Here is a 41,819-nt window from a genome sequence, read left to right as displayed (position 1 = left end):
GCTCCGATTGAATATCGAATCTCGATGGCTGCATAGTCTTTTTTTACAGCTGTCCACTTGACGGGGGTAAGACCACACTAGGCGTTCTTTTTTATTGTAAAAATAAAAACCACGAATTAAATCGCGGCTTCTTGAAATACTTCTTGGGCATCTATCATAATATCGGAAACATTAACGCCTCTACTCTCGCACATCCCTACCATTGCAGAAATAATTATTTTAAATATTTAATATACGTCCGAATATGAAGAGGTTTTACCTTATCAACATCCGTAATCTTTAATTCTCTTTCTAAATATGAAGCAAATAACTTCAACGTTTGGTCATATGACCGAATTATTTTCCTACTTAGATACTTTGCATTACAATGAAGTAAAAAGTTTTCAACATTCATCTGAAAGTTGTTCATACAACAAAAAAACCTCCTAGCTATTAGAATAAAAATTTCAATCCAATAAATAGAAGGTTTTTAAATTAACCGCCAATTATCTACGTACTTTATTGCTTACATACGTAATTCATCGGCTATTAAATTTTGTTATGAAATACACTTAACATCTTGATACAACAACACTTACGAAGCCTTATGTTCAAGCCTCAACTTATCTGCAACCATTGCGATGAACTCAGAACTGATTGCTATGTAAAAGTAAGCAAACCGAACAACTTCTTGATATATCAACATCAACTTCATTACTTTTCACATCAATGAGCAAGAATTTATCGGATTATCAATATAATTCATCGCTCTTTCTTTAACTACAATTTTATCATCTTGGTACACAAAACGATAGCCCCCAATAGGAAATTCTCGAGTTGGTTTTGTTATTTCTCCTGTCTTCAAACTTCTTCCACACCAACCATGCGAACAAATACCATTTTCCACAGCATATGTTCCAGCTTCCCTTGAACTTCTAAAAGTTTTAATCAAAACGTCACCCTTGTACATTAATACGGTCTTAGCTAGAGGTCTTGCATGATTTCTCTTCATTCTTTCTTTTGTCTCCTTAGTTCTTTTCTTTCCACTTAGAACTTGAGACAGTTTAACTTTTGTTTCTTCACTCGTTTTTCTTCCTATACTAATATTAAATTTACATTGATTTTTTTGTTTGTATTCCTGTGTAATTTTTTCTTCATATATATAAGCCTTTTGTTCTTCTTTGAAATACTTTAAAATAGTGTATTCTAATTGCTGTTGCTTCATCAATTTTAAATGCTCATCACTTCGGCTGTTATAGTTACAATAACGTGAATTAGAACCTTTGCCACAATACATTACTTCTCCTGTCCGTTTATGTTTATGAATATATACGTAATACATAAAAATCACCTCGTTACCCTTATATCCGATTAAATTTATTTGTAAAGAGGTGTGAAAAATAAAGAAATCACTACAAGTTCCAGAATGCTCGCTGTTACATTTTATCAATTTAAAATATAAATATATTAACCACTCTCTTAAAAGGTAATACCAAACAATCTGAGAATCCGTTTTTTTGATAGGAGCCATAAAATCAATCCATAACTCTTCTAGCATCAATAAATAGACAAAAATAAGACGGTCATATCTGTTTGTGAAGATATGACCGCCGCATTTTTACTTGTTAAGATGTCAGTAATAAAATTGATATTTTATAATACGTTTTTTATATTTAAGCAATTTATTTAATTTTTAAAGATTCTCAACATCATCAATTAAACCATAAGGTAATTGACCAGTTCCTTTTCCATCAAATTTTACGATTAAATCATCTTCACTTAAAAAATCCGGATGTCCATTATTGATGACAATTAGTTGAATATCTTCTACAGGATCTTCTGTTTTATCTTTTTTATCCTTTAGTGAAACAAAATATTTTATTATTGAATTAAATATTTCTTCATCTTTAAACTCATCATCAATTTCTGAATCAGCACCTAGATTTTTCCTAGGAGAATCAATTATTAAAAGCCCTAGGTGATTTTTGTTTTTTGTTTTTAATAAAGCGATAGAAAGAAAATAGGCCATGGTAGTCATTGTAAGCGCTCCGCCACTTCCTAATTCATCATACTTTACTCCCCTAACATAAGGTAAATAATTAGATTCTTCTATAAATGCGTTACTAAGTTTAGGAAAAGAAAATTCTTCTAATATTCCAGAAAATAATTTAGAAAGATTTTGGATTACATCTTTTTTTGTCATTGTATTTTTTTCTAATGCACTGATTCTTTTTTGTAAATTATCCCGTAACTTCTCTTCTTCAAGAATTTTCTCAGTAATTTTAGAAAATTGACCTACCACACTTATGTTTCTTTCTAGCTGATCGAGACTGCTATTGATTTTTCCAATTTCATAATTAATTTGCTGGATTTGTTCAATGTATGGACTCATATAATGATTTATCAAGTGATCCAGCTCCCGTTGCTTTACATGCAGCTCTTTTTCAGATGCTTCCCTCTGTTTTTGGATCACCATTAAACCCTTTCTTTGCTGATCAATAAATTTTATCAAGTTATTAAGTTTTTTTGTTAATCGAAGGAGTTCACTTTTAAAAATTTTTGTTTCTTCTACTGAAAGATCTTTGAGTTCACTGCCACATAATGTACATCCAGTTTTGTGATTTATAGAGTTTAAACACGAAGGACATAAATCAAAAGTATAACTATTTAGAATTAATGAACCTTCTAAAATAAATTCAATCTTTTGAATTTCACCAGAATATTGATTTCTTAAGAAAAATAGTTTATCTATGTGTTTTTCTTTATCTAAAATAAAAGTATCAAATTTATTTATCTTTTCTTTAAGTTCACTGATTTCGCCCTCTATCCCCATCGTAAGACTCTTGTCATATGTTCCGGAGGCTTTTATTTCTCTAAGTTTATTTGTCTCTATTGAGAGTAATTTGTTAAGTCTCTCTTTTTCCTCTTGAAATGTTTTATCACTAAGCATATTCATTTCTTTTAAAAATTCGTATACCCCAAGTCTTTTATTATTCAAGAAATCTATAAGTTTCAATTTTTCTTTCAGCTGCTGTTTTAAGTCTCCTAACAATTCATTATATATGTTAAATATTATTTCAAATGTAGGCTTTCTTTTCAGATTGGACCCTGAAGTTTTTTCCATTAGTAAATTTTCAGAATCAATTATTGACTGTTTAACGTAAGAATATTTAAACAAGTCTCTAAAGCTAAAATTCTGATTAGCTACAATTATATCTAGTAGACCAATTTCGTTTAATAAAAAAGCCGAAAGTGATTGCTTATTAGCTGGAGAATCAATTTCCAGCAAATCAAAATGCTTTTCAAAATCGTCTTCTTCATTATTCCATCGAAATAATTTAACGGGCCTTTTAAAATCAAACAAGGGACGGACAACCTTAAATTTCTTTTCTCCAATCCAAAAGTCCAACTGAACTTCCTTGCAACTTTTCCCTATCTCTATGTATGCTTTATGCTTCTTACTTCCCAAAGAATAATTTATCATCTCTGCAATAGAAGATTTACCAGTTGACATTGGACCAGAAATGAAGTTTAACCCTTTTTTAAATTCTACTTCGTAGTTTTTCCGAAATCCAACTAAAGTTAATTTTTCTAAAAATAATTTTTCACTCATAATTAACCATTCCCACTTTTTCTATAATCATACTCTCCACTTTAGTATCACTTAATTTAGACAATTCTTTTTTAATATACTTAGCTATACTACCTAACTCAGTTGCGTAGGTACTCTTCATTTTTTCTAGAACTTCCTTACCCAATTCATTAATTCTAAAACTAAAATCATTATCGATTATTTTCCTTTGAATTAAATTTTTACTTAATAAATATCTTAAATATAAATTATATTCCGTTCTATCTGGCTGCCAATGAAAGAACGAATAAAATTCATTAAAATCCCTCTGTTCCTCCCGAATTTCTTTCTTAGGTAACATGGTACGAGGAAACTTCATATAAAAATCATATAACATGATCCTATTTAAATTCATTTTAAAAGACTTTTTCGAATCAAATTCAGCTATTAATATTAGTATTCTTGTTGAATTTAAAATTAAATCCCTGTTTACTAAATTCAACTCCTCAATCATTTTCAATGCTCCTCTTTAACAGATATTCTTTTAACTTACCCTTGTAATTTTTTACCCATCCAACCTTACATTCATCAGATAGTTGATGGAGAATACCTTTTTTAGTTATTAACGGAATATCAAGGCTAACCTTAAGAGTTGTGCCATTTAAATCTTCAACCCTTTCATAAACCTTTGTTAAAAGTTCATTTCCATCATTTTCATCTTTATAGGGCCGATGTTGAGTTTTCCAAATACTCTTCACGTTTTCTCTTAACATAACAAAGTCTTTAACCTCAGTAGGGATACTCCTACTTTCTATCGAGCTTTTTGCTATTTCAGCATTAAAAAATTCCTGCTGACAATCCTCGTGATCATAAATCTCTGCCGACTCAAGCTTTACAATAAACATAGATTCAGAGAAATCCATATTTTCATCTAGTTCGTATATCTCATCCATACTAAACTCTATTATAGGCTCATCAATTGGAATTTCCGCTTCTATTAAAACGTCTTTAATTCTTTCTACACTGATAGAACCTAATGATATTACTTTATCGTTAGCTACTGATTCAGTTAATACAACTCCCACTAATTTCCCATTAACAAAGAGTGGCGCTCCTGAAAGTCCACTGAAATCTTCTATATTTGCATCATAGTTTAGATCAATATCCCAATCATATGGTCCAATCATATCACTGGTTACTCTTCTTAATACATTATTCTTTACCCGATGCCCCATTTCCCACTTTACTACTGGGTATCCAAAAGTTTCATAAATGGAATCCTTCTGTACTTGAGAATTACAGAACTTTAAATACACATTACTTTGAACAGGCTCATCCAACTCCAAAACACTAATAGGTGCATTGGGAGTTTTGGAAAGCTTAATCGGGGTTGCTTTGCGTGTAATGGGTTCCTTATCGATATTTAAGAACTCTAGGCAGATTTCTTCCTCTCCTATATAATGCTCATCAAGGGCGTGCGTAGCTGTAACCGCTCTATTCGAGGAAATAAGAAAAACAGTTGCTTTGTCCGTGTCCTCTTCGCCACAAATTAATCTACCTATTGCTGTTTCGTATTCAGAATCAACTTTATTAATCATTTTATTAACCCCTCTATAAATCAATTACCTTAATTTGATTTCCATCAGATAATTCCACAGAGAACTTATATTCTGTTCTTAACTCTTCATCTGTTAGGAGATCATTCTTAACAGGATAGTTAAATATTAGATGCCTATGCCTTTCTCCCTCTTTCCTAGAAATTATCCTAGCAATAGTCTCAGAGTTGGGATGGTTATTCTTTTCGCCATTTGTAGAAAATAAGTAAATAGGAGAATCAATTAAACTAAGTAGTTCAACACTAGTGTTTCTGTGACTGCCGTGATGAGATACTTTAATAACGTCAAAAAGCGGATTATAATTAAATTTATCCACTAACGCTTGAATTTCTTTATGTATACTTTTCGAATGAGAATCCGCTAAGAATAAAAGTTTTTTTTCTTTATATTCAATGATGAAAGAAATTGAAGAACCATTGACCGGCGAGCCATCATGGCTCATTTTTTTACTCAAAAGATAATCTAAACTTAACTTTTTATCCTTATGAGATACATTTTTATTTTCATTATTTTGTTTGGAATCTTTTTGGGATAGTAAATAAAACTCGTACGCATCATCAAATAATTTATCGTCTGTTAACTTAAAGTCATACTTTTTCTTCCTCAACTCTTTAACCCAATATTTCTCTAACTTCTTCAGACTCTCTGAACTAGGCGATAACATACGAATGTTAATATCTGGTGTCAGTGAGATCAATTCTTTGTTATTACAATTTATTGCTTGGCCATCATACAAACCATTCCAATTATACTCTCCACCGTATAGCAATGCAGCTAACGTAGAACCATCTTTCGCGCTAACATCTTTATTTGGATTGTTTTTCTTTTTATTTTGAGTAACAGCGCCTTGGCTAATTATCCCAGAAAGAATCCTTTTTTCATGAGGATTAAGTTTCTCACCTTTTTGTTTTATTGAATCAAGATGTCTGTAACTATTGTGCCACACCTCATTAATTGGGATAATTAAAGGATTCTTAGCTGTTCCATTTTCCTTAAAAAGCTCTATAATTCCTTCAATATGATCTGAATCCACATGTGTGACAATAACTAGGCTTAGTTCCTCTCCACTTTCTGCCATACTTATTAATCTAGGCTTTAAGTAATCATGATATGTTTCCGCAAAACCGCCATCTATTAGAATATTTGTTTTTCTTTCGTTTCCTATGCTTATTAAAAAGCAGTCCCCTTCCAAAGCTGGATAGGCTTCAATTCGAATATCAGACAAAAAATGCCACCTCCATTTTTAATAAATTTTACCATAAATTTCATTAAATTTTAATAATGCTGTAAAAGGAATTCCTTATTTTAGAGTAATATCTTAAAAATGATTTAATGTTTTTTACATCTCTTGTTACCATTTAACTTTATTTATTGACAAAATTCACGGTCTCAGAAGTCTTGATACCACAATTTAGTTTCGAAGAGCCCATTATCAAAAACGGTGTTTTCATGAAATTTAGGCTGTTTCATGAACATTGAAGATATAGTGTTTACAAGACAATGACACAGGGATGAAATTCCATGAAATAGAAATACTATCAGTTATCAGTATGTAATAAATATTAAACAAGAAGGAGAAATGAATATGTCTGATAAGAAGCAAAATGATTCAAAAGAAGAATTAGCCCTTCCAAAAATCTCAAGTCTAGATGAGCTGAGCAATCGAGAGGAATTTGGCGAAGGTGTTACAGTTCACATAAGACCTTATCCAGGCATGATAGTCGGAGATAAAGTCACTCTTGAATGGCGTGACACTCAATCGTTGGGAGAAGACGAAAAGAAGGATAAAGAATAAAAAATAATTCTAGGGGATATTCGTATAGAATAAGCCCTTTTTTATTTCAACGGAGTTTGGGAGTTTTGGTACCGTTGATGAAAATAACCCTTTCCCCGTTATTTAATGGTAGTTTAGCTTTTTTTCAAAAAAGATAGGCGGTACTGTCTCGAGCTGCGCGCTTTGCTTTCAACTTTCGCATCACTCTTGTATTACAAACTCTTTATCATACTACAAAGACTTACTCACCTTCATCACTTCAATGCAACTAACAACAACATCACTGTTGCTACGACTGTTGCATCATCATCTACTGCATCTACATCTTCATCATCAAAGGAACTTACGTATAAACCCGTATGAGACGTCCGGCAACTTCATCGAGCGTAACTGTAGATTAGTACGATCTAATACAACTGTTCTCTTAACTTCAATCTCTCTCTCTTGTATCTTCCCAACTAAGTCTTGAGCAATAATTGATGCCGCCGCTTCTCTATACTGTGTTGAGTTTAAATACTCTCGCACTTGTATTAAGTGATATAGCTTGTTATGAACACTCATTAGTATTTCTCCTCTCTATCGTTTAACTGTGCTACTGCAATCAGCCTAAAATTAGCTGCATCTGTATTACTGTTTGTAAAAAATAACAGCTTATAAATATCAGATAAAGATTAAGGCTAAGAGCATATAACTCCTAGCCTTATCTAATATTAAACTCCAGCAGTAATCTCTAAAGCACCAGAACCCTGTAATGAGATACTGTACGTAACTAAGTCGTCATAAGGGAATTCTAGCGAGAAATCAGTGATTGTACAGTTTCCTTTGTACTTAGTTCCAGATGGTAATTCGATATAAACGTTAACGTTTTCTGAGTTAATGAACGCTGTTTCTAAAAGACCATAAGCCGCATCAGATTCTACGAATGCACCATCACAATCAATACTCCACTCTTTGAATCCAGCTAAGCTCTCTTTCCAGAAACCAGCTGTGTCTTTAGAAGTAGCATCTACTGTTTCAGCAGAACGAGAAAGTGTTGCATTTCGTTGTCCGGCTAATAACTTACCAGTTGTAGCATCTTCAATGTAAACTTTGCACTTCATCCCTGTCATTTTTGCCATTGTATATTACCTCGTTTCGATTTTTTGAAATAAAAAAGAAGCCGAAATAAAAATATTCCGACTTCTTAATTTGTGAATTTTTTCACATACGACTACGCAATGATTTCTAATTTAGTGAACGCATCACTGTTGTAAACTGCTCCATCGAGGAAAACATCAAACAAAAATCCAACCGAACCACGAAGTGCATGGTCAGTATCTTGAACCATAGTCATTTTAGGACCGTTCTTAACAAGTACAGCGTATCCATCTTCAAGACTCCCCAGAATACATGGAACTTGTCCAACATCACCAGCATCTAAAGAATTAGTGATAACTACTTCTAATCCGAACAAAGTATAAGTTGGTTTGGCATTGACGATTCCGTTTTGTACGTAGAAATGACCTGAAGCATCCTTTAACTTAGCAACTCGATTATAGAATGGTCTAGACATAATGAACTGAGATTTTTGAAGATACTCTGGATGTACGTTAAGAACCATATCTAACAATATATCTAGTAACTGAGCATCAGTAGCAGCAACAGATAAAGTTTTCTTTTCAACCGTAGCATCAGGAACGATTCCACGAAACTCTTCAGCAGCAGTACCACGAAGGATTGATTTTTCAATTGCCTTGAAAGTACGTTTTGCAAGTAAGTTTGGAACGTACTGATGCATATTTGTTGCAGCATCATTAATTAGCTGATTTGTAAGAGCAATGTAGGCTCCAGCTCGTTTTTGATTCAAAGAGATTTCCCCTAGAGACATTGATTCTTCTAATAAGTTCTGTACTTCTCCAACGAACATACCAACTCCAACAGCAGTTTCTCTTGGAATCTTTACTGAACCACTTGCAGATGGAATCTTACGAGCACGAGCAAATACTGGAGAAGTTTCTTCTAACTTTTCAACAATAATGTCCGCAACTGCGGTCGGAATCACCGCTTCATTTCCAGAAGTAAGTTGTAAGTTACGAAAGCTATCGTTAAACTCACGGATTTCTGTATCTTTACGAACTTCTACTTCATTTTTATAACTACCATATCTAAATTCTGTTTTTTCCATTTTGTGTTTCTCCTCTTCTTTTTTAATTTCTGCTAAACTTGGAATCTCAACTTCTTCAATCAAGTTGATACCACGAGCAGCAATTGTGCTGGACATATAAGCAGGATTTTTCACAACAGATACTTCGAACAATTCCAACTCTGTGATTGTGCGTTCAAAAAGACCGTTTCCAAGAGACTTCCAAGAATCCGAAATAGTTCTAAAACCAAATGACATATTTTGAAAGATTCCAGATTTGATTAGTTCATAAGTATCCGTTCCATAACTTGTAGGAACAATTTCCGCTTCAATGTATAAACCTTGACTGTCTTCTCGAAGTTTTAAGCTTCCATTTCGAGTAGAAGATAAGATTTTTTTGGAGTCATGTTCTGCAAGAAAGTCAATTTCTTTTGCATTCTTGATTGCCTGAGCGAAAACACCTTTAGCAATCTTTTCAACGAATCTTTTTGTTGATCCAAGAACTTCACTAAGTTGTCCTGTTTTGTTGACATAACCAGAGACCGTTAATGAATCATCTTTATTAGCACTTAATTTAGTGCCCTGAAAACGTAGTTCCATTTTCATAATCTCTTTCACTCCCGTATAAAATGTGCTTGCCGAAGCAAACCTGAAAAATGGCAAAAATAAAAAGACGTACCCCGAAGGATACGCCTCTTCAAAAAGAAAAAATCGATAGGAAACGATAGAACTCATTCTGTCGTTTTATATTATTAGTAGCTGCCATTTAAGCAGCTCTAGATGACAATTGTAAAAAGAAGAAGGAGGAGGTGGAAATAGGATTAACCAACTCCCCAATGAACCTTAAAAGCTTTGCAAAACTTTCAAACTCAACTACTGAAATTGAAATGAAATCGAATCCACCTATCATGGAGAAAGATGGAACGGATATATAAAGCAAATCGGCGTATACTTTATATATCTCTTTTGTTTTTATAAGCAATACTCTTATATTATATATGTCGTTCTACAGTTAGCCGCGCCCCTAAAAACTAGAAATCTTTTCACAAATTTTCCGGATTTTGTATTGGCAAGCTTTATAAGTAATATCTAGTGCTTGAGCAATTTCATTAATCTGACGCTCATCTCGAAGCATATCAACTACAAGCTTTTCATCATCATTTAGCTTTTGAATCAATTCTTCTAAATCTAAGAAGATAAAGCTTAAATCATTATTTGGGTCGAATTCCATGTTCATTGGAAGAAGAACTTTTACATGAGCAGGATTCTTCAAATCTATTACACTCAAATTTGGTACAGTAGATTCTTTTGCAACAGTTCTGTAACCAAAGATTCCATCTAAAGCATCTTTTGAATAAATCATATCTTGTTTCATTTGACCAATTGTCCTAGAACGAACGAACTTTTTACCATCATCTTTTCGGAAATCTTTTTTAAGATGATTGATTCCATCTTGATATTCACGAAGAACTTGTCCAAGTAAATCTTGGCGTTCTAAGTCTTTTTGTCTTATTACTTGTATTTTTCTCTTTTTATGATTCTTTTGATTTCTTATAAGAAAGTGAAGTACTTCCATTCCCATTTCTTTTCCGTCTTCGTCTTGAGCTTCAGTAAGAGATTCAAGTGAAACGTCCCGATTGATTCGTTTTGTTAATTCATCATTGTCATACCAGTATTTTCCCATCTTAGTTTCCTCCGTATAAATTATTAGTTGTAATATACTTATATCTGCCTTATCAAAAACGTAAATTAGAATTCAAAAAAAATAAGCCATCTTTCGATGCCTTAATCTTTCTGTTTCTTGTATACTTCCTCATAGAATTTCTTTTGTTCTTTTAAAAGTTCAATGTAATATTCAAGTGCTGGAATCCAACTTCCTAAATCTTTGAACATTGGGTTTCTTTTTCTTACTGGCTTATCGAGAGAATCTTGCAATTCTTCGCACAATCCTAAGTAAGTATTTCCTTCGTATACAAATCCAGCTGCCATAACCTTTTCCATTAGTCTTAATTTATTTTCATCTACTAGTCTTGCTTTTCCCAAGGCTTCTTGTCTCAATTCTTTAATTTCATCAAGTAATTCCATAGGTATTCCTCCGGTCAAAAATTATTTTTGTTATTATATCTGCATGATTGAAAACCGTAAATTGATTTCCTAATTAAAATCAGGACACTCAAATTTAGATTCTTCTTTCGATTTTTTCGTTTTCCACAAATCATAAGGAGTCACATAAATTGGAGTACTAACTCCTTTTTGTTTTGCTGCCTGTTCATCATAATTAATTAATCCGAGCTCTTTTAATTGTTTCTTAAAAGCATAAAATTTCACTCTTTTTATACGACAAAATTTTTGTGCAGATTTTTCTGTAACGATAATATATTTTTCTCCATTTTCATCTACAAAAGATGTTACTTCTGCTCTGTTTAACATATACGAATATAAGAAAATTCCATCGTTTTTTAAGTCTTTCAATCTTTCATCTTGAAACATATCCATTGTAAGTCTTACGAACCAAGTGCTTTCATTATTTTTAGTTGCCATAGTTGAGTTCCTCCAGTTAGTTATTGTTTTCCTCACAAAGTATTTATATCTGCCTTGTTCAAAACGTAAACAACTAGAGTACTTAATTTAAATATCGTTCCTATGAATTTAAATATTTTGCTGCGAGAAAAGAGCATCTTTTCTTGCATAATTACTTTTTTATATTATTTATTTATATAATACTTATTTATAGTGACCATTTTTTGAACATACTTTTAATAGGTTTTTGAACAACTCTATTTAAAAAATGAACTTAGTTTCAATGTCATAGTTGTTCAAAGTTTGAATATATGAACAAAAAAGAAGCACCAGTTTTTCAACCAGTGCTTTCATTTCAGTTTTATTATCTTGTCATTCGATAGATGTCGCTCTCTACTGTTGTTAATCTTTTTTTATGTCTTCTACTCTTACTTGCTCAGACTGATAACCAGCACCTTCGAGTCTTTTTTCGATTCTGTCTAATCGATTGTTCACATCAGAGAAACTACCTCTTACTTCTTCTCGGAATTCTCTTTGTTCCTCACGCATTTGTTTTAGTTCCTTTTGCATTTCAGCCAACAATTCAAGAATTTGTTTTTCCATTTTTCAACAACTCCTATTCGTTTATTATAAAGTGTCTTGTAATTATCAACAGTTTATATAAAGCAAAACTTGTTTTTCACCTAGTAAAGCTGGCACGAATCTTTTTTGATGTTGCTTCTCCATCTTTTGCATTTCCCACAATGGTCATTTATAGAAAGTTTAAAATGTGGATTTTATGCCTAAAGATTATGCTACAATAATAATCAAACAAAAGGAGGGAGCCAAGAATGCCAAAAGGAGGACCAATACCAGTAGTCTGTTATAAAAAATTTAATGATGGTTCCGAGATTGTCATTGAAAAATTCGAACGTGTTACTGATGCAATAAAGTGGGCTAAAGAGAATGAAATTATGTCTGCTGGAGCCGTACAATTTACTATCAATACAAATAACTACTTATCAAACAGAGCTTCCAAAGTAAGTAAGTATCCAAATCGACTCTTATACAGATTTGCTAGAATTTGACCATTTTAAGGTAAAAAGGAGAGATATTATTTTATAATCATCTCTCCAGTTTCCATATAATCTGGATAATTTTAAAGCTTCTGGAGGCTATCCTAATTCAAAAATAAAAATAAAAAAGATTAAGCTAGATAACCTGATTAATAATCTAAGTCTAAAGGAATTCCTTTTGTTGATTCATCTTTATTATAATACAAGTCGTACATCTCATTGAGTAATTTCCAACGTTCTTCATTCTCTAAGTTTTCAATCATACTTAATATTTCTTTAGATGTTACTTGTTTACCGTTTAACTCCTTCTCATTTCGATATTTAATTACCTGCATTTCTAAAAGATCGATTCTTCTTCCTAGAGAATAATATTGTTCTCTAAGCTCTTTTCCTAATGTGTCTAATATCTTCACAATCGAATCAGTATTTATTTCAATTACAGCTACTCTTCTTCCAATTTCAGAATCAATCTTGTCAAAGCGCTCATGAATACCTGAAGCCGTATTTCGATTAATTCTTATAATTTTCTCTAAAATCACTTTTTCATCTACCATTTTTATTCTCCTCCTAATTTTCATCTGTATGATTTGCAAATAAAATACAATTAAATATATATCCCTTAAATTAAAATGCAATCGTGGGCCTTCTGGATCTTCTAGGAGCTATCCCTAATAAAGACTAATATGGTAACTCGTCATTATCAATCTCAAAGCGATTATGTAATCCATAATTTGGTTTACTCTTATTTATTTCTTTATTCGAAAGCTCTCTCATCACTTCTTGATACTCCGCGAATTCATCTGAGCGCTTATAATCCGAATTATCACAAATAATCTCTAATGACTTATAAGCATATCCCCTAATTTTATCTACTGGAACATTTAGGTATCTACCACTTTCAATAGTATCGTTCACGAATTTCCTTATTAAAGTATTCCATTGTTTTTTAGAGTATCTACCAACAGAGAACTGAGTATAAAATTCATTACATGAGTTCGTAAGTAATTCCTCAAACTCATTAGTTGTTGGAGATTCCTTGTAATTACAATTGAAATTATATTTATTATCTTTATCTTGTTCTTTTTTATTTTTCTTTTTAATAGTTGATCCCTTTTGTACAGGCTTGCCGTTACCTTTGGGTAATGCTAGGGTTTCCTTTTTGGAAAGGCTTGGCTCACTTTCTTGCTGTACTGTCTCTGGATTTGTTGATACATTCAGGTCTTCCCTTTTGTCAGAGCTAGGATTTACCTCTGAAAGTAAGTCTTGAACAATCTTGTCTGTGATACTAAAGTACTTCTTAGAAGGTACTCCCATGACCTTAGTTTCAATATAGTCAGCTTGCTCCAATTCTTTAATAGCTTTTAACTGTTGCTTATAAGACAAAGCTGTTTCTTCTTCTAAAGTTTCGCTCGTTAAAAAGAAATACTCTCTTTCCTCTTTAACTGTTAGCATACCTTTACTGCCAAAGCTTTCATAGCTTGAACATAACTGTCCAAAAATAATAGCTCCGTTAACTGATACTGTATGAGCCAACTCTTTGTTATACATGACAAATCCGTTTCCACTTAAAAGTGATATTAGTTTCATGCTTCTTTCTGCTCCCTTTGACACAGAAGACCAGGCTACATATAATATTAATGTAGAAGGTTTTTCTTCTGCGTTTTCGTATTTAGAGATGGTGAGCCGCCAAACTCATTAACCATCTCTTTTATTTATTTTAATACACGAACATAAGTTCGTAAACACTTTAAATTCTCCACTTTGCTAAAGGAGAATGATGTTGATATTTCTTCGCTATTTCTTCCCTAGTTAGATCTAAATAAGCCTGTTCTGTAACTGTTACAGATGAATGGCCTAAAATTCTACTTAGTGTATACAAATCCCCACCATTCATCAAAAACTGTCTTGCAAAGTTATTTCTTAGTTGATGAGGGTGCACAGCTAAACCCATTCGTGCTCCTGCTTGTTTTAACTGTTTTTCAAATGATGGAATGGTCATTTCAGTATTTTTAGTTGTAGGAAAAAGAAGGTTTGCTGATGTGTGTCTATCTTTAAACTTTATATAATGCCTTAACTCACGTGCCATTTGCTGACTAAAATATACATACCGCTCCTTTCTTCCTTTTGTCTTCGTTAGCAGTATCATTCGATGTTTAAAATCGATGCTCTCTACATCCAACGCTAGACATTCTCCTATACGCATTCCAGTATCTTGAAGCAACATAACAATAACTTTGTTTCTATAACCATGAAATTTCGTGAAATCAAATTGATCCAATAATGATCTGAATTCTTCTTCTGAGATTCCAACTTTTTGTCTTCTTTCAGTTTTTATTTGCTCGATTGTCTCGACAGGATTCTTTCTAATTTCATTCTCACTAGTTAACCAATTAAAGAAAACTTTTATATTTCTAATGTAGTTATTGATTGTCACATTACTTACTTTCTTTTTGTAATCTGTTCTATTTTCTGGACAATTTTTCTTCCTACTCTTCTCATTCCCGACGACTGTATATTTTCCTCTCTCCTGTACATACTTCATATACTGCCTAATATGTCCAGCTTTCACTTGGCTTGGATCCGCAATCTCATATTCATTCTTTAAATAGAAAATAAATAACTTCAATGATTGTTCATAAGATGACAAAGTTTTTCGCGATAAATTTTTGGATTGACAGTAAACCAGAAAATCTTCCAAATGAAATTCTAACTCAGTTAACTTCAATTTCTTCACTCCTTTTTAACAAAATAAAAAGACCAACGAATCATAAAATTCATTGGTCATTGAGTAAAAAGTTTATTGGTTTAAAAATTGATATTGAGTATAGATTTCAAGAATTCGTCGGTTTCACTAAAGAGTAATCCCTTTGCTACGTCTATCTTTAGCTCGCCTTATGTTCAAGTCTCAACTTATCCGCAACCATTGCGATGAATTCTGAATTCGTAGGTTTTGCTTTTGACATCGATACAGTATAACCAAATAAGGACGAGATTGAATCAATATTCCCACGACTCCACGCTACTTCAATCGCATGACGGATTGCGCGTTCCACACGGCTTGCTGTCGTATTATATTTTTTCGCAATATCCGGGTATAAGACTTTCGTAATAGAACCAAGAAGCTCGATATCGTTATATACCATAGAAATTGCCTCTCGCAAATACATATATCCTTTAATATGAGCTGGTACACCAATTTCGTGAATAATGCTTGTAATACTCGCATCTAGATTCTTCGGTTTTCCATCTACTGTTGTTGCAGATCGGAAAGATGGTAGTGGACGTTTAATTATAGTATTCGTTTTACCGCTTACTTGACGAATATGACCCGTTAAATTTTCCATATCAAATGGCTTTAAAATGAAATAAGAAGCACCTAAATCAACTGCTTTTTTCGTCACATCTTCTTGTCCAAATGCCGTTAACATAATCACATTTGGCTGTCTTAGTCGTTCAATATGACGCATTTTTTCCAGCACCGCTAAACCATCTAAATGTGGCATAATAATATCTAAAACAAGTACATCAGGTTGTTTCTCCTTCAGTAAATTCAAACACTCTTGACCATTATAAGCAATTCCGATTACTTCCATATCATCTTGAGCAGCAACATAACTTTCTAGCATTGATACTAGTTCCTTATTATCATCCACAAGACACACTTTAATTTTCTCCACAGCTTTTCCTCCCTTACCGAATCGATTCTCCCGACATGTGTAAGCTTCTAGGCTACATGAATTGTTCGACAATTGTGTGAAATTTCCCTTTTAAAGTTTCTTAATTTCCGATAAAATCACAAAAAAATATGTTTATCGTTCATTTATTTTCTTTCTTTACACATTCCATCATAGGTTTACAACGAAACGTTCACTCTTTTCTTTTATTTTACAACAAAAAACAGCTCTTGCGGAACTTTTACAAAATTTCAACGAATTTCTCAAGAAAAAAGCAAGCTGATGTTAATCAGCTTGCTTTTTTCTCTTGCTCATAAATATTAATTCCAGCTTCATGTAACATCCATTCAATATGGACACCATACCCTGAAGTTGGGTCATTCACAAATACATGTGTAACAGCACCAATCATTTTTCCATTTTGAACAATCGGACTACCACTCATCCCTTGAACAATACCACCTGTTTTAGCCAACAAACGTTTGTCTGTAACTTTTACAACCATTCCTTTTGTAGCTGGGAACTTTTGTGGTACCGCGCTTACGATTTCAATATCAAATGCCTCTACTTTATCTTGATCGATAACTGTTAATATTTTCGCTGGCCCTTCTTTCACTTGATGAGATAATGCAATCGGCATTGCTTCATCCATTATGCCATTTTTTATACCTGTATTTAATTTACCAAAAATACCAAAAGGACTATTTGTTGTAATATTACCAATCACTTCACGATCCGGTGAAAATCTTGCTAATTTTTCTCCTGGATTTCCATGACTACCGCGTTCGATAGAAGTAACTGTCGAACGAACAATCTGTCCATCTTCTACTTGAATTGGTTTTTTCGTATCATTATCAGAAATAACATGACCAAGCGCTCCATATTTCATCGAATCCGGATGAACAAAAGTCATCGTTCCAATACCAGCAGCTGAATCACGAATATATAAGCCAATCCGATAAGACGATTCACCATTATCTTTTTCTGGTGTTAGTTTCGTATGAATATACTTACCATCTCGTAATAAGACGAGGTTAAGCGGTTCACCTGTTTTTCCGCTATCATGAATAAAAGGTGCCACATCGCTCATTCTTTCAATTGTTTTTCCATTAATTTCGGTAATCATATCCCCAACTTGTACACCAGCCACTTCTCCAGGCGATACTTTCCCTCTCTCTGTTTGAATTAAATGATGTCCAACAACAAGTACACCTTTTGTATTCAATTTCACTCCAATTGATTGCCCACCTGGAATCACTTTAAAATCTTTTAATACTTTCACATTTACCTTTTTTACTGGAAATCCAGCAAGTTGAAAAACCATATCCGCTTCACCATTTTGATGCGAATTTACTACAAGTCCAGATTTCTGTTCTTTATTTGAACTCACTGTAAAAACATGATGATTTGTCGATGAAGCCTGGAAAACTGGAAATGATGCTATTTCGGATTGTTGACCCTCAAAAATAACGAGTTGCTTCGGGGATGAAATAAACGTACGAAGCGGTTTAAAACATCCAATAAAAATTAATGAAACAAGGAGGCAAAGACCTATTATTTTTCGGAATTGCTCTAATTTCAATTCATTCACTCTCCTCGCTCCTACCCCACATTCAGCCTAACGACTTCATCTTTTAATTTCTCCTTGCAACGCTTTGTTTATAACCGGAAGAATCAAGAAATCGTCATTTGAGCAAAAAAGCTATCCATTATTGGATAGCCTCTGCTGTCTGTTTAAAACGATGTGCTTGCGTAAGTAACTCTTTCGCATGTTCCGTCGTTAAATCGGTAATTTCCACGCCAGAAATCATTCGAGCAATCTCCGTTACCTTATCCTCTGTACTTAATACAGTAACTGATGTAATCGTCCGATCATTCGCAACTTGTTTACGGATAAATAAATGTGAATCCGCCATTGATGCTACTTGAGGTAAGTGCGTAATACAAAGTACTTGTGAGTTTACAGATACACGATAAATTTTTTCCGCAATCGCTTGTGCCACTCGGCCACTCACTCCCGTATCTACTTCATCAAAAATGACCGATGCAACACCTTGATGCTTAGAAAAGATACTTTTCAGAGCTAAAATAATACGAGATAACTCTCCACCAGAAGCTACTTTTGAAAGTTGTTTTAATGGTTCACCTGGATTTGTTGAAATATAAAATTCCACATGATCGTATCCATCTGCCGTAAGTTTCACTGGTGTCCCTTCTAGAAATGGATCATCATGGCTTCCTTCTCTTTTCTTAATCCTCACTTCAAATTTCGTTTTTTCCATATACAATTCTTTTAATTCTTGGTGGATTGCGTTCGTAAGACGATCTGCAAGTTGATGACGCATATTGCTCAATATTGTTGCTTCCTTCAAAATTACACTTTCTAATTCTTTTAATTTCTTTTTCGTCGTTTCAATATGTACATCTTTATTTTCGATTGTAAAAATTTCTTGCTCTATTTTATCAGCATACGCTAAAATCTCTTCTACAGTATTTCCATACTTTCTCTTTAGCATACGAATTTCATTTAAACGCGTTTCAATTTCATCTAAACGATTCGGGTCATATTCCATTATATCTAATCTTTCACGGAGCTGATAGGCAACCTCTTCTAATAAGTAGTAGCTATTTGCAATCGAATCATGGTTCTCTTGATACGCCTCATCTAGGTGTGTAATACTCTCCATTTGTCCCATCGCATTTCGCACATGATCAAGTCCACTACCATCTTCGCTTAACGAACGGTATGCATCACCAAGCGCTTTATAAATCTTTTCGAAATTAGAGATTTTTAATCTCTCTTCCGTCAATTCATTTTCTTCATCGACTTTCAAATCCGCTTTACAAATTTCTTCGTGCTGGAATTGAATTAAATCTAAGCGATGTGCCATCTGCTGTTCATTCTCTGTTAAGGATTTCAGTTGTTTTTTTAAATGCTCATACTCACCGTATACGCCCTGATATATTTCTAATTGGTTCACGATACGATCTCCATCAAAATGATCGAGCATAAACAAATGGCGTTCCTCATTCATCAAATCTTGCGTTTCATGTTGTCCATGAATATCAACAAGTGTTTTCCCAATTTCTTTTAATATACTCAATGTAACAAGTTTACCATTTACACGACATACACTTTTTCCATTCGCAGCGATGTCACGTTTTAAAATGATCATCCCATCTTCAATTTCAATGTCCAGCTCTTCAGCTTTCGTAATACATGGATGTTTATCATCCTCTATATAAAATAAACCTTCAATTTCAGCTTTTTCTGTTCCATATCTAACAAATTCTGCTGAACCGCGGCCACCAACAAGTAAGCTGATTGCATCAATAATAATTGATTTTCCGGCACCTGTTTCACCACTTAAAACTGTTAAACCTTTTTGAAAAGAAATATTTAATGACTCAATAATAGCAAAGTTTCTAATCGATAATTCCGATAACAATGCCCCATTCACCTCGTTATAAACTAATCCCCTAAAAAGGGCTTTCGCTAAGCGCTTTTCACTCTGCGTTTATCATATATATTGTATGTATAAATTACTCTTCTAGCCCGCTCCATTGTACCAAACATTCGTTTTACGGGTCAATCCATCGATTTCCTAACTTCATTCTAGAAAAACACCATATTTCACTTCACATTCATCTATTTTTCCTAGAATAAAAAATATCTTGTTTACTTTCTGCTTTTAGCAAAAGAGTAAACAAGATTCTTTTGTTACAACATATTTAAGAAACGATCTGATACAACACCTGTATCCTCAGGCGTACGGCAAATAATTAAGCAAGTATCATCACCACAAATGGTTCCAATAATCTCATCCCATTCTAAATGATCAATAAGTGCTCCAAGCGCGTGCGCGTTACCAGGTAATGTTTTTAACACAAGCATATGTCCTGCTGTGTCTAACTTTACAAACGAATCGACTAGATTACGTTTTAATTTTTGCAACGGGTTAAATCGTTGATCTGCTGGTAAGCTATATTTATAGCGACCATCATGCAATGGCACTTTTACTAAGTGCAACTCTTTAATGTCACGCGATACAGTTGCTTGCGTTACATTAAACCCTTCATTACGTAAAATATCAACTAGTTCATCTTGCGTTTCAATTTCTTTATTCGCGATAATTTCTCTGATTTTAATATGGCGCTGACCCTTATTCATACATTTGCACCTCACACTATCTCTTACCATAGTTTAAACATTGGTATACTTCACTTATTTATGTTAACTTATAATCGTTTACTTGTACATAATTGTTTTTACAATCATTATACAATTCCAACAAAAAGAGGAACAACAACCGTTATTCCTCTTTCCCTTTTTGTTTTAAGACCTCATGAGCTTCTGTTACAACTTGCTCTACAGAAACCAGAGAATGCTTTTCGCCAATCCCACGTTCACCATGCCACTTTAAATGAATTAAAAACTCAATATTTCCGTCCCCACCTGTAATTGGAGAAAATGTTAAGTTTTCAACATCATACCCTTCTTTTATTGCGAAATCAACAATCATTTCTACGACAGCTTCATGAACTTTACGATCACGAACGATGCCCTTCTTCCCGACCTGCTCTCTTCCAGCTTCAAATTGTGGTTTAATTAAAGCCGCAACATTACCATTTGGAGTCAATATCGTTTTTAAGACTGGAAGAATTAATTTTAACGATATAAACGAAACATCAATGCTAGCAAACTGCGGCAAGCCACGCTCTAAATCAGCCGGTGTTACATAACGAAAATTCGTCCGTTCCATAACAACAACGCGCTCATCTTGACGAAGCTTCCAAGCAAGTTGATTGTACCCTACATCTAAAGCGTAAGATAACTTCGCACCATTTTGCAGCGCACAATCTGTAAAGCCACCAGTTGATGAACCAATATCTAACATAATTTTATCTTGTAAATCAAGATGAAAAGTCTCTAATGCCTTCTCTAACTTATAACCGCCACGGCTCACATATGGCATAACTTGTCCTTTTACCGTAATCGGTGTATCTTGTGGGATTTTTTCCCCTGGTTTATCGAGTCTCATTTCATTTGCATATACAAGACCCGCCATAACAGCGCGTTTTGCCTTTTCACGCGTTTCTATAAGTCCTCGTTCTACTAATAGTACATCTACTCTTTCTTTTTTTACACTCATTTGTTACGCCCTTTTTTGTTTTGATGGAATCATTGTATGAATACGGTCCACAACAGCATCTGTCGTTAAACCAATTTCTTCTAACAACTTTGTAACACTACCGTGTTCAATGAAATGATCTGGAATTCCCATTCGTTCGATTAAAGCACTATGATACCCATGCTCAGTAGCAAATTCTACTACACCTGTACCAAATCCACCGATTAAACAAGCTTCTTCAATTGTTAAAATCGGCATATTCTTACCTAGGAGTTCATGTAAATATGATTCATCCATCGGCTTAATAAAACGAGCATTCACGACTTTCACTGAAACTCCAGCTTTTTCGAGACGCTCCGCCGCTTCCAGCGCCATCGGAATCGTTGTACCAAATGTCAAGATTGCTGCTTGCGTACCTTCTTTTAAGGTTTCCCATGTACCAATTGGAATAGCTTTGAGTTCTTCATCCATTTTAACTCCAAGTCCATTTCCGCGCGCATAACGCAGAGCAATTGGACCATCTTCATATTGCATTGCCGTATATACTAAATGCTGCCCTTCATTTTCATCTTTCGGCATCATGAGCACCATATTTGGCAAGTGGCGTAAAAACGCGATATCAAATACACCTTGATGCGTTTCACCATCTGCTCCAACCAATCCAGCACGGTCAATTCCAATGAAGACATTTAAATTTTGACGGCATATATCATGAACAACTTGGTCATATGCACGTTGTAAGAATGTTGAATAAATCGCTAAGAACGGCTTCATTCCTTGCGTTGCCATCCCAGCGGCCATCGTTGTGGCATGTTGCTCAGCAATTCCCACATCAATCATACGATCTGGAAATTCTTGATGAAACTTTTCAAGCTTAGAACCAACTGGCATTGCTGGTGTAATCGCAACGATACGCTCATCAGTTCTTGCAAGCTTACGAACTGTCTCACTTACAACCGCACTCCACGCCGGTGCAACTTCTTTTGGCTTTACAAAATCACCAGATTCGATTTTATATGGTCCTGTTCCATGCCAAGTTCCAATCACATCGCTCTCTGCTGGTTTATAGCCTTTTCCTTTTTTCGTAATCACATGAACAAGTACCGGGCCTTTTGTTTTCTTTGCATATTGAAGTGTTTCAAATAAGTTTTCATAACTATGCCCATCAACAGGACCTAAATATGTAAACCCTAACTCTTCAAAGAAGACACCTGATACAAGTAAATATTTTAAACTATCTTTTACTTTTTCTGCGGTTGCTGCAACTTTCCCGCCAACTGCTGGAATTTTCTTGAGTAAATACTCTAGTTCATCCTTCACCCATTGATATTTTCCAGCTGTACGCAGGCGACCAAGAACGTTATGAAGAGCTCCAACATTTGGAGCAATTGACATTTCATTATCATTTAAGATAACAATCATATCTGTTTTTTCATGCCCGATATGGTTTAATGCTTCTAAAGCCATTCCACCAGTCAAAGCACCATCCCCAATAATTGGTATAATACACTCTTTCGTTTTCTTTAAATCACGTGCTAAAGCCATTCCCATTGCAGCAGATAATGAAGTCGAACTATGACCTGTTTCCCATACATCATGCTCACTCTCGCAACGTTTTGGGAAACCACATAGACCTTTATATTGTCTTAATGTGCCAAACTCTTTTGCACGCCCTGTTAAAATCTTATGCACATAGGATTGATGTCCTACATCCCATAAAAATTTATCTTTTGGACTGTCAAATAATTTATGCAGAGCAATTGTGAGTTCTACTACACCTAAGTTAGGAGCAATATGTCCACCTGTTTGAGAGAGCTCTTCAATTAAAAACTTCCGAATATCCTCACTCAATGCCTCTAGTTCGCTGATAGACATATCTTTCAAAAAACTAGGGTTTTGAATTTGCGTTAGATCCACATGGATCACTCACTTTCGTTTCATAATCTGTCAATATGGCAAATATTACAAAAAAATATTTGCACAACACAAGAAATTCTTCAATATCATTCCTATTTTCTATCCTGCTTGAACAGACAATTCGTCATCTTTCTCTTCATTCTTAGAAAACGAAGTATCCCTTTCAAGTAAGAAGCCTACATGAATCATAGCTCCTCTATCCGATGAAAAAAGAGCCGCTAACACAAAGTGATAACGGCAACGTAATCTAGATATATTTTTGCCAATAACAAGAAAAGAAAAACCTTTTTCTACATTTATACCACAAAATAATAAATGACTCAACAAATGAAAACGTTCTTACATTAGTTATTACGCTTTGCGATCAAATCACAAATAGATAATAAATACTCATCTTGTAATTGTAAAGATGCTATCGCATCTTTCGCTTTAACAATTGTTTCTTCTAAGATACATTTTGCCTCATCTATAGTAAATAACGTCGTATATGTACTTTTTTCATTGGAAGCATCACTACCAATTGGTTTTCCAATTTCTTCTTCCGTACCTTCTACATCTAAAATATCATCTCGAATCTGGAAAGCCAGACCAATATATTTTGCAAATGCAAGTAGTTTCTTCTCTTGTTCTGGTGTTGCTCCTGCAAGTACCGCTCCTGCAAGCACGGCATATTCTAATAACCGCCCTGTTTTATACTTATGAATATATTCTAATTCACTAAGCTCAAGCCGCTTTCCTTCCGCTTCCATATCCGCTACCTGTCCAGCAACCATTCCTTCTGGTCCAGCTGCTTTTGCAAGTTCAAGCGCAAGTCTTAGCTTTGTTTCTGTAGAAATGTCTTGATGATGATACGCTGTCACTACTTGGAAAGCATGTGTTAACAAGCCATCTCCCGCTAAAACGGCCATCGCTTCACCAAACACTTTATGGTTTGTTGGTTTTCCCCGTCTTAAATCATCGTCATCCATACATGGTAAATCATCATGAATTAACGAATAGGTATGAATCATTTCAAGAGCACAAGCTGCTCCTATACCCAGTTCTCTTTCCTTTTCAAACGCTTGCAACGTTGCAAATAAAAGTAACGGACGGAGACGCTTTCCGCCTGCTTCCAATGAATATGTCATCGCTTCGCGAAGTACATTTGGACATTGTAATTGATTTGCATAGCGTGCAAGCTGCTCCTCGACGAAAGTTTTACTCTCTTTCACAAAAGCATCAAAAGCTACATATGCCACTATGCTTCATCTCCTACAGCAGTAAATGGTTTAAGTTCTCCATCTTCTCCAAGGATAACTGCCATTTGTTCTTGTACATCTTTCAATTTCTCATCACATAGCTTAGACAACTCCATACCTTCTTTAAAATATGAAATCGCCTCTTCTAAAGGAACATCGCCTTGTTCGAGCTTAGAAACAAGATGTTCAAGCTGAGAAATTGCTTCTTCAAAGCTTAATTTATTTTCCATTGTTCAATTCACGCTCCTCTATGCCCGATACGTTACAATCTAACACTCCATCTTGTAATTGTACTGAAACAACATCACCAAGGCCGACATCTTTCACACTTTTTAACACTTGCTTTTTTTCACTATATACGAGCCCATATCCTCTCATCATTACTTTAAGTGGACTTAGTGCCTCTAATTTTTGAGCCGCCCTCATAAACGCAAACTCTTTCGTTTGCAGTAATGTTTGCATTTCACGTTGCAATTGCTTTTGCAACGTTTCTACCCTTGTTTTTGTTTGTACAATCTTTTGAGAGGGATGATGCTTCTCCAAATAAAATGAGAGCTGTTTTAACTGATTTACCTTTTTCTCTACATAGCGTTCTTTCACCAAAATAAGCTGTTCAAGAGTACGATCTAACTGTTCTTCTTTTTGCTCATACACTTGCTTTGGATAACGAAACGCATACGATTTTTGAAGTGTTTGCAGTTGTTCTTGCTTTTTATGTAACATCTCTCGCATTGCCCTTTGCAGGCGAAGGGTTCGTTGTAACACTTTCTCTTGTAATTCAATTATATTTGGTGCTGCAAGTTCTGCTGCTGCCGTTGGAGTTGGTGCACGTAAATCTGCTACAAAATCAGCAATTGTAAAGTCTGTTTCATGTCCAACTGCCGAGATGATTGGAATTTCACTCGCAAAAATCGCACGTGCAACCATTTCTTCATTAAAGGCCCATAGTTCTTCAATGGAACCGCCCCCACGACCGACAATTAAAGCATCTATATCCTTCATCTCATTCGCTGTTTGAATCGCTTGTACAATTGAGGGAGCCGCAGACTCCCCTTGTACAAGTACCGGAAATACAATCACATTCCCAATTGGATAACGACGTTTAATCGTCGTTATAATATCCCGAATCGCAGCTCCTGTTGGAGATGTAATGACACCAATTGTTTTCGCATAGGCAGGGATTGGCTGTTTATAAACTTGAGAAAACAGCCCTTCTTCCTCTAATCGAACCTTTAATTGCTCATAAGCTAAATGAAGATTACCAATTCCATCAGGCTGCATATCATGAACATAAATTTGGTATGAACCACTTGCTTCATAGACAGAGATTTTCCCTTTTACAAGTACTTTCATTCCATCTTCTGGTCTGAATTTTATATTGCGATTATGACCCGCAAACATAACCGCTGCTATTCTTGCATTTTCATCCTTTAATGTGAAATACATATGGCCACGGCTATGACATTTAAAGTTTGAAATTTCTCCTTTTAACCAAACAGACTGCAAATGCGGGTCATACTCTATTTTTGTTTTTATATAGCGTGTTAATGCTGTAACGGTTAAATATTGCTTTTCCATCTTTCTCTCCTCATAGCCGATTCAAATTATTTACAAACAACTCCTGCGCGTTTTGCAGATTCTACTGTATTATGAAGGAGCATTGTAATTGTCATTGGGCCGACACCTTTTGGTACTGGTGTAATGTAACCCGCAATATCAAGTACATTTTCAAAGTCAACATCACCGCACAGCTTACCTGTCTCTAAACGGTTGACACCAACATCAATTACAACTGTACCTTCTTTTATATAGTCAGCTGTTACCATTTTTGGTCTTCCAACAGCTACAATTAAAATATCAGCTAACTTTGATAATTCTTTTATATTTTTCGTTTTGGAATGGCAATATGTTACAGTCGCATTTTCATTTAAAAACAGCTGTCCCACTGGTTTTCCAACGATATTACTTCTTCCGATTACAACAACGTGTTTTCCTGAAATATCAAGATTTGTTTCTTTTACTAATTCTACAATGCCATGTGGTGTACATGGAAGAAATGTATCTTGACCTGTCATCATACGGCCAACGCTGATTGGATGGAACCCATCTACATCCTTTTCAGGTGAAATTCTTTCAATGATAGCTTTCTCTTCAATATGTTTCGGTAAAGGCAATTGTACTAATATACCATTAATACGGTCATCTTCATTTAAGCGATCAATTTCAGCTAACAAACGTTCTTCTGTAATTGTATCTGGAAACTCAATTAACTCTGAATAAATTCCAACTTGTTCACAGCCCTTTTCTTTTCCTTTTACATAAGAACGAGATGCTGGGTCTTCTCCAACTAAAATAACGGCTAATCCTGGTACAATCCCTTGCTCTTTCAACTTCACAACTTCTTCTTTCAATTGTGCTCGTTTTTTCTCCGCAACTTCATTTCCTTTGATGATTACTGCTACCATTTAAGATTCCCCCTTAAAGAAATTACAGTGTGTCTTTTATATTAGATAAAACGCCGTTTATAAAACGACGAGATTCCTCATCCCCAAATGTTTTTGCAATTTCAATTGCTTCGTTAATTGTTACATTGTGTGGAATTTCTTCCATGTACTTCATTTCATACACAGCTAGACGTAAAATACTGCGATCTACAATACTAATACGTTCTAATTTCCACTTCTTTAAATTTTGACGAATTGCTTCATCAATTGCTTCTTTATGTTCTACACAACCAACAACAAGTGATTCTAAAAACTCATTTGTTTCTTCGCCTTCTTCTAGCGTATTTTCCACCGCTACTTTCGGCTCGATTTCTCCAGTAATATCCATTTGGTATAATGCTTGCATGGCTCTTTCTCTAGCCGTCCTACGTTTCATTGTAACTCTCCTTTATACTTCAAGTCTTTCCTTATGTTTTGTTATATTATTATAATTTATAAGCCGTCAATTTACTTACTCTTACAGTTTTCATTGATTTTTCAACCTTATAATACAATGATAATAACACAATTTATCGTTTCATACACGAGTTACAAGGCTGAAAAATAATAAAAAGATTAACTTCAAGTTCCATACCTTATCACAATGTACGTTTTTTGAAAAAACGTATCATTCCCTTTTTATATTTTGTATTTTTTAAAATAGTATAATAATTTAAAGGTTTCGTGCATGAAGAGATGAAACGAGAAAAAAGGTGCCTATTTGACAAGGCACCTTCTCATTCTTATACTGGCTCGATTTCTGTTTTTTGCGTTTCAAATGTTACGCCAACGATGTGAATATTTACTTCTTTCGGCTCAAGACCCGTCATTGTAAAGAGTGCTTGGCGAATATTATCTTGAATTTTTTGTGCAACAACTGGTATTGCTACACCAAAATACATGACAACATAAACGTCAACGATAATATCGTCGTTTACTAATTCAACCTTCACGCCTTTACCGTGATTTTTCTTTCCTAACTTCTCAACAACATCTGTAGCAAAGTTGCCGCGCATTGCCGCTACGCCATCTACTTCAGCAGTTGCGATACCTGCAATTACCTCAATTACTTCTGGTGCAATTTCTACTTTTCCAAGGGTTGTATCTTGACCCATATCTAACATATGTTCAGCCATGAAAAAAACCTCCTTTAAATGTATCACTGCGTCACAAGTTCATGCTCTTCCAAAAATTTAGTATTAAATTCCCCTTTTATAAAATCAGGATGATCTAGCAATTGTAAATGGAACGGGATTGTCGTATGTACGCCTTCAATGACAAATTCACTAAGTGCTCGCTTCATTTTTGCAATTGCTTCTTCACGTGTTTTTCCGTGAACAATTAATTTCGCAATCATCGAATCATAAAAAGGTGGAATTGAATAACCAGGATAAACAGCTGAATCGACGCGAATACCAAATCCTCCTGGTGGTAAGTACATTTCCACTTTCCCTGGAGATGGCATAAAGTTTTTGGCAGGGTTTTCCGCATTAATTCGACATTCGATTGCCCAACCTTTAAATTGTACTTCTTCTTGCTGTAGCGATAGCTTTTCTCCTGAAGCAACACGAATTTGCTCTTTAATTAAGTCCATCCCTGTTACCATCTCTGTAACCGGGTGTTCTACTTGAATTCGCGTGTTCATTTCCATAAAGTAAAAGCTTTTCGTTTTATATTCATAAATAAACTCAACCGTACCAGCACCTGTATAATCAACCGCTACCGCTGCTTTTACTGCCGCTTCACCCATTTTCTCACGAATATTTGCATCAAGAGCAGGAGAAGGACTTTCTTCTAATAGTTTTTGCAAACGGCGCTGAATTGTACAATCACGCTCTCCTAAATGAATCGCATTGCCATGTGCATCTGCCATTATCTGAATCTCAACATGGCGGAAATCTTCAACGTACTTTTCTAAGTATACACCAGGGTTTCCAAAAGCGGTACTAGCTTCTTGCTGTGTAATTTGAATTCCCTTTATAAGCTCCTCTTCATGACGTGCAACACGAATACCTTTTCCGCCGCCACCTGCAGTTGCTTTAATAATAACGGGATATCCAATTTGATTTGCAAGTTCCATCGCTTCTTCTGTGTTTTTTATAATCCCTTGTGAACCTGGTACAATCGGAACCCCTGCTTCTTTCATTGTATCACGCGCAACGTCTTTTGTACCCATTTTTGAAATTGCTTCTGGACTAGGTCCGATAAAAATCAAGTTACATTCACGACATAGTTCTGCAAAATCAGCATTTTCGGCTAAAAATCCATAACCAGGGTGAATTGCATCACAACCTGTTAATTTTGCAACGCTTATAATATTCGTCAAATTTAAATAGCTTTCTTTCGACATTGTTGGCCCAACGCAATACGCTTCATCTGCGATTTTCACATGAAGTGATTCTTTATCCGCTTCTGAATAAATAGCTACTGTTTCAATATTCATCTCTTTGCAAGCACGAATAATTCGCACAGCAATTTCCCCACGATTGGCTATCAATACTTTTTTTATCATCACAAAGACTCCCTTATTACGCTTTTACAAGAAATAGCGGTTGTCCATACTCAACAAGTTGTCCGTTGTTCACAAGAATTTCAACAATCTCTCCATTTACTTCTGCTTCAATTTCATTAAAGAGCTTCATCGCTTCAACGATGCAAACGACTGTACCTTCTGAAACGCGATCCCCGACACTTACATATGCAGGCGTATCTGGTGAAGAAGATGCATAGAATGTTCCAACCATCGGTGATGTGATTGTATGTAAATTCTCATCTTGAACAGCTTTCTTCTCTTCCTGCTTCGGTACTTCTACCTGCGCGGCTGCTACGGCTGTTTCCATTTCTACCGCTTGCGTTTGTAATGCTTGTTTCACTACTGGCGTTGTCTGTACAGACACAACTTCATTCCCACGCTTTTTCATTTTAATTGTCGTGCCATCTTTTTTGTATTCAAATTCATCAATGTTAGAGCTATCAATTAACTTAATTAATTCACGAACTTCTTGAATTTTAAACATATAAAATCCACTCCCATACACTTGTTTGTCCCGTTCTTACAGATACTGAACATATAAAAGCAAACTATGTTGTCTGTAAAGATACGATTCATTCTCCTAGAGAAATCATTCCTATAACATTTACTAATAGAAACTTTTGCTACTCTCATCTTACGATAAATATTTTCAACATTCCAATTTATATTTCTTTACGATAAATCGAAACTCCTGTAAAAAATATTATTTCACTAAATAATTTATTACCTAGTAATAATACCAAGTTTCACTCAAAATTGGCAAGACCACTTCATAAAAAACATGTTTTTTCTCTTTTTCCATTTAAAATATAGAGCTCTTGATTTATTATTCTCATCTTATTTTAACTATGTACAACAACATATTTTACAAAATGTTATTTTTTTATTTACAAGCCGTTCATCCTTCCTTCACATACGAATAGTATGTTCAAAGTAAAGTAAATTATCTTAATAGTGAGGTGCAGAAACATGATATGGCTCATCTTGTTCTTACCAGCTGTATTAATCTGGCTCATCGTTGTCTTCACTCATATAAAATACGGAAAAAGCAACCACCATTACCACGAACCTTTAATTTTCTACTCTCAGCGCATTTCTCCTTTCCGAGGAGAAAACATTGAAATAGCACAAAAAGATGAAATAGAAAAAAGCTATCGAAAACGATAGCTTTTTTCTATCCGGCTGTTCGCGAGTAGTAATCCTCCAGCTTATCATAGCTCGTAATACATATTTAAAATTTATTTTACTGGATCAAACTTGACGCCTACATCCTTGGATCCTGCCTCAGCACGAACAAGTTGGATAATTTTATTTGCTTCTTTTTGAGAATGCTTCGTAGCTTTTATTGTTACTTTAATATCAGTTCCATCAGCTCTTACAAGCGCATCTTTATAGCCACCTTGTGATTTAATAACTGTTTCAAGCAACCCTTCCTTTGTTTCCATCTGATCGATTGCATTTAATTCATCTTTCGCTTTACTTATTTCTTCAGCGGAAGATTTCGTTGATTTCATAACATCTTGTAATTTTTCTTTCTCTGCACTGCGTTGATCTTCCATTTTCAAACGAAGTGCTGTAAAGTTTTCATCACTTGATTGAACTGTTACATTGCCTTCTTTTTTGCTTGTCTCTTTTTTACTATCATCTTTTTTCTCTGTTTCTTTGCCCGATGTTTCTTTCGTTGTTTCTTTTGGAGTAGCTTCTTTATTAGATGTTTCTTTTGTCGTTTCTTTTGTCACTTCTTTTTCAACACCTTGCTTTTCTTGTCCAACCTTTTCACTCGCTGTTGGTGTTGCAGTATTCATTTTGTCAGGCGTTGTTACATAATAAACAGATAACACAACAACTAAACTTAGCATTGTTAGTAACCAAACTGTTTGTTTTTTCAACACTTTATTTCCTCCCTAACCCTTTTTTGGTAGTACTGCTACGCGGTGTGATGGTACATCAAGCATACGTGTCACCGCTTCCTTTACCATTGCTTTTACTTGTATATTATCCACCCCTTTTGCTACGACAAGGACACCTCTCACTTTTGGTTTCTCTGTTCGCAATACAATCGGAGTTTCTTTATCACCTTCGCGTATAATCACCGTTTTTTCATCAGTTGATTCATCTTCAACTTGTCTTTTTCCTCCAGTTTTATCTGTTTCACCTGTTGTTTGCGATCGTTTCACAATATTTTTTTCAAGTATTTTTTCTTCTGATGAGTCCAAATTCACTTCAATAGACACATCTTTAACCCCTGTTATATCTTCTAATGCTGCTTTCAATTCTTGTTCGTATGCTTTTTCGTATTTTTCTACAGCTGACATGTTCTCACTCTTTTTTTGTCCAAAAGTCGGCACTTCTTTTTCTGAATCTTGACTTGTCTTTTCTTTAAACACAGGCACTTCTTCTTTTTTCGATTGAAAGAAATTACTAAAAAACATAAGCAACATTCCAAGTATGAGTAGGACAAGCAAAAACTTAGGTGTTACTTTTTTTCCTTTCTCCCTATCATCTTTTTCGTCCCCTTTCAATAAGTTGCGAAAAAATGAGAATTTCGAGTTTTTATCTTTATTGTCCATTTACTCTACCTGTCCCCCCTTCCATTTGAACTTGGATTTGTTTATCCTCTAGCTGCCACCTGCTTGAAAAGAACTGTTTCATTTCTACATTTGTTTCTTCCGAAGTTTTCTGAGGCGCTCTCGTATTAATTTCAACTGGCTTTACTATTTCAATTGCATCGTTTTTCTTCACTTCAGCTTCTTTTAGCGTCACAATAACAGATTGAATATCTTTTGCCGCTTTTACTTCTCCCTTAGTTTCTGCTGCAATTATTTTTATTTCAGACACTGTCACGCCATACTTTTTCTCAAATTCTTTCCCAACTTCTTTTTTCATTTTGACAGCCATCTCTTCTAAACTATATGCACGTGTTAGGGCTTGTATTTCTTTTTTCTTTGTATCAACTGAATTTTTTATCGATCCGTCCGCTACGTATTTTTCTTGATTAAAATTCGCAATCACTTCATTTACATCCGTTTGTAATAACTTAAATAGCGGCGTTAAGATTAAAACGACTAACAATAAGCTCACAACAAATTTGACATACTTTTGTAAATTTGAATTAGGAAGGATAAGATGCAGCATCGTCGCTAAGAGCAAAAAGACGATAATATTTCTAATCCACTCTGTAACAAATTGCATACTCGTCACCTCCTATCGCATCATGAGGGTAATGTTCCCCGCGGCAATAATAATGGTAATGCTTAAAAAGAACATAAAGGATACGATAGCTAAGCAGGCAAATACATAAATGATACTTCTTCCTATAATATCTAAACATTTAATAATGGCTCCTCCGCCAACTGGCTGTAGTACTGCCGCTGCGAATTTATAAATAAACGCGATACAAAAGATTTGAATCGCTGGAAAAGCAACGATTAAACATAAGATAACAAGCCCGATAATCCCGACCGTATTCTTTAATAACCCAGAGGCGCTAATAACAGTATCCGCCGCTTCTGTAAACATCCGCCCTACCACAGGAATAAAATTTCCCGTTACAAACTTCGCTGTTTTAACAGCTATACCATCAGCAACTGCTGTTGCTGTCCCTTGCACAGATAATACGCCTAGAAAAACTGTTAGAAAGATACCAATAATCCCAACACTTACATTTTGCAGGAGCTTGGACAATTTCGTAACTTTATATTGATCACTCATTGTACTTACAATGCTTAAGATGGTCGCAAGTAATAAGAGCGGAAGAACAATATAGTTCATAAGCAGCCCACTTGTATTCATTAAAAAAATGATAATCGGATGGAAGAAGGATACTGATACAACCCCGCCTCCGGTCGCTATGAGTGCTAGGAGAATAGGAAGCAAAGCTAATATAAAATCTACCATCGTTTGAATCGTTTCTCGTGCATACGTCATGACCACATAAAAACTATTTAAAGCAAAAATAATTAACACCATATATACAACGGCATCTGCAATTTTACTTATGCTACTCTTCGAAAAGGCAGATTGTAGTGATTGTAATAATGCACTGAAAATTGTGAGCATAATGAGCGTTCCAAGTAGCTTTCCATTTGCAACAAGCTCATGAAATAAATATTTTAATAGCCCTATCATCCATTCTTTTATAGAAAATTCCTTTTCGCCCTTTACAAATTCCATAAAACTTCCCTTTTGACTCTCTGGTAAATAACCTCCATATTTTGTGACAAGCCCGTCCCAAAACTGCTTCACATCTTCGATTCCGAGTTTATCCAATTGTTGATCTACGACGTTTTTTTCTACAGGAGAAGCTTGTACGACAATTGGTAAAGAAAAGAAAAGGAAGCAAGCAAACAGCAGCTTAGCTCCAAACCTTTGCAACATTCACTCCCCCTTATCCCGTAGGTAAAAAACCAAGAATTGTTTCAATTACAACCGTTAAAATAGGAATAGCCATAACAAGAATTAAAATTTTCCCTGCTAATTCAATTTTTGAAGCAATTGCACCTTGACCAGCATCTTTTGTAATTTGTGTCCCAAACTCAGCAATGTAAGCAATTCCAATAATTTTCAGCAGTGTCTCTACATAGACATTGCTTACTTTCGCCTCACTGGCAACTCGCTCAATCATTCTTAAAATAGAATGAATTTGATCGATTAGCAGCAGAAACATGACACTCGCGATGAACACAATAAACAAAGAAGTGATACTAGATTTATGTTGATTTAGCACAGCTGCTAAAAATGTCGCGACGAGGCCCAATCCGACAATTTGTAAAATCTCGATTCGAACCGCCTCCTTTACTGGAAGAGAAAGACACTTTTAATCTTGTCAAACAAAGTATTAATCAAAAATGCAACATGAAATAAAATAACGACAAAACCGACAAGAATAACCCAGTTTGCAATATCCTCCCGCTTTAACTCTTTTAGTACTGTATGAATGAAAGCTAAAACAATGCCGATTCCGGCGATTTGAAATATTAATCCAACATCGATGGACATCGCCTTTCTCCCCCCCCTATAGCAGTAAAATTACGATAAGTAGTCCTGCTAGTACACCCAAACTCTTTATCATCTTTTCATATTGAAGTTGAAGTGCTTTCGCTTCACCCTCTTCTCTTTCTAGGTGCGTAATACATAAGCGAATATGCTTTTGCTGCGATTCACGGTCATGCTGCCCTAACGTTTCACCAAATTGCTGCAAAATCTCATATTCAGTTTGTTTAAATGCAGTGAGTTTCCAATTTTCTTGCAAACTTTCAAGCCAAGCCTCTCTAACTGTTTGTTCGCCGCTTTCTAGTCGCTTTGAAAAACTTTGAAATATCCAGTTTAAAGGCTTTGGCATTTGTTTTACTAAGCGCTCTGCTGCTTCTGATAAAGGCGTATGCCCGTACATGATTTCAGCTTCTAGCGATTGCAGCGCTGCTTTTAAAAGCCTAAGTTGACGCGGGCGTTCACTATATCTTTTGGCATACGAAAAACCAAAGAAAGTGCTCACCGCTACAATTAACACCGCACCAAATATTTTCACCATACGCTTTGAACCTTCCCTCTCCTTTGAACAGGCTTTCCATCTCCATCCTTGACTTGAACAATAGTTCCAGGTCCCTTTGCTTTTGATAGTTCAATAAAGCGATCAAACACACCAAGCTCCATCACAGCCTTTAAAGATGGTCGTTTCATTACATCATCAAAAGAAAATCCGTGAGCACTTATAAAAAGCTGAACACCTGCATGGACCGCCTCCATAATTGCTTCGCTATCTTCCATACGTCCAATTTCATCCACTATTAATATATCCGGACTCATAGAACGAATCATCATCATCATTCCTTCTGCTTTTGGACATGCATCCAACACATCAACACGCGGGCCAAATTCATATTGCGGAATCCCTTTTACACATCCAGCGATTTCTGAGCGTTCATCAACAATCCCCACTTTACAAGAAGGAATTTCATGAAAACGAACCCCTTGACTCATACAACGTGCCACATCCCTGAGAAGTGTTGTTTTCCCTGTTTGCGGAGGGCCAATTACCATTGTGTTTAACCAACGTGAGTCGTACAAATAAGATAAGAGTGGCTCAGCTATCCCAATTTTTTGACGGGCAATTCGAATATTAAATGATGACACATCTCGAATCATCTTCACTGCACTTTTCTCTGTAATTACTTTTCCAGCTAAGCCAATCCTGTGACCACCGCGCAAAGTAACATACCCACGCTTTAACTCTTCTTCCATCGTATAAATAGAATATTGACTAAGCTTATTTAATAAGTAGATTGCATCCTCTGCTGTAACGACATAGTCATAAAAGAACACTTCTCCACGAGCAATACATTCAAGTGGCCTTCCTATCCGAACCCTAATTTCTTCTAACGCGCTATATTGTTCACAGCCTTCAATAAACTGTTTCATCGCTTTTGGTAAAACCTCTAATACTTCTTTCATCTGCTTCTCCCCACCATACTTGACTTACTATTTCAGCACTGCAATAAAAATACAGCCAATTCCGAGAGTTAGAAAAAAGAGCTTCAAAAAAGAAATTTCATTTGCAACGCTCGCAATGCCGATCGACATCGTTAAAATTAATACAGTCGGTCCAACAAATGCCAACATACCATTTATAAACAATGCTTTTTTTGCATCATTCACATAAAGCATAAGCAAAGCGGCGAATATCTCCGCACTACCTGAAAACAACCGAAGCAATCCCATGACAAGCACGGATGTTTCCATTGCCGCCAGCCATTGTTTCATTCTCCCACCTTCTCTCCTACCAATTACTTTTCAGTTCACTAACAAAACTCTTATTCCAAAAAGAATATATTTGTACAACCATATGCAGAGGTTGTCTATTTCAGAAGTAAAAACATAATTTTCCACATTTATTATCATTTAAATCTGAATATTCGTAATCGTTTGTGTTATATTTTATACAAGGAAGGGGTTTTTTTTATGAGGCATGTAACATTGTTACCACTCGATTTACAATATGCAGATATCATTTTTACATTATCAAGCGATCCACATGTGAAAGACGCACTAGGGATAAAAGTAGAAACTGTAGAAGATACAAAAACATTCATTCGTTTTGCAATGGAAGAAGAACGAAAAAAACAATCTCTATCAAGGATGATAGTAAATGAAAGGCAAGAGATAATTGGCATTACCTCCCTCAAACATATTGATTGCCAAAAAAATAAATCTCATATCGGTAGTTGGCTCGGCTATCCATATTGGGGGCAAGGGTACAATGCAGCTGCTAAAAAGGAAATTTTTAAAATTGCATTTGAAGAATTAAATCTTACATACGTATTTGCCGGTGCCAAAACTACTAATATCCGTTCTCAAAAAGCGCAGGAGAAATTGCCTTATATTTCACTACATGTAGAAAAACAATTTCCAGATGAACATATAGCACTAGAAAAAGAGACCAAGTCCCCTTGTGTACTACATGTTATATCTCGTGAGAATTTTTTAGATTGGATGGGATTAAACAACAAGGAGGTATTAAATTGAAAGTAATTAAATTTTTTGTCACAATCGCATTAGAGTTTGTTGGGATCTATCTTTTTTCAAAAATGGTTGATTGGTCATTTATGGAGGCCTTTTTTCTAGGGAGTTTAGCGATATTCGGTGTTATTTGGTTGCTTGCGTTAAATATTAATCTTAATGCCAATATGGACCACACTATATACAAAACAGGGATAGTAAAACCATTCCAATTCATTTGGAGTCCTTACATAATAGGAACAATCAGTCTTATAGCTATCAATCTTATTACAAGCATCATTTATTATATACCTTATTTCATATAAAAAAGCACTCGTGATCATCACGAGTGCTTTTTATAACTATGCACGAGAAACGTATTTACCTTCACCTGTGTTGATGATAAGCATTTCGCCTTCGTTAATGAAGATTGGTACTTGTACAACAAGGCCAGTTTCTAATGTAGCTGGTTTTGTTACGTTAGAAGCTGTATCACCTTTAATGCCTGGTTCTGTTTCAACAACTTTTAACTCAACAGTATTTGGAAGTTCAACGCCAAGTACTTCACCTTGGTATGTCATAATAGATACTTCCATATTTTCTTTTAAGAATTTTAGCTCGCGCTCGATTTGAGCTTCACCAAGTTCGATTTGCTCATAAGTTCCATTATCCATAAATACGTGAGACTCACCGCTCGCGTATAAGTATTGCATACGACGGTTTTCGATATGCGCTTTTTCTACTTTTTCACCAGCACGGAATGTTTTTTCTTGAACAGAACCTGTGCGAAGGTTACGTAATTTAGAGCGAACGAACGCAGCACCTTTACCTGGCTTTACATGTTGGAAATCAAGCACTTGCCAAAGGGCATTGTCCACTGAAATTGTTAAACCTGTACGAAAATCATTTACTGAAATCATGCAAAAAATCCTCCTGTGTATTACAAAATAATAAGTTCTTTTGGAGATTTCGTGATTACTTCATTACCTTCACTTGTTACAATAATATCGTCCTCGATACGCACACCGCCAACACCAGGAATATAAATGCCCGGTTCTACTGTCACAGCCATTCCTGGCTCAAGTACCGTTTCAGAACGGAATGCTAAGCCTGGTGCTTCATGGATTTCAAGGCCCACTCCATGACCAGTAGAATGTCCGAAATATTCACCGTATCCTTTTTCCGTTATGTAGTCACGTGTTAATGCATCAGCTTCACGACCAGTTAAACCAGCTTTAATGCCGTTCACACCACGAAGCTGTGCTTCTAAAACGACATTATAAATTTCTTTTAATTTATCAGATGGTTCGCCGACTGCAATCGTACGCGTAATATCAGAGCAATATCCTTTATAATAAGCACCGAAGTCTAATGTTACGAAATCTCCTTTTTCTATCACTTTTTCAGATGCCACACCATGCGGCAATGCTGAACGAAGTCCTGAAGCAACGATAATATCAAACGAAGAAGATGTTGCTCCTTGTTTTCTCATGAAAAATTCAAGTTCATTTGACACTTCAATTTCAGATACGCCTGGGCGAATGAATGATAGAATATGTTCAAAGGCAGCATCTGCAATCTGTGCAGCTTCCTTTAATATCTTAATCTCTGAATCCGTCTTAATCAAGCGTAACTTTTCTACAAGCCCAGAAGTTGGAACAAATTCCGCTTCTACCGCTTCTTTATGTGCTGTATAAGAACTATATGTAAGAGTATCTTGCTCAAAGCCAAGCTTTTGAATTCCTAATTCTTTCACTTGTTTCGCAACTTCATCCAGAATTGGTCCTGTATGTTGCACAATTTCATAACCAACAGCTTGTTTACCAGCTTGCTCTACATAGCGGAAATCTGTAATAAACAGAGCACGATCATTAGAAATAAGTACAACACCAGCTGTCCCTGTAAAGTTCGTCATATATCTACGGCTATATTCATTCGTTAATAAAATACCATCAATACCAGCTTCACCAAATGCATTTCTTAACTTCGTGATCTTTTCCATCAATTTATGCCTCCCTAAGTTTCTCCAATAATGCAAATAACGCTAACTTATAGCCATAAAAACCAAACCCAACAATTTGGCCCGCCGCGACTGTTGCCGTCACAGATTCATGACGAAACGATTCCCGCTGGTGGATGTTAGAAATATGTACCTCAATAACTGGAATCGAAATGCTCGCTATCGCATCTTGAATCGCATAGCTATAATGCGTAAATGCTCCTGGATTTAGAATGATTCCTTCATATATGTCATCAGCCTCATGAATGATGTCAATAAGAGCACCTTCATGATTCGATTGAAAACATTCTAACTCCACTCCCAATTTCTCTGCTTCTTGCTTCATCTCTTCTTCTAATGATGCCAACGTTCCTTTCCCGTATACATTCACTTCTCGAACACCGAGACGATTTAAGTTAGGACCGTTAACGAGGAGTACTTTTTTCATATACTTTAAACTCCTTAATATAAAAAATGTCTATACAACATTCTAACACAGGAGCCACTTATTTGAATAGTTTGTCTACTCCAACCCTTCCCCTTGATTCACATTGTTCGCTTCAAATGAAACAGAATATGTGATAAACACACCGTATAAAATAAAAATACATATTGTTGTGACAATTGTTTCTTTCGGTAAATGAAGTGCATTTTTTATAACAGGTGCAATAGAACCCAGTCCGAAAAATAAAATGCCCCACCAAAACAGTCCATAGAGTATTCCCGGTAGTATCCCTTCAAATCTTTTGAAAAGAGCCCTATAGAGAAATGCCACTAAAATAGAAAGAAGCCCTATACAAACAATACCCAATACATTTCCCCAAACTCCTTCTTTCCACGATCCAAACGCAAATGGTAAAAGCAAATAGTTTGGTCCGGCTTCTGTAAATGAAAAAATATGAAGAAAATACCATATACATCCCCAAAAAACACCACCAAATAAACCAATCTGTACAATGTTTTTTGTTATTGATTGTTCTTGCTTCACATCGACACCTCCGCTTACTAGTATGTCCGAAACTATTTTGAAGCATGTTTAAATCATGCGAAATTTGTCTATAAAAAGAATAAGAAATGTCTGGCTTCCGTAACAATTTTCCTTGTCAGCAGCTTGTGTTTGTCGATAAAATAAAGGAAACTCGGTGATTGTCAAATCTCACAATGACAGAACCAAGTGTGACAATTGCCTCTTTTCTACATAAGAGAGAAACAAATACAGGTTGGTGTTAACATGGCAGAGGAGACAAAACAAATATACGGTGGGCAAGCGGTCATAGAAGGAGTTATGTTTGGTGGTAGAGAATATACTGTTACAGCGGTTCGTCGCAAAGATAAATCAATCGAATTTTATCGATTACCACGCGTGCGGAATAAAGTATTATCTATGCTAAAGAAAGTTCCATTTCTACGTGGTATCGCCGCTATCGTTGACGCAAGTGCCAATGGAGCAAAACATTTAAACTTTGCTTCGGAACGATTTGACGTTCATCCTGAAGACGATGAACAACTTACACACAAGAAAGAAGAGCAGTCAAAATTAACGATGGTATTAGGAGTAGCCGCAGTCGGAGTCTTATCGTTCATATTCGGCAAAGTCATTTTCACAGCAGTCCCCGCACTTTTAGCGGAATTGACACGACCGATTTTCCCATCTCACACTGGGCAAATTATTGTCGAAAGCATCATTAAGCTCATCCTTTTACTGAGCTATATATATATTGTGTCACTAACTCCGCTCATTAAGCGTGTGTTTCAATATCACGGTGCGGAACATAAGGTCATTAATGCTTACGAAAACAATCTTCCGCTGACAGTAGCAAATGTACAAAAACAAACTCGTCTCCATTATCGTTGCGGTAGTAGTTTTATTATATTTACAGTCATTATCGGAATGTTTGTCTATTTTCTTGTTCCAACTGATCCCCTTTGGGTCAGAGTGGTAAATCGAATTTTATTAATTCCAGTTGTTCTAGGGATTTCTTTTGAAGTCTTGCAATTTACGAATCGATTACGAGATATTCCGGTCTTGCGCGCATTAGGATACCCAGGGTTATGGCTTCAACTATTAACAACAAAAGAACCAGAAGATGATCAAGTTGAAGTTGCAATTGCATCCTTTGAAGAATTATTATGTTTAGAAGAAAAACACTAATAATTTTTTAAAAATGGTACTCAACTCCTTTCCTTGTCGCTAATATACTAATTTTAATATATGTTATTTAGGAGGTGTTCCCTATGAACGGTCGTTCGTTTACGTTCGCTTTATTCGTGCTTATTATTGGGTTAGCAATATTCGGTCTCGTATCATCTGCAATTACAGATCCATACGGAATGGTTAAAAACATTGTCATCATGTTACTTGTTGTTGGTGTCTTTTATTTATTATATAAAATGTTTACAAGTTCCAGCGGTTCCGCCAATTCGCAAAACTCTTATAAGCGTGCTGCGAAACAATCGAACCGAAAATACGGAAAACAAAACGTAGCACCCCTAAGCAATTCTTTATTAAAACGAAATGCTTCTGATGACAAAGTTAAGAAAGGCAATTCATCATTGTTAAAAAGGAAACGAAAACAATCTCATTTAACCGTGATTGAAGGTAAAAAAAATAAAAAGAAAGACCGCGCTTCCTTTTAGTGAACTGTACCCCGAATCGTGGACACTTAAAAAAAGTCCATGCTTCGGGGTTTTTGTGTATCTTTACACTCATTC

The 41,819-nt window shown here is 35.3% G+C and carries 51 protein-coding genes; 7 read left to right on the top strand and 44 right to left on the bottom strand.

Translation table 11 applies throughout. The features are described 5' to 3' along the window. Positions 1 to 214: 214 nt before the first annotated feature. From JDS96_RS20675 to avs1a, 6 genes are all read right to left on the bottom strand, one after another. On the bottom strand, positions 215 to 409 hold the full coding sequence (locus JDS96_RS20675; protein WP_097794391.1) for an integrase: 195 nt from the start codon (positions 407 to 409) through the stop codon (positions 215 to 217). 291 nt (positions 410 to 700) lie between these two features. Further along, complete coding sequence (locus JDS96_RS20670; RefSeq protein ID WP_199667886.1) at positions 701 to 1,510, bottom strand: GIY-YIG nuclease family protein; 810 nt, start codon at positions 1,508 to 1,510, stop codon at positions 701 to 703. 162 nt (positions 1,511 to 1,672) lie between these two features. Beyond that, the gene (locus JDS96_RS20665; protein WP_199667885.1) at positions 1,673 to 3,592 is read right to left on the bottom strand and encodes an AAA family ATPase; all 1,920 of its coding nucleotides are present in this window, start codon (positions 3,590 to 3,592) and stop codon (positions 1,673 to 1,675) included. Further along, on the bottom strand, positions 3,585 to 4,064 hold the full coding sequence (locus JDS96_RS20660; RefSeq protein ID WP_098135297.1) for an ABC-three component system middle component 2: 480 nt from the start codon (positions 4,062 to 4,064) through the stop codon (positions 3,585 to 3,587). The genes JDS96_RS20665 and JDS96_RS20660 overlap by 8 nt, the downstream gene beginning before the upstream one ends. Then, entirely contained in the window at positions 4,057 to 5,148 is a 1,092-nt protein-coding gene (locus JDS96_RS20655) for a trypsin-like serine peptidase (protein WP_199667884.1), read from the bottom strand. The genes JDS96_RS20660 and JDS96_RS20655 overlap by 8 nt, the downstream gene beginning before the upstream one ends. A gap of 13 nt (positions 5,149 to 5,161) precedes the next feature. Beyond that, positions 5,162 to 6,391 (bottom strand): AVAST type 1 anti-phage system MBL fold metallo-hydrolase Avs1a, encoded by a 1,230-nt coding sequence (gene avs1a, locus JDS96_RS20650; RefSeq protein WP_199667883.1) that lies wholly within the window; start codon positions 6,389 to 6,391, stop codon positions 5,162 to 5,164. Positions 6,392 to 6,751: 360 nt separating this feature from the next. On the opposite strand from avs1a, the gene JDS96_RS20645 reads away from it, so the two are divergent. Continuing rightward, complete coding sequence (locus tag JDS96_RS20645) at positions 6,752 to 6,961, top strand: hypothetical protein (protein ID WP_242479954.1); 210 nt, start codon at positions 6,752 to 6,754, stop codon at positions 6,959 to 6,961. A gap of 312 nt (positions 6,962 to 7,273) precedes the next feature. Here JDS96_RS20645 and JDS96_RS20640 read toward each other — a convergent pair whose 3' ends face one another. The 7 genes from JDS96_RS20640 to JDS96_RS20610 all read right to left on the bottom strand — a co-directional run bounded on the left by JDS96_RS20640 (position 7,274) and on the right by JDS96_RS20610 (position 12,185). Continuing rightward, the gene (locus tag JDS96_RS20640; RefSeq protein ID WP_199667881.1) at positions 7,274 to 7,501 is read right to left on the bottom strand and encodes a hypothetical protein; all 228 of its coding nucleotides are present in this window, start codon (positions 7,499 to 7,501) and stop codon (positions 7,274 to 7,276) included. A gap of 149 nt (positions 7,502 to 7,650) precedes the next feature. Further along, the gene (locus JDS96_RS20635; protein WP_098143759.1) at positions 7,651 to 8,058 is read right to left on the bottom strand and encodes a phage major tail protein, TP901-1 family; all 408 of its coding nucleotides are present in this window, start codon (positions 8,056 to 8,058) and stop codon (positions 7,651 to 7,653) included. Positions 8,059 to 8,150: 92 nt separating this feature from the next. Further along, positions 8,151 to 9,668, bottom strand: coding sequence for a phage major capsid protein (locus tag JDS96_RS20630; RefSeq protein WP_242479953.1), 1,518 nt, complete (start codon positions 9,666 to 9,668; stop codon positions 8,151 to 8,153). 418 nt (positions 9,669 to 10,086) lie between these two features. Then, positions 10,087 to 10,746 carry a hypothetical protein gene (locus JDS96_RS20625; RefSeq protein ID WP_199667879.1) on the bottom strand — a complete coding sequence of 220 codons (660 nt, stop codon included), beginning with the start codon at positions 10,744 to 10,746 and terminating at the stop codon, positions 10,087 to 10,089. 101 nt (positions 10,747 to 10,847) lie between these two features. Next, positions 10,848 to 11,147, bottom strand: a complete 300-nt coding sequence (locus JDS96_RS20620) for a hypothetical protein (protein ID WP_199667878.1) — start codon at positions 11,145 to 11,147, stop codon at positions 10,848 to 10,850. 69 nt (positions 11,148 to 11,216) lie between these two features. Next, positions 11,217 to 11,603 (bottom strand): replication initiator protein A, encoded by a 387-nt coding sequence (locus JDS96_RS20615; RefSeq protein WP_199667877.1) that lies wholly within the window; start codon positions 11,601 to 11,603, stop codon positions 11,217 to 11,219. Between the two features lie 381 nt (positions 11,604 to 11,984). Continuing rightward, entirely contained in the window at positions 11,985 to 12,185 is a 201-nt protein-coding gene (locus JDS96_RS20610) for a hypothetical protein (RefSeq protein WP_199667876.1), read from the bottom strand. Between the two features lie 227 nt (positions 12,186 to 12,412). On the opposite strand from JDS96_RS20610, the gene JDS96_RS20605 reads away from it, so the two are divergent. Further along, complete coding sequence (locus JDS96_RS20605; RefSeq protein ID WP_199667875.1) at positions 12,413 to 12,649, top strand: hypothetical protein; 237 nt, start codon at positions 12,413 to 12,415, stop codon at positions 12,647 to 12,649. Positions 12,650 to 12,786: 137 nt separating this feature from the next. On the opposite strand, the gene JDS96_RS32275 is transcribed toward JDS96_RS20605, so the two are convergent. The 18 genes from JDS96_RS32275 to accB all read right to left on the bottom strand — a co-directional run bounded on the left by JDS96_RS32275 (position 12,787) and on the right by accB (position 30,098). Further along, positions 12,787 to 13,191 (bottom strand): hypothetical protein, encoded by a 405-nt coding sequence (locus JDS96_RS32275; protein ID WP_242479952.1) that lies wholly within the window; start codon positions 13,189 to 13,191, stop codon positions 12,787 to 12,789. A 124-nt stretch (positions 13,192 to 13,315) separates the two neighbouring features. Then, positions 13,316 to 14,224, bottom strand: coding sequence for a hypothetical protein (locus tag JDS96_RS20590; protein WP_199667874.1), 909 nt, complete (start codon positions 14,222 to 14,224; stop codon positions 13,316 to 13,318). A 160-nt stretch (positions 14,225 to 14,384) separates the two neighbouring features. Further along, positions 14,385 to 15,362 (bottom strand): tyrosine-type recombinase/integrase, encoded by a 978-nt coding sequence (locus tag JDS96_RS20585; protein WP_199667873.1) that lies wholly within the window; start codon positions 15,360 to 15,362, stop codon positions 14,385 to 14,387. Positions 15,363 to 15,519: 157 nt separating this feature from the next. After that, the gene (gene spo0A / locus JDS96_RS20580; protein WP_199667872.1) at positions 15,520 to 16,314 is read right to left on the bottom strand and encodes a sporulation transcription factor Spo0A; all 795 of its coding nucleotides are present in this window, start codon (positions 16,312 to 16,314) and stop codon (positions 15,520 to 15,522) included. A gap of 286 nt (positions 16,315 to 16,600) precedes the next feature. Next, positions 16,601 to 17,902, bottom strand: a complete 1,302-nt coding sequence (spoIVB, locus tag JDS96_RS20575; protein ID WP_199667871.1) for a SpoIVB peptidase — start codon at positions 17,900 to 17,902, stop codon at positions 16,601 to 16,603. A gap of 118 nt (positions 17,903 to 18,020) precedes the next feature. Next, positions 18,021 to 19,760, bottom strand: a complete 1,740-nt coding sequence (gene recN, locus JDS96_RS20570) for a DNA repair protein RecN (protein ID WP_199667870.1) — start codon at positions 19,758 to 19,760, stop codon at positions 18,021 to 18,023. Positions 19,761 to 20,032: 272 nt separating this feature from the next. Beyond that, on the bottom strand, positions 20,033 to 20,482 hold the full coding sequence (gene argR / locus JDS96_RS20565; RefSeq protein WP_001032579.1) for an arginine repressor ArgR: 450 nt from the start codon (positions 20,480 to 20,482) through the stop codon (positions 20,033 to 20,035). A gap of 142 nt (positions 20,483 to 20,624) precedes the next feature. After that, the gene (locus tag JDS96_RS20560; RefSeq protein ID WP_199667869.1) at positions 20,625 to 21,464 is read right to left on the bottom strand and encodes a TlyA family RNA methyltransferase; all 840 of its coding nucleotides are present in this window, start codon (positions 21,462 to 21,464) and stop codon (positions 20,625 to 20,627) included. A gap of 3 nt (positions 21,465 to 21,467) precedes the next feature. Next, complete coding sequence (gene dxs, locus JDS96_RS20555; RefSeq protein WP_006095948.1) at positions 21,468 to 23,360, bottom strand: 1-deoxy-D-xylulose-5-phosphate synthase; 1,893 nt, start codon at positions 23,358 to 23,360, stop codon at positions 21,468 to 21,470. A gap of 99 nt (positions 23,361 to 23,459) precedes the next feature. After that, entirely contained in the window at positions 23,460 to 23,687 is a 228-nt protein-coding gene (locus tag JDS96_RS20550; RefSeq protein WP_033796411.1) for a hypothetical protein, read from the bottom strand. 17 nt (positions 23,688 to 23,704) lie between these two features. Continuing rightward, positions 23,705 to 24,598 carry a polyprenyl synthetase family protein gene (locus JDS96_RS20545; RefSeq protein WP_199667868.1) on the bottom strand — a complete coding sequence of 298 codons (894 nt, stop codon included), beginning with the start codon at positions 24,596 to 24,598 and terminating at the stop codon, positions 23,705 to 23,707. After that, entirely contained in the window at positions 24,598 to 24,828 is a 231-nt protein-coding gene (xseB, locus tag JDS96_RS20540; RefSeq protein WP_016116257.1) for an exodeoxyribonuclease VII small subunit, read from the bottom strand. Before xseB ends, JDS96_RS20545 begins: the two co-directional genes overlap by 1 nt. Then, positions 24,818 to 26,176: an exodeoxyribonuclease VII large subunit gene (gene xseA, locus JDS96_RS20535; protein ID WP_098125046.1), complete on the bottom strand. Its 1,359-nt coding sequence runs from the start codon at positions 26,174 to 26,176 to the stop codon at positions 24,818 to 24,820. The genes xseB and xseA overlap by 11 nt, the downstream gene beginning before the upstream one ends. A gap of 26 nt (positions 26,177 to 26,202) precedes the next feature. Continuing rightward, positions 26,203 to 27,063, bottom strand: a complete 861-nt coding sequence (gene folD / locus JDS96_RS20530) for a bifunctional methylenetetrahydrofolate dehydrogenase/methenyltetrahydrofolate cyclohydrolase FolD (RefSeq protein WP_199667867.1) — start codon at positions 27,061 to 27,063, stop codon at positions 26,203 to 26,205. A gap of 22 nt (positions 27,064 to 27,085) precedes the next feature. Continuing rightward, positions 27,086 to 27,478, bottom strand: a complete 393-nt coding sequence (gene nusB, locus JDS96_RS20525) for a N utilization substance protein NusB (RefSeq protein WP_199667866.1) — start codon at positions 27,476 to 27,478, stop codon at positions 27,086 to 27,088. A 346-nt stretch (positions 27,479 to 27,824) separates the two neighbouring features. Next, complete coding sequence (locus JDS96_RS20520; RefSeq protein ID WP_003208459.1) at positions 27,825 to 28,217, bottom strand: Asp23/Gls24 family envelope stress response protein; 393 nt, start codon at positions 28,215 to 28,217, stop codon at positions 27,825 to 27,827. 23 nt (positions 28,218 to 28,240) lie between these two features. Further along, positions 28,241 to 29,593 carry an acetyl-CoA carboxylase biotin carboxylase subunit gene (gene accC, locus JDS96_RS20515; RefSeq protein WP_003200233.1) on the bottom strand — a complete coding sequence of 451 codons (1,353 nt, stop codon included), beginning with the start codon at positions 29,591 to 29,593 and terminating at the stop codon, positions 28,241 to 28,243. Between the two features lie 16 nt (positions 29,594 to 29,609). Then, the gene (gene accB / locus JDS96_RS20510; RefSeq protein ID WP_018766177.1) at positions 29,610 to 30,098 is read right to left on the bottom strand and encodes an acetyl-CoA carboxylase biotin carboxyl carrier protein; all 489 of its coding nucleotides are present in this window, start codon (positions 30,096 to 30,098) and stop codon (positions 29,610 to 29,612) included. A 485-nt stretch (positions 30,099 to 30,583) separates the two neighbouring features. Here accB and JDS96_RS20505 point away from each other — a divergent pair, with 485 nt between their 5' ends. Next, complete coding sequence (locus JDS96_RS20505; RefSeq protein WP_016116263.1) at positions 30,584 to 30,781, top strand: hypothetical protein; 198 nt, start codon at positions 30,584 to 30,586, stop codon at positions 30,779 to 30,781. Positions 30,782 to 30,852: 71 nt separating this feature from the next. On the opposite strand, the gene JDS96_RS20500 is transcribed toward JDS96_RS20505, so the two are convergent. Genes JDS96_RS20500 through JDS96_RS20460 form a run of 9 tightly spaced genes read right to left on the bottom strand, consistent with a single transcriptional unit; the run spans position 30,853 to position 36,373 of the window. After that, on the bottom strand, positions 30,853 to 31,506 hold the full coding sequence (locus JDS96_RS20500) for a SpoIIIAH-like family protein (RefSeq protein ID WP_199667865.1): 654 nt from the start codon (positions 31,504 to 31,506) through the stop codon (positions 30,853 to 30,855). Positions 31,507 to 31,518: 12 nt separating this feature from the next. Continuing rightward, a complete protein-coding gene (gene spoIIIAG / locus JDS96_RS20495) occupies positions 31,519 to 32,184 on the bottom strand; it encodes a stage III sporulation protein AG (protein WP_199667864.1) in 666 nt (221 codons plus the stop codon). Beyond that, the gene (spoIIIAF, locus tag JDS96_RS20490) at positions 32,174 to 32,806 is read right to left on the bottom strand and encodes a stage III sporulation protein AF (protein ID WP_199667863.1); all 633 of its coding nucleotides are present in this window, start codon (positions 32,804 to 32,806) and stop codon (positions 32,174 to 32,176) included. The genes spoIIIAG and spoIIIAF overlap by 11 nt, the downstream gene beginning before the upstream one ends. Before the next feature lie 12 nt (positions 32,807 to 32,818). Further along, positions 32,819 to 33,991: a stage III sporulation protein AE gene (gene spoIIIAE, locus JDS96_RS20485; RefSeq protein ID WP_003208467.1), complete on the bottom strand. Its 1,173-nt coding sequence runs from the start codon at positions 33,989 to 33,991 to the stop codon at positions 32,819 to 32,821. Positions 33,992 to 34,001: 10 nt separating this feature from the next. Further along, positions 34,002 to 34,388, bottom strand: a complete 387-nt coding sequence (gene spoIIIAD, locus JDS96_RS20480; RefSeq protein WP_199667887.1) for a stage III sporulation protein AD — start codon at positions 34,386 to 34,388, stop codon at positions 34,002 to 34,004. Between the two features lie 20 nt (positions 34,389 to 34,408). Continuing rightward, positions 34,409 to 34,612 (bottom strand): stage III sporulation protein AC, encoded by a 204-nt coding sequence (gene spoIIIAC, locus JDS96_RS20475; RefSeq protein ID WP_000020914.1) that lies wholly within the window; start codon positions 34,610 to 34,612, stop codon positions 34,409 to 34,411. A gap of 16 nt (positions 34,613 to 34,628) precedes the next feature. Next, complete coding sequence (gene spoIIIAB / locus JDS96_RS20470) at positions 34,629 to 35,144, bottom strand: stage III sporulation protein SpoIIIAB (RefSeq protein WP_016131997.1); 516 nt, start codon at positions 35,142 to 35,144, stop codon at positions 34,629 to 34,631. Further along, positions 35,138 to 36,064, bottom strand: a complete 927-nt coding sequence (spoIIIAA, locus tag JDS96_RS20465) for a stage III sporulation protein AA (RefSeq protein WP_199667862.1) — start codon at positions 36,062 to 36,064, stop codon at positions 35,138 to 35,140. The genes spoIIIAB and spoIIIAA overlap by 7 nt, the downstream gene beginning before the upstream one ends. A 27-nt stretch (positions 36,065 to 36,091) precedes the next feature. Next, positions 36,092 to 36,373, bottom strand: a complete 282-nt coding sequence (locus JDS96_RS20460; RefSeq protein WP_003200251.1) for a YqhV family protein — start codon at positions 36,371 to 36,373, stop codon at positions 36,092 to 36,094. Between the two features lie 198 nt (positions 36,374 to 36,571). Between JDS96_RS20460 and JDS96_RS20455 the strand changes: the two genes are divergently transcribed. Both JDS96_RS20455 and JDS96_RS20450 read left to right on the top strand, forming a co-directional pair. Further along, a complete protein-coding gene (locus tag JDS96_RS20455; protein ID WP_199667861.1) occupies positions 36,572 to 37,135 on the top strand; it encodes a GNAT family N-acetyltransferase in 564 nt (187 codons plus the stop codon). Beyond that, positions 37,132 to 37,434, top strand: coding sequence for a hypothetical protein (locus tag JDS96_RS20450; RefSeq protein ID WP_199667860.1), 303 nt, complete (start codon positions 37,132 to 37,134; stop codon positions 37,432 to 37,434). Before JDS96_RS20455 ends, JDS96_RS20450 begins: the two co-directional genes overlap by 4 nt. Before the next feature lie 36 nt (positions 37,435 to 37,470). Here the strand turns inward: JDS96_RS20450 and efp are convergent, their stop codons facing one another. From efp to JDS96_RS20430, 4 genes are all read right to left on the bottom strand, one after another. Next, complete coding sequence (gene efp, locus JDS96_RS20445; RefSeq protein WP_003200327.1) at positions 37,471 to 38,028, bottom strand: elongation factor P; 558 nt, start codon at positions 38,026 to 38,028, stop codon at positions 37,471 to 37,473. 20 nt (positions 38,029 to 38,048) lie between these two features. Continuing rightward, positions 38,049 to 39,110, bottom strand: coding sequence for a Xaa-Pro dipeptidase (gene pepQ / locus JDS96_RS20440; RefSeq protein ID WP_003200325.1), 1,062 nt, complete (start codon positions 39,108 to 39,110; stop codon positions 38,049 to 38,051). A gap of 4 nt (positions 39,111 to 39,114) precedes the next feature. Next, positions 39,115 to 39,555 (bottom strand): type II 3-dehydroquinate dehydratase, encoded by a 441-nt coding sequence (gene aroQ, locus JDS96_RS20435; RefSeq protein WP_199667859.1) that lies wholly within the window; start codon positions 39,553 to 39,555, stop codon positions 39,115 to 39,117. Positions 39,556 to 39,630: 75 nt separating this feature from the next. Beyond that, the gene (locus tag JDS96_RS20430) at positions 39,631 to 40,095 is read right to left on the bottom strand and encodes a YqhR family membrane protein (protein WP_199667858.1); all 465 of its coding nucleotides are present in this window, start codon (positions 40,093 to 40,095) and stop codon (positions 39,631 to 39,633) included. Positions 40,096 to 40,338: 243 nt separating this feature from the next. Between JDS96_RS20430 and JDS96_RS20425 the strand changes: the two genes are divergently transcribed. Both JDS96_RS20425 and JDS96_RS20420 read left to right on the top strand, forming a co-directional pair. Further along, entirely contained in the window at positions 40,339 to 41,259 is a 921-nt protein-coding gene (locus JDS96_RS20425) for a DUF1385 domain-containing protein (RefSeq protein WP_199667857.1), read from the top strand. Positions 41,260 to 41,342: 83 nt separating this feature from the next. Continuing rightward, the gene (locus JDS96_RS20420) at positions 41,343 to 41,744 is read left to right on the top strand and encodes an SA1362 family protein (protein WP_006095934.1); all 402 of its coding nucleotides are present in this window, start codon (positions 41,343 to 41,345) and stop codon (positions 41,742 to 41,744) included. Positions 41,745 to 41,819: the final 75 nt, after the last annotated feature.

This window comes from Bacillus cereus group sp. N21 (genome assembly GCF_016483395.1).
GTDB lineage: Bacteria > Bacillota > Bacilli > Bacillales > Bacillaceae_G > Bacillus_A > Bacillus_A pseudomycoides.
This window is presented reverse-complemented; position numbering and strand designations above follow the sequence as displayed.

Coding starts and splice junctions, on each gene's coding strand:
- aroQ (WP_199667859.1), bottom strand. CDS start 39,555: ATGAAAAAAGTACTCCTCGTTAACGGTCCTAACTTAAATCGTCTCGGT.
- JDS96_RS32275 (WP_242479952.1), bottom strand. CDS start 13,191: ATGGTAGATGAAAAAGTGATTTTAGAGAAAATTATAAGAATTAATCGA.
- folD (WP_199667867.1), bottom strand. CDS start 27,063: ATGGTAGCAGTAATCATCAAAGGAAATGAAGTTGCGGAGAAAAAACGA.
- JDS96_RS20625 (WP_199667879.1), bottom strand. CDS start 10,746: ATGGGAAAATACTGGTATGACAATGATGAATTAACAAAACGAATCAAT.
- JDS96_RS20460 (WP_003200251.1), bottom strand. CDS start 36,373: ATGAAACAATGGCTGGCGGCAATGGAAACATCCGTGCTTGTCATGGGA.
- accC (WP_003200233.1), bottom strand. CDS start 29,593: ATGATAAAAAAAGTATTGATAGCCAATCGTGGGGAAATTGCTGTGCGA.
- spoIIIAF (WP_199667863.1), bottom strand. CDS start 32,806: ATGCAATTTGTTACAGAGTGGATTAGAAATATTATCGTCTTTTTGCTC.
- JDS96_RS20655 (WP_199667884.1), bottom strand. CDS start 5,148: ATGATTAATAAAGTTGATTCTGAATACGAAACAGCAATAGGTAGATTA.
- JDS96_RS20670 (WP_199667886.1), bottom strand. CDS start 1,510: ATGGCTCCTATCAAAAAAACGGATTCTCAGATTGTTTGGTATTACCTT.
- JDS96_RS20630 (WP_242479953.1), bottom strand. CDS start 9,668: ATGAAAATGGAACTACGTTTTCAGGGCACTAAATTAAGTGCTAATAAA.
- spoIIIAC (WP_000020914.1), bottom strand. CDS start 34,612: ATGTCCATCGATGTTGGATTAATATTTCAAATCGCCGGAATCGGCATT.
- JDS96_RS20520 (WP_003208459.1), bottom strand. CDS start 28,217: ATGGCTGAACATATGTTAGATATGGGTCAAGATACAACCCTTGGAAAA.
- JDS96_RS20560 (WP_199667869.1), bottom strand. CDS start 21,464: ATGAGTGTAAAAAAAGAAAGAGTAGATGTACTATTAGTAGAACGAGGA.
- nusB (WP_199667866.1), bottom strand. CDS start 27,478: ATGAAACGTAGGACGGCTAGAGAAAGAGCCATGCAAGCATTATACCAA.
- xseB (WP_016116257.1), bottom strand. CDS start 24,828: ATGGAAAATAAATTAAGCTTTGAAGAAGCAATTTCTCAGCTTGAACAT.
- JDS96_RS20640 (WP_199667881.1), bottom strand. CDS start 7,501: ATGAGTGTTCATAACAAGCTATATCACTTAATACAAGTGCGAGAGTAT.
- JDS96_RS20605 (WP_199667875.1), top strand. CDS start 12,413: ATGCCAAAAGGAGGACCAATACCAGTAGTCTGTTATAAAAAATTTAAT.
- JDS96_RS20505 (WP_016116263.1), top strand. CDS start 30,584: ATGATATGGCTCATCTTGTTCTTACCAGCTGTATTAATCTGGCTCATC.
- JDS96_RS20420 (WP_006095934.1), top strand. CDS start 41,343: ATGAACGGTCGTTCGTTTACGTTCGCTTTATTCGTGCTTATTATTGGG.
- JDS96_RS20660 (WP_098135297.1), bottom strand. CDS start 4,064: ATGATTGAGGAGTTGAATTTAGTAAACAGGGATTTAATTTTAAATTCA.
- JDS96_RS20675 (WP_097794391.1), bottom strand. CDS start 409: ATGAACAACTTTCAGATGAATGTTGAAAACTTTTTACTTCATTGTAAT.
- JDS96_RS20425 (WP_199667857.1), top strand. CDS start 40,339: ATGGCAGAGGAGACAAAACAAATATACGGTGGGCAAGCGGTCATAGAA.
- JDS96_RS20620 (WP_199667878.1), bottom strand. CDS start 11,147: ATGGAATTACTTGATGAAATTAAAGAATTGAGACAAGAAGCCTTGGGA.
- argR (WP_001032579.1), bottom strand. CDS start 20,482: ATGAATAAGGGTCAGCGCCATATTAAAATCAGAGAAATTATCGCGAAT.
- JDS96_RS20455 (WP_199667861.1), top strand. CDS start 36,572: ATGAGGCATGTAACATTGTTACCACTCGATTTACAATATGCAGATATC.
- spoIIIAA (WP_199667862.1), bottom strand. CDS start 36,064: ATGAAAGAAGTATTAGAGGTTTTACCAAAAGCGATGAAACAGTTTATT.
- pepQ (WP_003200325.1), bottom strand. CDS start 39,110: ATGGAAAAGATCACGAAGTTAAGAAATGCATTTGGTGAAGCTGGTATT.
- JDS96_RS20635 (WP_098143759.1), bottom strand. CDS start 8,058: ATGGCAAAAATGACAGGGATGAAGTGCAAAGTTTACATTGAAGATGCT.
- JDS96_RS20615 (WP_199667877.1), bottom strand. CDS start 11,603: ATGGCAACTAAAAATAATGAAAGCACTTGGTTCGTAAGACTTACAATG.
- spoIIIAE (WP_003208467.1), bottom strand. CDS start 33,991: ATGTTGCAAAGGTTTGGAGCTAAGCTGCTGTTTGCTTGCTTCCTTTTC.
- spoIIIAB (WP_016131997.1), bottom strand. CDS start 35,144: ATGGTGAAAATATTTGGTGCGGTGTTAATTGTAGCGGTGAGCACTTTC.
- JDS96_RS20665 (WP_199667885.1), bottom strand. CDS start 3,592: ATGAGTGAAAAATTATTTTTAGAAAAATTAACTTTAGTTGGATTTCGG.
- spoIIIAG (WP_199667864.1), bottom strand. CDS start 32,184: ATGGACAATAAAGATAAAAACTCGAAATTCTCATTTTTTCGCAACTTA.
- JDS96_RS20590 (WP_199667874.1), bottom strand. CDS start 14,224: ATGAAACTAATATCACTTTTAAGTGGAAACGGATTTGTCATGTATAAC.
- accB (WP_018766177.1), bottom strand. CDS start 30,098: ATGTTTAAAATTCAAGAAGTTCGTGAATTAATTAAGTTAATTGATAGC.
- JDS96_RS20610 (WP_199667876.1), bottom strand. CDS start 12,185: ATGGAAAAACAAATTCTTGAATTGTTGGCTGAAATGCAAAAGGAACTA.
- xseA (WP_098125046.1), bottom strand. CDS start 26,176: ATGGAAAAGCAATATTTAACCGTTACAGCATTAACACGCTATATAAAA.
- JDS96_RS20645 (WP_242479954.1), top strand. CDS start 6,752: ATGTCTGATAAGAAGCAAAATGATTCAAAAGAAGAATTAGCCCTTCCA.
- efp (WP_003200327.1), bottom strand. CDS start 38,028: ATGATTTCAGTAAATGATTTTCGTACAGGTTTAACAATTTCAGTGGAC.